A 55,463-nucleotide genomic window follows, 5' to 3' on the forward strand; every position below is an offset into this window, starting at 1 on the left:
CGCGAGCCTTGCGGCGCACTTGCGCCGCTGGGCGAGCCTCGAAGGATGCACGGCCCCAGTCGTGGCCGTCGCCCTTCGAGACGCGCGCGATGCGCGCTCCTCACAGGGTGACGGTGAGAGAGCAAGCGCGCGGCAACCCGTTCAATTCACCGCATTGCTCACCACCACCTCGACCAGCTTCGTGCCGGGCCGGCTGAATGCGGACCTCAGCACGCCCTTCAGCTCCTGCGGATCGGTGACCTTGACCGCCTCGAGCCCGAGCGAGCGCGCGACGCCGGTGAAATCGACAGGCGGATCGATGAAATCCATGCCGACGTAATTGTCGTCGCCGTGGAAGGCGAGCAGGCGCTGCTTGATGATGCGGTAGCCGCCATTGTTGACGATGACGAAGGTCAGCGGCAGCTTGTGGTTGGCCGCGGTCCACAGCGACTGGATCGAGTACATCGAAGAGCCGTCGCCGGAATAGCAGACCACCGGCCGCGTCGGATTGGCGAGGCTGGCACCGACCGCGGCCGGCAGACCCCAGCCGATGCCACCGGAGGCGAGCGCATGGTAGCCGTAGCGGTCGCGATGCGGCCGCAATGCGATGATCTGCCGTGACGAGGTCAGGCCCTCATCGACCAGGATCGCATTGTCGGGCATCGCTTCCACCACCTGCAGCGCCAGCCAGTCCGGATCGATCGGCGAGGTGTGGCTCGCCTTCGAGATCTGCTCGACCAGCGCCTTGCGCTTGGCCGCCCAGTTCTTCGCGGACAACGCCGCGAGCCCGCGCTTAGCGCGCGTCTCGAGCGCGCCGCCTCCGGCCTCCTTCAGCGCCGGCACCAGCGCGCGCAGCGTCTCCTTGACGTCGGCCTTCACCGCGATCTCGGCGCCGTAGTTCCTGGCAAGGTCGTTGTCGATGAGACCGACCTGCACGATGCCGAGCCCACCGGGCAGCGGATCGACCTCGCTATAGACAGACATCCGCAACGGATCGCCGCCCAGCGCGATCAGGAGATCGTAAGGCGCCAGCACATCGCGGGCGATTTTCTGGATGCGCGCGATCGCGCCCATGAAGCACGGGCTCTCCGAGAGGAAATGCGCGCCATAGGGCGTCGGCGACTGATAGGCCGGGCACCCCAGCGTTTCCGCGAGGTCGGCCGCCTCGCGCAGCGCGTCGCTCTTGACGATCTCGTCGCCGACGATGATCACCGGACGCTCCGCCTTCAGGATGCGCGTGGCGAGCGCCTTCAGCGTTTCCTCCGACGGTGCCACGCGCGTATCGACGCGGGTCGCGCGGCCGAGCTCGATGCCGGCCTCGGCATTGAGGATGTCGCCAGGCAGCGAGATGAAGACAGGCCCGGTCGGCGGCGTGGTCGCGATCTTGGCGGCGCGGCGCACGATCCGCGGCAGATCCTCCAGCCGCGTGACCTCGACCGCCCATTTCACCAGCGGCGTTGCCATCTGCACCAGCGGGCCATAGAGCACCGGCTCGGTCAGGCCGTGGCCCTGCTCCTGCTGGCCGGCGGTGAGGATCAGCGGCGTGCCGGTGAAGCTCGCGTTATACAGCGACCCCATCGCATTGCCGAGACCCGGCGCGACATGGACGTTGCAGGCGACGAGCTTTCCCGAAGCGCGGCTGAAGCCGTCGGCCATCGCGACGACCAGGCTCTCCTGCATCGCCATCACATAGGTGAGATCGGGGTGATCCTTCAGCGCGTGCATGATAGGCAATTCGGTGGTGCCGGGATTGCCAAACAGATGCGTGACGCCCTCGTCCTTCAACAGCGCCAGGAATGCCGAGCGGCCGGTAATGCGGTTCTTCATGTCTCCTCCAGGCCCGAAGGTTCGTTGGCCTCCGGGACACGTCATCATGACCAAACTTGCGTCGCGGACAATTGCGCCCGCGCTCATGGCTGCCCTGCAGCTTGCTTCCCCAGCACCGCTCCCATAATGTCAGCGCTGGCTGGAAGTAGCGGAAATCCCCCACCGACCGTCGCAGACAACGCCGATGCCCTATGACGAGAAGCTCGCCGCGCGGATTCGTGCGCTGCTGTCGGACGTAAAGGATGTGTCCGAGCGGAAGATGATGGGCGGCGTTTGCTTCATGGTGCAGGACCGCATGTGCTGCACCGCCAGCGGCAAGGGAGGAATGCTGGTGCGCGTCGGCCCGGACGCGCACCGTCTGGCATCGAGCGAGCCGCACGCTGCGCCGATGCAGATGGGCGCGCGAACCATGAAGGACTTCGTACGCGTCAGCGCCGAGGGCTATCGGACCGACGCTGCGCTGAAGAGGTGGATCAAGCGCGGCCTCGATTTCGTGGCGGCGATGCCGTCGAAGTCGACTTCACGGAAAAAGGCGTCAGCCAAGGTAGCGCCGAAGCGAACAAAACCGCGCTAGAACATCCCTTCCCGATCACTGCGCTTCTTCTTTTTCGAGCGCTGCCAGACCACACCGGGGTAACCTTTCAGCGGCACCAGCGGCTCGCCGGTATAGGCCCATTCCTGTAATTCCTCGATCGCGATGTGATAGAGCGGCTGGCGGCCGGTGCGGCCCGAAAACAGCGCGCGAGGGATATTGACCATGTGCGGCGAGCGCGCACGTTCGTAAGTGATCGGCGTGCCGCAATTGGCGCAGAAGCTGCGCGCGGTCTTGGTCGCGGCGTCCTCGTAGCGTGAGAGTTCGTCTTTGCCCGCCGTGACGCGAAAACGCTTGCGCCAGCTTCCGACATAGGTGGCGTAGGCCGCGCCATGCGCGCGGCGGCTCGCCGGCGTATGATCGTGCCAGGCCCAGCGCGCCGGCACGTCGATCTCGAAGCGCACCTTGCCGCAAAGGCATTGGCCGGCGGCGGGCTTTGCCAGCGCCACGGGTTTTGGCTTCTTCTTCGTCTCCGCCTCGAATTCGTCGTCCGGAAACATTGGGATCTCCCGTTGGCTCATTTGCCGTCATTGCGAGGAGCTCGCGACAAAATTGCAAAGCAATTTTGCGCTGGAGCGACGAAGCAATCCATCGCTCCTCATGCGCGGATGTATGGATTGCTTCGCTTCGCTCGCAATGACGTTGATGGCGCCATTGTAGCCCGGATGCAGCGAAGCGAAATTCGGGGAGCAACACGGCGCGAGCCCCGGATTACGCTGCGCTTCATCCGGGCTACGAAGACGATGCGCGTCTACCCCTACGCCATCTCGTCGTGCTCCGGATAATCCGTGTAGCCCACTTCCTCGCCGCCGTAGAATGTCTTGCGATTGTAGGGCGTGAGCGGGTAGCCGCGATGCAGGCGGCGCGGCAGGTCCGGGTTGGAGATGAAGATACGCCCGAAGGCGATCGCATCGGCATGGCCTTCGGCGATGGCGCTTTCCGCGGTCTCGCCGGTGAAGCCGCCGGCCGCGATCAACACCCCGCTCCACAGCGGCCGGTACAGCACCATCGCCGACGGCACGTCCTGCCAATTGACCTCGGCGCGCCCGGCGCCGCTCGAACGCGGCTCGATGAAATGCAGGTAGGCGAGCCCGAGCTGGTCGAGCGCCTTGACGGCGTGGCTGTAGAGCGGCATCGGGTCCGCCTCGCCACTGCCATTGGCAATGCCGTAAGGCGACAGCCGCACGCCGACGCGGTTGGCGCCCCAGACATCGATCGCGGCCTGCGTCACCTCGAGCAGGAAGCGTACGCGGTTCTCGATCGACCCGCCATACTGGTCGGTGCGGAGATTGCTGCGGGATTGCAGGAACTGCTCGACCAGGTAGCCGTTGGCGCCATGGATCTCGACGCCGTCGAAACCGGCGGCGAGCGCGTTCTTCGCGGCCTGGCGGTAGGCCTCGATCATCAGCGGGATTTCGCTGGTCTCGAGCGCGCGCGGCGTTTCATAGTCGACCACCTTGCCGTCCGCCGTCATCGCCTTGAACTCGGACGGGATCGGAACCGCCGAGGGCGCGACCGGCAGCGCGCCGCCGGGCTGGAACGAGGAATGCGAGACCCGTCCGACATGCCAGAGCTGCAGGAAGATGATCCCGCCCTTCCTATGCACGGCGTCGACGACCTCGCGCCAGCCCGCGACCTGCGCCTCGGTGTAGATGCCGGGAACGGCGGGATTGCCGAAGCCAGTCGCGACCACCGGCGAGGCTTCCGCGATGATCAATCCGCCCGCCGTTGCGCGCTGCGCGTAATATTCCACGTTCAGCGGCCGCGGCACGAGGCTCGGCCGTGCCGCCCGCATCCGCGTCAGCGGCGCCATCGCAACGCGATGCCTGAGCTGATAGGGACCGATCTGGAGGGGAGAAAACAGCGACGGAAACTTCATGCCTGCCCCGAATAGTGTTGTGTGGCTTCGCGTTGTCTAACGGGTTCATCTTGTTCGCAAAAGCAGGTAGTGGCAATCTGCTTGCCGAGAGGTCTTCCATGCCGAAACCGAGCGCCGCATCGCGCCCCTCCTTGAGCGTCCGCATCGATCTCGATGCCGAGGACCGGATCGGGCCGGGCAAAATCCAGCTCCTGGAAAATATCCGCGAATGCGGCTCGATTTCCGCCGCCGGCCGGGCCATGGAGATGAGCTACAAGCGCGCCTGGGACCTGGTCGACGAGATCAACCGGATCTGCCGGCAGGCCGCAGTAGAACGGCAGACCGGCGGCAAGAACGGCGGCGGCGCGGTGCTGACGCCATTCGGCCTGTCGCTGGTGGCGCGCTACCGGAAAATCGAACGCGACGCCGCAACCGCCGTGCGCAAGGAGCTCGACGCTCTGCGCAGCGATATCGGCAAGCCGAAGAGGGCGGCGGGGCGGTGATGACGGCGGCTTAGGACCGCCGCGACTCTCTTCACCTCTCCCGCTTGCGGGGGAGGTCGGATCGCATCGAATGATGCGATCCGAGTGGGGGCTCTCTCCACAGTATGACTCGTGGAGAGAGCCCCCACCCCAGCCCTCCCCCGCAAGCGGGAGAGGGGCGCAGTCCCTTCGCGACAACTAGCCCGTCTTGATCCACACGGCCTTGACGTTGAGATACTCCTCGACGTGCTGCTTGCCGGACTCGCGGCCGTAGCCGCTCATCTTGTAGCCGCCGAACGGCACCGCCGGATCCATCGCCTGGTAGCAATTGACCCACACTGAACCGGCGCGCAGTGCTTTCGCGACCTGGTGCGCCTTGGAGACATTGGTGGTCCAGACGCCAGAGCCGAGGCCGAAGGTCGTGGCATTGGCGCGCTTGATCAGCTCGTCGGGGTCCTTGAAGGAGATCGCCGAGATCACCGGGCCGAAAATCTCCTCCTGCGCGATGCGCATGTTGTCCTGCACATTGGCGAACACCGTCGGCTGCACGAAGTAGCCCTTCGACAGCGCGCCCTCGGTGAGGCGGCTGCCGCCGGCAACGGCCCTCGCGCCTTCCTTCTGACCGATGTCGAGATAGTCAGACACGCGGTCCATCTGCTGCTGCGACACCAAGGGGCCGATCTGGGTGTTGGGATCGAGACCGTTGCCGACCTGCAGCTTCTTGCCGAACTCGGCGACGCGGCCAACGAACTCGTCATAGATCGCCTGCTCCACGAACAGCCGCGTGCCCGCGCTGCAGATCTGCCCGGAATTGGCGAACACCGCCATCGCCGCACCCGGCACCGCCGCGTCGAGATCGGCATCCGCGAACACGATGTCAGGCGACTTGCCGCCGAGCTCGAGCGAGACGCGCTTGAGGTTGCCGGCCGAGGCGCGGATGATCGCCTGGCCCGTGATATGCGAGCCGGTGAAGGCGACCTTGTCGACGTCGGGATGCGAGGAAAGGGCGGCGCCCGCGGTCTCGCCATAGCCGGGCACGACATTGACGACGCCGGGCGGTATGCCGGCCTCCAGGCAGAGCTCGGCGATCCGCAGCGAGGTCAGCGGCGATTCCTCGGCCGGCTTCAACACCACGGTGCAGCCGGTCGCGATCGCCGGACCGATCTTCCAGATTGTCGCGGTGAACGGGCCGTTCCACGGGATGATCGCGCCGACGACGCCGACCGGCTCCTTCAGCGTGTAGGAGAAGATCTCGCCGGGCAGCGAGTTCTCAATGGTCTCGCCGTGAATCGCGGTGGCCTGCCCGGCGTAGTAGCGGAGCATGCCGAGCACGCGCAGTTTGTAGGACCGCGTGCGGCTGATCGGCGCGCCCATATCGAGCGTGTCGAGTTGCGACAATTCGTCAAAATTCTTCTCGACGAGATCGGCGAGCTTCAGGAGCAGGTTCTGCCGCTCGAACGGCCTGACCTTGCTCCAGGGCCCCTCGAAGGCGCGGCGCGCGGCGGCGACCGCGCGGTCGATGTCCTCCTTGTCGCCCTCGGCAACGGTCGCGAGCAGTTCGCCGGTCGCAGGATTGTGAGTTTCGAATCTCTTGCCGGAGGCGGCATCGACCCATTTGCCGTCGATCAGCATCTTCTTGTAGGAACCATCGGCGTAAGGATGGCGCGTGATCGGAATCGCCTGCGAAACAGCCATGTTTGCACTCCCTGAATGTCAGCTGGGGTCTTTTGGAAGCGTTATATCGAGGATTCTACAGCGCAGGCGCGAAACCGTAAAGCCGAGCCGGCGTTGAACGGGGTGGCCTTAAGTGAAGACCTCCCATGCGCCCGCGTGCGTGCTGCGCATTTATGCTAGGACAAACTGCACTCTGGTCGGGTCGGTGGCCGCTATCGCGCTGGCATCCGGACTATGCGGATGCTTCGCGGCGTTCGTGAAGGGGACGTAGGCCCACGATGTCGTAGAGTGGATCGTTACAACGTTTCCTGCTTGTGGCCGCACTCCTTGCAGGCAAATTTGACGCGGGATTGGCCCTTCTCGGCCTGTACCCGGTTCGGCGCGCCGCATTTGCCGCAGACGGCATCTATCCGGGTCGTGCCCTGCTTGATGACGAGGTTCCGCTTTTCCATGGTCTCGCGGATCAGGCGCTCGGCCTCCTCGCGCATCGACTGCTTCGACATAGGTCCACACCGATCGTTGTTTTCGGGCGCGTCTTAGCATGATCGCGTGACGCTTCAACAGCGGATATCGAGCTGGAGCCACGGCGATTTCATGTGGAGAACGCTAGACAATCAACCGGTCGACCGGCAGCCGGAAATGCCGCGGCGCGCACGCCTTCGACGGACGGCCGACCCGGAACACGTTGACGAGGCGCAAGCCGTCACCGACCTTGCCGAGCTGTCGAAGCTTCGCGTTGAAGCCCGGATGATCTGCCAGCGCCGAGATCGGACAGGCCGATAGCCCGGCGCGATCGATCTCGAGCCAGACGCGATAGAAATGCTGCCCGATCGTGAGCGGATCCTCAGCGAACGGTCGGCAGAACAGCACGATCGCGGCGGCCGAGGACGTCTTGGCGCGATCGGACAATAGCGCCGCCGCAAGGCCGAACCGATCGAGCGTGGGGAACAGGCCGCCGAGCACGACACGCGCGGCGGTGGCCTCGAACGCATTCATGGCGAGCGCGTCGCGGTTGAGACCGTTCTGGAGATAGAGCGGGTGGCGCGGCGATAGCCGCATCCAGTCCATCAGCTCGCGCCGGTAATCGTCGCCGCGGACAAAGGAGAATTCGGCATGGTCGGCCCAGGTCGCGATCTCGGAGATCGCCTGCCGGTCACGGATGCAGACGATCCCGTCGCGCATCGCCGCAAACCGGGCCAACGCGGGCTCATCGTCAAGTGACGGCGCGAAGGTTCCGCGCCACGACATCCGCCGTGGAACACTGGCAAGAAGCGGATCGGCCGCAGCGCCCTCACCGATCGTCAAGGTGCAGAGCGCGGTGAGTTGCGGCGAGAGCGGCTCGGCGGCCATCGCCAGGCTGATGATCGCGAGACCCCTGCGATTGAGCGCGAGACTCATGCCCTCCAGCGCCGCGCCATGCGATACGCGGACGTCATGGCCGGTCGGGTCCGCGACCGGCGCGCGCACCGCCGTGTCGTCGACCAGCGCCAGCCGGTTGTTCGCAAGCAGCCGCCACCGCGTCGGCTGGATGTTGTGGACACTCGGCGCCAGCCGCGCCTCCGCGACCAGCTCGCGCAGCAGCTCTGGTGTGATCGGGCTCATGCTCCGGGCAACCGCTTGGTGAAGAGGTGCAGCCGGTGCAGCGGCTTGGCGCCGACCTTCGCGGCCTGCCGCAGCGAGGGGCCGTTGATATCGGCGATCCAGGTGCCGCCGAGCGTGCGGTAACCGGCGGCCTGTAGCGCCAGCGCGGTGCGGTAAAGCATCGCGCCGTTGAGGCCGCGATTGTGCAGGTCGCGGCAGACCGATTGATAGATCACGACCGCACGGGTGTTGTTGGCGCGATGCCGCAGGAATTTGAACGGTGCGGAGAGGCCGATCCGGCCGCCGATCGCCTTGACCAATGGATTGAGGTCGGGGATCGCGATGATCGCGCCCGCGGGCCGGCCGCGGTGATAGACCACGGTCGAAATCCGCTTGTCGATGATCCACATCATGTCGCCGGCCTGGAACAGATATTCGGCCGCGGTCGGCGGCACGAACATCGGATTGTCGGCAAAGCCGTCGTTGAGGATAATGCGGGCGTCTTCCAGACGCGCCTTGAAGGCCGAGCGCTTGATCGGCTGCCAGACGAAATCGGGATCTTTGAGCACGGCGCGCTGCTTGTCGCCAAGCAGCTGCTCGGGTTTACCACCGTCGAGCGCGATCTCGAACGTCGTCATCGGGAACGTCGCCATGTAGCCGGCGCGTTCGAGATGGCGCGCGACGTGCGGCGGGCTCCACATCATGTCGGTGAACGGCGCGTGGTCGAAACCCTCGGTGACCACCCCGATCTGCTGCATCGCCGTGAGATTGAAATTGCCGGAGACGCGCGACATGCCGCGTGCGGCCAGCCAGTGTTCCGCCGTCCGCAGCAGCAGGTCGGCGACCTCTGCATCGTCGACGCAGTCGAAGAAGCCGAATGCGCCATGGCGCGTGCCATGCTTGCGGTTGGATTCATCGTGGATCGAGGCCGCGATCCGGCCGACCGGCCGGCCATCGCGATGCGCCGAGAGCAGTGCGTAGCGGCCGTGGCCTTCGGTGATGAAGGGATTTTTGGCGGGGTCGAACATCCGCTCGAAATCGCTCCACAGCGGCGGCACGTAGAGGCTGTCCGCGCCGTAGGCGTTCAGCGCGGCATCGAACGCGGCCTTGCGATCGCCCTCGCGGATCTCGAGCGTCATTTCGCCTCCGGGGTCAACGCCAGCAGCCGCCGCACAAGCGCGAGCGCGGTTTCCGTCGCCGGATCCGCCGCGGTGACCGGCACCGCCAGTACGATCATGTCAAGCGGATCGTGCGCCAGCACGATGACATGGGTGGCGTTGTTCGCAGTCATCAGCGAGACCATGCGTTCGGCGGCGGGGTCGATGGGCGCCAGCCCCCATGGCGCCTCGGAGCGGTGCAGCACCCGCCGGCTCGACGGGAAATCGCGCAAGCGCGGCGGATCGTAAGGCGCGAGTTCGCCTTCGCGAAACCGCCGCGCGCTTTCGAAGATCGGGTGGCGTGCGAGCTCGGCGATCAACTGATCCCGCGTCTGCGCAGGCGAGGCCGCGACCGAATTCAGCACACCCGGCTCCTGCGATTCGAACAGTGCGCGCAGCGTATCCGTCATCAGGCCGATGGTGAGCACGCCGGCGACCGCGACCGCGACGAAGCGGACGATTTGCGCCAGATCGACATCCGGCGCCATGAAGGCGGCGGCGAAGCCGAGCAGGCCGGAACTGATCAAGCGCAACGCCATCAGCGACAGCCCATGCCGGCGCGTCTCGGCGCCGCCGCCGGCGATCAGCATCACGGTCACCGTCAGCAGCGCGCCAAGCGCACCGAGCCGGACCGGAATATGCGGAAACAGCGTGCGGAAGTCGGTCAGGATGAACGGGATCACCACCAGCGCACCGACCGCGAGCCGCCCGATGCTGCGATTCTCCGAGGCCATCAGCGCGGAGCGATCGCGCGACGCGAGCAGAAAGGCGCAGGTGGCAAAGCCTGCGAGCTGGAACAGCGCCAGGGTGATCGCGTACGGCATCACGAAGCGTTCCAGCCCGAGCAGGCCGCCGACGCCGAGCAGGATGCCGCCACCGAGCGCCGCGATCTTCACCGCGCGCGGCGCGTGGCGCCGTAAAATGCCTTCGGTCACGATCAACGCGCCGAGCGGGATCAGCGCCGCCGGGATCACCGAGAGGCGATCGAGGATCACGCTTCCGGTCCACCAGGCCAGGCCGCGGTCCAGGAACAGGATGGCGATCACGCCAAGCCCCATCAACAGGCGCCAGGTCAGCGGACTTTTGGGGTCGCGCCGGTAGAACGTCATCATCGCGACCGCGAGCCCAATCGCGCCGCAGAGATTGACGATGGAATCGGCGATCACCCCCGAGGTCATTTGCCACCGGTCAGTTGGTCGATGGCACGGCGCACCAGCGGGCGCATGATGGCGGCGACGAGCGCGTTGCGCGGCTTCTCGATCGCCGGACGGTGCGGATTGAGGAACCACCCGCGGCAATCGGTGCCGGAGGTGCGCCCCAGGATCAGCGCGATCGCTTCATAGGCCATCAGCATGCCGGTCGAGATCACCATCGGCGCGAACGACATCCGGCTACGGCGGCCGGCCGCGACCTCGCCGGCGATGGCGAGATCGACATAGTTGCGCGAGGAGGAATGCAGCATCACGTGCTCGATCTCGGCGCGCATCGCGGCGCGGCGGTCCTCCTCGGTGATATCGAGCCAATCCTTGGCGAGCGTCGGAAAGCCCAGCCGCTCCTCGGGTCTGGGATCGTCCGGCCGCACCACGATCACCGACGGCAGCGGCGACATGTAGGCGTCGATCACCGTCGCATCGGCCGCCTTCGCGGTCCGATAGAGGTGAACGCCGGCGGCGATGTCGTCCATGCCGTTGACGATGACGGGACAGCGCCCCGCGATACCAGCCAATTCGCTGGTCCAGTTCTCGCCGAGCACCTCGATCTCGATGGTCGGGTTGATGCGCTTGGCGGCTTCCGCGGCCACCTCCGCCTTTTCGCGCCCGACCTCGTCGGCAAAGGCGAACACCTGGCGGTTGAGGTTGGAGACCTCGAACCGGTCGATGTCGGCGATCACGAATTTGCCGACGCCGGCGCGTGCCAGCGCCATGAAGGCTGCACCGCCCATGCCGCCGACGCCGCAGACGAACACCCGCGCCTGGCGCAGCAATTGCTGCTCGCGCTCGTCGACGAAGCCGATATTGCGGCCGGTGAAGGAGTAATAGTCGAAGCTCACCGCACGCCCTCCGCGTCGGGCTTGCGCGGACGCAAGGTGCCGAAGGCGCGCGTGTCGTCCATCCAGTAGACCACCGGCAGCACCAGCCGCTGCAGCGCCAGCAGCGCTGAAGCCGCGAGCAGCGCCGGCAGCGAGCCATGCGGCACTTCGCTCAGGAGATAGCGGCGAGCGCCGGCGAGATCGATGCGGCCGAGTTGCAGCACGTCGTCACCCCTGTTGTAGTCCAGCTCGCGCTCGCAGAAATCATTGTAGATCGCGTTGCGGTGTTTCGGCGCGATGTCGAAGGTCTTCTTCAGCGCGTCGGAGCCGCCGGTATAGGCATTGGTGATGACGAAACGTTCCTCATCGAACCCGGCCTCCTCGCCGACCCCGAACACCGCGCGGTGACGGCTCATGATGCCGCGCGCGAGCTGCAGATGGGCAAAGCTCTGCCGTGCGCCCGGCAGCGGCGACGGGTACACATCGGAGAAGGTGTCGCTGACCATGCCGACCACCGACGGCACCTGGGTGACGTTGGAAATCCATTTCGGCCGCAGACCGTCGCGGGCAAACAGCACGAGCGCGGTCAGGCCGTAGAGCACCCAGGACAGCCCCTGCCCGCGGACATCGGGGTCGACCATCACGAGGCCGAGATGGGTAACCTTGGTCGGCTCGCCGTCGAGCACGACATCCATCACCGAGAGCGCATTGAAGGCGATCGGCCGCCCGCTCTCCTCCTCGCAGATCAGGGTGACGATGGCGCGCGACAGCCGCTCGGCTTCACCGGAGAAGATGCCGTAGGTCAGACTCTCCTGCGGCAGCGTCTTGGCGGCGACGATGCGCAGTTGCGACACCAGCACGTCAAGCTCGCCCTGCGGCAAGGCAAGGCCGGGCGATTCGATGATGCGGGTGCGCAGGCCGGCATGGGTGCGCAGGGTCAGATCGATGGTCGGCTGCGACAATGCCTTCAGCCAGAACCCGGCATGGCCGCGCAGACGGGCTGCGGCCGCATTGATTTTCGCAAGGCCTCTGCCCGCGCGCGATGCCGATTCGCCGTTGTCCGAGGACGCCATATTCCATGCCCGTGATTGGGGGCGATTTGTGCACCGGGAGCCTTAAGGAGCGGTCATCGTACCCTGACGCCGTTTGTCGCAGGGTAAACGATCTCTTCAGGGATTGGGATAAGTTGGCGCCGCTGCCTCATAACCAGCATCGTCATGGCCGGGCCTGTCCCGGCCATCCACGTCTTTCTTGCGCGATGGGAGCAAAGACGTGGATGCCCGGCACAAGGCCAGGCATGACGGCGGTTCGAGACGGCGCCTCCTCACCATGAGGACTAACGACGCAGTTGCTGCCGACGCCCGAAAACGGCGGATGCAAGACACCCGCCGCTTGTCGTTGGTTCACCTTCAGGCCGCCTTCGAGACTTCCATCAACAGGCGCTCGGCCTTGGCGTCCTCGATCCGGTTCACGAGCTTGCCGCTCTCGTGGTTGTCGCGGACGGTCTTGGTCAGCGTGATGCAAGTCTGGACCAGCATCACGATGCCCATCGTGAGATAGCCCTTCATCCAGATATCGATCGGCAGGAAGAACACGCCGACGGCGACGAGGAAGGCGGAGGCCGCGAAGGACGCGTAGGTGAAGGTGACCCAGGCGCTGCTATGGGGTTGGATTGTCTGGTTCATGGTACTCTCCTTGATGATACGCTTTGTGATGAGGTTTCAGGCTTTAAGGTTCAGGCAGCGGGCGGGCGCCTGGCTTTCAGTCGCGCCAGCACATCGTCGGCGGTCGATTTCATCCGTGGGCCGAAGCCCTGCTCTGCGAGCTTCTCGGCGGTCGCGAGCGGACCGCTCGCCGCGTCGATCTCGAACAGGGCCTCATCGGCGGCATGGGCCTCCAACTGCCGCTCGCGCAGCCGCTTCAGCGTCGCCTCGGCTTCGGGCAGCGTCGACTCGTAGGGCCGCGCCGCTTCGATGCCGCTCCGGCGCAGCGAGCGCACCGCTTCCGAGGCGCGCGCCAGCCGACGTCCGCGATCGAGCTCGGAGATCCGCGCTTCGGCGTTTGCCACGTGACGCTTCAGCCGCGTGATCTCCGAGGCGAACAGCGTGCGCGCGGTCATCGCGGCGTCGCGTTCGGCTTCCAGATTGGCAATCGCCTGCGCCGCCTCGCGGGCGAGGTCTTCCCGGCCGCCCTCAAGTGCTGCGGTGGCGCGGACCTCGAGATCGGCGATGCGGACATTGGTGGTCTCGAGCCGCCGGCCTTCCTGCTGGTCGCTGGCGATCGCGAGCGCCAGCGTCCGCTTGGAACGGTCCACCGCGGCTGCGGCATCGCGCATCTGCTGGTCGAGGATGACCAGGGCCGTGCGGTCTTGCAGTTCTTCCTCCGCTGCCGCAACGGTGCCGCGGAAAAGCGTGAAAACGGTTTTGAACATTTCGTCACTCCCTGTTATGAGCATCGCTCATGGGCAACTTGTAGCACGTCTTGAGCATTGCTCAAGACAAATATGAGCAATGCTCATTACTGTGGTTAACGGTGGGCAAATCATGTCCAAGGCTTTGGAAAGACGGGCCAAATTACGCGAAGCGCTGATCGAGGCCGCCGAACGCGCGATCGCCGCGAAGGGTCTTGGCGGCCTGAAAACGCGCGAATTGGCGCAGGAAATCGGCGTCGCCAATGGCGGCGTCTACAATCTGGTCGAGGATGTCGACGAGCTGATCCTGCGCGTCGGCTCGCGCACGTTGGCGCGGCTCGATGCTTCGCTGTCGCTCGCCGAGATAAGCGGTCCGGCGACGCCGCGCGAAATCCTGGTGCGGATCGCGGTGGCTTATTGCGACTTCGCCGCCGAAAATCTCGAGCTGTGGCGCGCACTGTTCGAGCACCGCATGCAGCCGGGCAAGCCGGTGCCGGAATGGGCGGTCACCGAGCAGATGGAATTGTTCCGCCACATCTACAAGCCGCTCGCGATGCTCTTCCCGCAGCGCTCCGCGACGCAGCTCGGCGTCACCGCGCGCAGCCTGTTCTCCGCCGTGCACGGCATGGTCGCGCTCGGCCTCGAGCAGAAGCTGATCGCCGTTCCCCTCAACGCGCTGCGCGCCGAGATCGCGACGCTGACGCGCGCGATGATCGACGGGCTCACGGCGAAGAAGGAGTAGGCAGCGGCAGTCGTTTAGCGGGAAGAGATCGCGCGACGCTCAGCCCTTGCGCATTTTGCTGAGCAGGTAGCTGTCGTAATAGTTTTCCGCGATCTGCGTGTAGAACAGCAGCTCCTTCATGTAGGCGTCGTGGCTCTCCTTCGTCTTCTTGAAGAGCGGGCTCTTCTCGGCAATCTCGTTCAGATGATCCTGCGTCGCCTTGTAGCTGGCTTCCATGACCGGCTGCGGGAACGCGCGCAGCTCGGCTCCGCCCCCCACGAGGCGCTTGAGGGCGGCGGGATTCACGCTGTCGTATTTTTCAAGCATCCAGGCGCCTGCCGCTGCACCGGCCTGGTTGAGGATCGCCTGGTACTGCTTGGGAAGCGCATTCCATTTCTCGTCATTCACGACCATGTGCAGCATGGCCCCGCCTTCCCACCAGCCGGGGAAGTAGTAGTACTTCGCCACCTTGTAGAAACCGAGCTTCTCGTCGTCATAGGGACCGACGAACTCCGCGGCGTCGATCGATCCCTTCTCCAGCGCCGCATAGACCTCGCCGGCCGCGATCTGCTGCGGCACGACGCCGAGCCTTGCGAGCACATGGCCGCCCATGCCGGCGATGCGGAACTTGAGGCCGTTGAGATCGTCGACCGTCTTGATCTCCTTGCGAAACCAGCCGCCCATTTGCGTGCCGGAGTTGCCGCACAGGATCGCATGCGCCTTGAACGGCTTCAGCGCCTCGTTGCACAGATCGGCGCCGCCGCCGAACGCCCACCAGGATTCCTGGTGGCGATGGTTCATGCCGAACGGCGCGCCCGTCGCATAGGTCAGCGCCGGCTCCTTGCCGATGTAGAAGTAGAGCGGCGTCTGCGCGATCTCGACGGACGCGACGCTGACAGCATCAAGCGCCTGCAAGCCGGGCACGATCTCGCCCGCGGCAAAGGTCTGGATCTGAAACTTGTTGTCGGTGGCGTCAGCCACGTATTTCGCGAAGGTTTGCGCCGTGCCGAAAATGGTATCGAGCGATTTCGGAAAGCTCGACGTCAAACGCCACTTGATCTCGGGCATCGACTGCGCGATCGCGGGGGCCGCAACCAGCGTCGCGGCGCCGGCCACGGCGCTGCCTGTGAGGAACGTACGGCGTTTCATGAGGCTTCACTCCGTTGGATTGCAGATCGACTGACGCTGGGCAAGGCGCCTTCCGGGGCCCGTTGCCGCACATCATAACCAATCGCGGATTGGCTGGAAGCCGCGACTTGTGGCTTGACGCTGTTGCCCCCCGGCTCTGTGCGCCGGGTAGTGCTTCCGCGACTGGCCTCACTTTCCCCTGAGGCCGGCCGCGCCCATCCGAACGGGTGCCTGCGCTATCTCACCAGCCGAAATTTGCTGCCCTCCACCTTGATCAGGAAGGCGGAGCGCTCATCGTACCCGTTGTGGTCGGTCGAGCTCATCGTCGAGAGACCGTTGTTCAGGTAGACATCCTTGCCGCGCTCCAGCTCGTCGCGAAGCGCGGTGCGAAATTCCGGCGTGCCCGGCTTGGCGGCCTTCAACGCATTCGGCACCGCCCTTTTGAACAGGGCGATCGCGTCCCACAAATGCGCGGCGAAGATGTTCGGCTTCCCGCCGTTGACCTTCTCGTAGGACGCGACGAACTCCTCGCGCACCTGCCGGAACGGATCGTTCGCCGGGAGATCCTGCGCGATAGTGAAGGCTTCCCCGGTGAACACGGCGCCTTCGACGTTGGCGCCGCCGAGCTTGATGAATTCTTCCGATGCGACGCCGTGGGTCTGGAAGATCTTGCCGGAATAGCCCCGTTCGCGCAGCGCCTCCTGCGGCAGCACGGCGGGCGTGCCCGCGGACGCGATGAACACCGCTTCCGGGCTGGTCCCGATCACCTTGAGCGCCTGGCCGGTGACGCTGGTGTCGGCGCGCGCGTAGACCTCGTGGGTGGTGACGGTCAGGCCCAGCGTCGGGGCGAGCCGCGAGACCTCCTTGTAATAGCCTTCGCCATAGCCATCCGACACGCCGATATAGCCGAGGGTCTTGATCCCCGATTTCGCAATATGCTTGAGGATCGCCCCGGCCATCAGGTCGTCGTTGGGCACCACCTTGAACGCCCATCTCCGGCGATCGTCCATCGGCTGCACGATCGCGGTTGCCGCCGCCAGCGAGATGATCGGCGTTTTCGATTCCACGGCGACGTCGAGCATCGGCATGGTCACAGGGGTCAGCGAGGAGCCGATCAGGATGTCGACGCCGTCCTGGATCACCAGGCGCCGGGCGTTTTGCGTCCCCTTGGTCGGATCGGATTCATCATCGAGCGGCACGTAGACGATCTTCTCGCCGCCGATTTCCTTCGGCAGCGCCGCGATCGCCCGCATCTGGGGTTGGCCGAGGGCTGAGCCCGGTCCGGACGCCGACACCACGACCCCGACCTTGATGTCCGCCTTGGCGTTCGGGGCCACGAGCAGCGCGCTCGCGACGATCCCAAATCCGGCAAGCGCCAGCTTCATTGCAAGTCCTCCCAGCAGTTCTTTTTTTGTGCGGCCGAAACATAGCGGCTGCGGCCAGTTTGGCATAATTCCGCAGGATTCGTCTGTCCCTCTGATTGGGGACATCCAGCGGACGCGGCCCTGCCCCGTCATCCGGCGCAGGATGAAACGCGCGGATCGAGGAGCTCTCGTCGAGGATCTTCGTGACGCCGAACCGGCGTCACTGTGTCGCGCGCTCAGCCGCCCGGATCCGGTCGGCGGCATCAGCCCAGTCGCCGGTCGTCAGCGAGCTTGGCGACCAGCCGTCGGTCTGGAAGGCCCAGCGCAGCGGCAGCGCGCCGCACCTGCGCACCACCCGACGGGCACGCAAGCTCCAGAGACGTTCGGCGCCTTGGAACGCGGGGATCTCGGGCGAGTCCAGGATCACCTCTGCATCACCGGTCATCTGGAGCATGTCGCCGGTTTCAAAATCCACGAACGCCAGCCCGGCCTTGCCGTTCAGGAGGATGTTGCCGAGCGTGTTGAAGAAGAGATTGCCGGCGAAGTCGGGAATCGTCAGCGTGCCGTCGTCGCCGACGCGGACGAAGCCTGCCTTGCCGCCGCGATGCGAGACGTCGACCTCGCGACGGCCCCCGCGCTCGGCGTAGGATGCCACGAAGAACGTGTCGGCCGCCTTGATCGTATCGCGCGCGGCTTGATCAAGCCCTGAGCTCGCCTCGACCTCTCCCGTGAACGGTTCGTTGGGCTCGCGGACGAACTTGAAATTCCGCAGCTGGATGTACCGCGGACAATTTCCGAAGCTTTGATCGACGTTGAAGCCGAGCGCCTTACCGGCCGATGCGCGAACCATTCCGTTCACGCGGTTGCGGCGCCTTGTGTGCAGCTCGATCCCCAGCAGGCCGATCGCGTCGCCGTCTTGCATGCCCTCGCCGGCAGGATCGGCGGGGTCGGGTCGCGCGTCGATATCGAGGCTGCGCGGCGTCGGCGAGGAGATGAAGCCGGGTCGGCCGGCCACCAACGTGGCCCACGCGTCGCCCTTGCGATCCACGCTGCCCACGACGATGAAGGGAATCTGGGCGTAGAATTCGCGGTGCTGGTCGGGCATGAAGTCCCGCACCGCACGCTGGCCCACGGCCTCCATCCGTTCAGCGACGCCGACCTTCTCCTGCATCGCCTTTTCCCCGGCGTGCCAGGTCGCCAGTTTGTTCTTCGATCGCCTGTCGCTCATCTTGTCGCCTTCCCCTTTGGGGTTGGACGGGCGCATCCGAGGGCACGCCCGGTCGACGCCTCATGCAGCCGGTGAAAGACCGACGGGAGTCTTGGCGAAGGGCACGAAGCCCGGCAGCGCCTCGATCCGGCGCAGGAAGGCGTTGACGCGAGGATAGGGCGAGAGATCGACGTTGCCTTCGGGAGCGCTGGCCAGATAGCTGTAGAGCGCCACATCCGCGATCGTCGGCCGCGCGCCGACGAGCCAGTCGCGGTCGGCCAGATGGGCTTCGAGCCGCTTCAGCAGGACATGAGCCCGGCCGATCACATCTTCCGGATCGTACTTCGCGCCGAACACGGTGATGAGCCGCGCCGCAGCAGGGCCATAGGCGATCTCTCCAGCGGCCACCGACAGCCAGCGCTGCACGGCAGCGGCACCCTTCGCATCCGCAGGCAGCCAGTCGGTCCGGCCGAGCTTGGTGGCGAGGTAGACCAGGATCGCGTTGGAATCCGAGACGACCGTGCCGTCGTCGTCCAGCACCGGCACCTGGCCGAAGGGATTGAGCGCGAAAAATTCCGGCGTCTTGTGCGCGCCCGTCCTTAGGTCGACTTCGACCAGCTCGTGCGGAATTCCCAGCAGGGAAACAAACAAGCGTGCACGATGCGCGTGGCCTGACAGGGGATGGTGATAGAGCTTCATGGTGCTGTTCCTGGCGTCGTGGACGGGACCATTCCCGATCCGCGGATGCAGGTTGTCCTATTGCGCTCGCCAAGAGAATTACCGCCATTTGAACTTCATTGTTGCAATACGCGCAATAATCTAGATGCGCGCTCCCTTCGCCGTTGATCCTCGGCTACGGCCGCGGTTTCACGAACTTTTCAAGGTGTGTGCGATAGAGATCACAATTTATAATTGTTCGACGTGATAGTCAGATCCGCATCACGCACGCAAGCCTTGAGGAGGCAAGGATGAGATTTGGCCGGCTTACGATCCTCGCATGTTCATTGTCGCTCGCCTCGGTCTCCGCCGCCTCGGCCGCGACGGTGTCCGGCTCGGTGGCGCTCGCGCTTGCCGGCGTGGTCGCGCCCCATTCGCCGCTGCCGGCGGCGGAGAAAAAGGTGATCGCCAAATTGTTTGGCGGCACCAGCAACGTCCCCTACGCGAAGAAGATCACGCTGACATCAGACAAGATCGTCTGCCGCGCCAGCAATGTCGACATCACCGCGCGCTCCTGCGAGCTGACCTTCAAGGGTCACACCCGCACCGTGAAGGGGCGCGAGGCCAACGAGATCTTCGCGACCGAAGCGCTCGCCGGAGTGCCCTCCGACGGCGCCGCAGGCTCGATCTTCGAAAGCCTGAAGAACCTGAGCTGCACGCTCGATCCGAAGGTGATCAAGGACAACGCCGGCGGCGGCGCCGACTGCTCGTTCGAACCGGGGAATTAGTCGGGGCTTCGCCTCTGAGCAAGAAACGGCATCGCCGCTCCGGTGGAACGCATAATTCCCAACAGTGCGGAGTTCGCCTATGTTCCTACCGTAAATTCATCCCCGTCCGACGATACCCACGACGGGGCAATCGTTGGGGAGACTCGACCGTGCGCGACTTAGAGCGGCGACAAATGTTGTTTGCTACGATGGCGGCCTCGGCGTTGAACTCAGTCAGCGCGGGACGATCCCTTGCGGCAGACTTGCCCAAGGTCGGCCTCGTACATCCAGGCCCCAAAGGTCCGATCCCATCGGTCAGCGCCGTCGTCGCGGGCATGGCGGCATTAGGCTATGAGGATGGAAAGACAGTAGCCATCGAATATCGGTATGGCGAGGGCAAGCCCGATCAATTGCCGTCAATGCTAGGAAATTTAGTTGAACAGGATACGAAAGTGATCGTTGCGGTGGCCGGGGAAGCGCTGGTCGCGGCGGCACAGGTTACGAAATCGGTGCCGATTGTGAGTGCGACGGCGGGCGGCGACTTTGTTTCGATGGGCTTTATAAAAAGCTGGGACCGCCCGGATACCAATGTTACCGGCATGAACATGATTGCTGATCAAGCCGCGGCTGCCCGTGTCGAGATATTAAAGAGGGTGCTTCCGGCGGCGAGAACCGTGGTGGTTCTGTCCAACCCGTATCCCGGCAACGACGAGTTGCTCACAGCCATGCGAGCCGCGGCCTTGAAGGCAAACATCAAACTGGAGACCCTCCATATTGGCAAAGTCGACGAACTGGAAGCCGCAATCGTCAACGCCAAGCAGAATGGCGCTGATGCCGTCACAAGTTTGCAGGGGCCTTTCTTTTTCTTTCAACGCAAGCTTCTGGCCGACTTGTCACTCAAGCATCGGATTCCCCTTGCCATGAGCGAGGCGCTGTCCGGTGAAGCGGGGGCTTTGTTGCAAGTCAATCCCGATGTTCCGGGCTGTGCTGAGCGCTCCGCCAGCTTCGTCGATCTGATCCTGAAAGGTGCAAATCCGCGTGATCTCAAGATCGAGCGCTACAGCCGATATGATGTCGTGTTCAATCTCCGGACCGCGAGAGAACTCGGAATAAATATCAGTCCGGATACAATTGAAGGGTCGAAGGTGATCGACTAGCGGTGCCTCACGCATGCGCGCTTTCGCCGCAATGGCTGTCGCGTCGCCAGGGGCTATGTTGATCGAGCCATGACCTACACGTTGAGCATCGACACCCGCATCGCGCGGTTCGTCTTGCGCGCCGGACGCCTTCACGCAGGCGGTTAGCCGGACGGCCGAATCGCGCGCCGTCCGGATTCTCATTTCATTAAAATCGTGTGGTCCGCAGCTTCCCGACTTGGGAGGTTGACGTCGTGCCTGGATCGATAGCCGAATAATCGCAAGGTGAACTGAAATGGCCGAACGCATTCAGAAGGACAGGGTCAAACCGGCACTGCCGCCGATCGTGATCGCGGCAAGCGAAGCACAGCGTCTCAGCGCGCTGGCTGAATCAAGCATGGCGGTGTTTCCCCGCGTCGCGCAGTTCTTCGCCCGCGAGACGGATCGGGCCAGGCTCGTCGCCGACAGCTCCGACTTGCGTGACGTCGTCCGCATGGGCTCGCGGGTGCGCTATTGCGACACCGACACCGGCGACGTCAGGGAGGTTGTTCTGGTGTACCCGCACGAAGCCGACATGGCGGCAAGGCGCGTGTCGGTTCTCACCCCGGTCGGCGCCGCATTGATCGGACTTTCAGTCGGCCAGGCGATCGAGTTTCAGACGCCAAACCATCAGCGGCGCTCGCTGACGGTTCTGAGCGTGACGGACGAAGCCTGAGCGCCTGATCTGCATGCAACGCGCCAGCCGTGAAACCCGGTCACTGCCACGCGTCGCCTTCGATCTTCCTGAGCATGGAGGCAGCCTCCTTGCGCTGCGCGGCGCATTCCCTTGCCAGGAAATCCAGCAAGGCCCGAACCGACGGCAGCAGCCCCCGCCGCGACGGGAAGACGGCGTGCACGATGCCGGCACGCGGCCGCCAGTCGGGAAGCACATGGATCAAGCGGCCGGCCTCGATGTCCTGCCAGATCATCATCGTCGGCAATTGCGCGATGCCGACGCCGTCGATTGCGGCCTGACGCAGAACCGCCATGTCGTCCGTCACCAACCTTGGGCGGTGATGGACGTCGGCGGTCTGGCCGTCGGCGGTCTCGAGCTGCCATTGGTGATCCCGGCGCGGCGGGCCGAAGTCGACGCTCGGGCGGTCGTGAAGATCGGCCGGTGACTGCAATCGCGCAGGCACGAGTGCCGGGCTTGCGACCAGGCATTGCGTGCTGGTGTCGAGCGTTCGCATCACCAGCTCGGTCGGCTGCAGCGGCGGAAAGCGCACCCTGATCGCGACGTCGTAACCTTCGGCGATCACGTCGACACGGCGGTTGGTGCTTTCCAGATGCACCTCGATCGCGGGATTTTCCGCCATGAAGCGCGTGATCAGCGCGCCGAACTGGAAATTCAGCAGCGCCGCCGGACAGGCGACCCGGATCACGCCGCGCGGCTCGGCTCGGATTTCCGCGATCACCTGCTCGGCGGCTTCCGCTTCGACGAGCATCGCGACGCAGCGGTCGTAGAATTCGTGTCCGATCTCGGTCACCGAGAAGCGACGTGACGACCGGTTGAGCAGGCGGACGCCGAGGCGCTCCTCTAGCGCCAGAATCCGCCTGCTGAGCTTGGACTTCTGCATGCCGAGCGCGCGGGCGGCGGCGGCGAAGCCGCCATGGTCGACAACCCTGACGAAGAAATAGAAATCGTTGAGGTCCTGCATCGTCCTATTATTAGAACGCTGCGTCGGTTTTTACAATCTTCCTAGCTTATCGTCCCGGAGCTATTTCCAATGCAACGCAAGTCCGTCCACCTCGACGGGCGGCAAGGGAGAACAGCCATGAACAAGACAATCCTCGGCCGCTACGGCAACAACCGCGGCCACTGGGTGGGCGACGGATTTCCGGTTCGCTCGCTCTTCTCGTACGACACGCTCGGCGCACATAGCAGCCCGTTCCTGCTGCTCGACTATGCGGGCCCGCATCATTTCGAGCCCACCAAGGACCGGCGCGGCGTCGGCCAGCATCCCCATCGCGGTTTCGAAACCGTGACCATCGTCTATGACGGCGAAGTCGAGCATCGGGACTCCGCCGGCCATGGCGGGATCATCGGCCCGGGCGATGTGCAGTGGATGACGGCGGGCGGCGGCATCCTGCACGAGGAATATCATTCGCCGGCCTTCGCCTGCACGGGCGGGCCGTTCCGCATGGTGCAGCTTTGGGTCAACCTGCCGGCCAGGGACAAGATGGCGCCGGGTGGCTATCAGGGCATCACCGCGGCGGACATTCCCGTCGTCGACCTGCCCGAAAGCGCCGGCAAGGCGCGCGTCATCGCGGGCGAATTGCTCGGCACGGCAGGTCCTGCGCGAACCTTCACGCCAATCAACCTGTGGGACCTCCGCATCAAGCGCGACGCCGACCTGCCCCTGACCTTGCCGGAGGGCCACACCGCGATGCTGGTCGTGCTCGGCGGCCGCATCACGGTGAACGGCATCCAGCAGGCGGGCGAAGCGGAGATGGTGCTGCTCAGCCGCGACGGCAACGACGTCGTGATCCATGCGGATGACGAGGCGACGGTGCTGGTACTGACCGGCGAACCGATCGACGAGCCGATCGTCGGCTACGGTCCGTTTGTGATGAACAGCGAAGCTCAAATTCGCCAGGCGATAGACGACTTCAACAATGGCCGGTTCGCGCCAAAGGCCGCGTGATCGCGGGACCCGGCTCTCCGGGAGCCGGGTCCTCTCCCTTCATTCTGGCGCGATATCGTCTGCGTCGCCCGGCCTGTGGAGTATGCTTCCACGGGGAGAGTTGGCGGACGTTCATCATCGAGAGGAGCCCGAACATGTCCAGTCAAGCCATCCGCGATCCCAAGGCCGATCATCTGCTGACGCAGCAGAACGCAGCTTTCATCATCATCGACTACCAGCCCGTCCAGGTGAACTCGATCGCCTCGATGGACCGCCAGTTGCTGCTCAACAATATCGCCGGCTGCGCCAAGGCCGCGGTGGTCTACGGCCTGCCGGTTGTCCATTCGACCGTCAACGTGAAGACCGGCCTCAACAAGCCGCCGGTGCCGCAGATCCGCAAGGTGCTCGGCGACTATCCGACCTATGACCGCACCAGCATCAACAGCTGGGAGGATGTCGAATTCCGGCAGGCGGTCGAGGCGACCGGGCGAAGGAAGCTGATCATGACCGCGCTGTGGACCGAAGCCTGCCTGACCTTCCCCGCGCTCGACGCGCTGAATGAAGGCTATGAGGTGTATGTGCCGATCGATGCGGTCGGCGGCACGTCGGTTGCGGCGCATGAGGCTGCCTTGCGCCGGATCGAACAGGCGGGCGGCAAGATGATCTCGGTGGCGCAGCTGTTCTGCGAGCTGCAACGCGACTGGAATCGCGCGGAAACGGTGCCCGCGTTCATGAACCTGTTCATCGAGACTGGCGGCACCGCGGGAATCCAGTTCTCCTACGACAAGGCGTAAAGCCTTGCCCGGATCTCACGACGCCACACCTCGGAACTGGCCATGCAGGTCATCCCCGAGAGCGTGATCCGGCCCAACGGGCTGCGTCAGCCCAAGCCGGGACTTGAGATCATGATGCGACGGCGCGCCATCGCATCATGATCCGGAGCTCAAACCGCGGCGGCGCGCGTCACTGCGCGCCGGAGCCGCCCTGCACGATCTTCTCGTTCAGCTTCTGGTCGACGATCTCGACCGTGCGGTCGATCTCGGCATTGGGCGTGCCGAGCTGATGCGAGATCAGCTTCACCAGGAGGTCGACCCGCTCGATGAACGGCGCGCCGGCGGCGACCGCGCGGGCCGCCGATGACGGCTTGAGCAGGCTTTCCGCGGCCTTGGCGTATTTCCCGAACGGAACCTGATCCTGCGGGTCGGCGCCGAGGCGTCGCGCGACGGCGTCGACATGGTCGTAGATCGACTGCGAGCGCGCCAGATCGCTGTGCACGGCGTCGCGGATCGACTGCGGCTCGTGCGGCGTGATGCAGCGATAATTGCCGGTCAGCAGCATCGACCATTTGGCCAGCGGGACGAACAGCGAATCGAACACCTTGAGCTTCACCGGAACGTCCTGGCCGTCCAGCGTCACCGCGTCGATGTCGGCTTCCAGCTCGCGAAGCACCTTGTTGTGCTTCTCATCGGCGAAGATCGCAGCCTTGAAGTTGGTCGGCAGGCCGACGTGAAGCACGTTCGCCGCCTCTTCCGGCGGACGGAAGGCCTGCGGATCGGGCGAGCACAGCGTCACCAGTCCCGGCTTGAAGCGTTCCCACACCTGCGCGTTGGTGTAGGCCTCTTCCAGATCCATGCCCGCCAGCGCCGGAATCCGCTTGAGATAGGGCAAGGGCGGCATGTTCATGATCGAGAGACAGGGCAGCCCCGCCTCGGCGATCTTGACCATCAGAACGCGGACCGTGTGGTTGGTGTATTGCGGCTCCTGCATCGCAAGGCCGACCAGGTCATAGCGGGACACGTCGACATCGGCGGGCGTCACCGCGTCGAGCTTGCCGGGCAGGTCGCGCGAGAAGATCGCGCGGTGCACCGCCTCGTCCCGCAGCTTGATGCGAACCTCGGTGCCGTCGCGATTGATGAGCTCTGCGGTCTTGCTCCGGCAGACCAGGGTCACGTTGTGACCCGCCATCAAAAGCTTGGTCCCCAGCAAGGAGCCATAGGAAGCTCCAAGGATCAGAATGTTGCGCGCCATACTCTCTCTTTCACCGACTATGAATTCTCTCCACCGTCCCGAGCCAAGCAGGCCCGACATCTCCGTCCAAAATCCGCATCAGCGGAGAAACGGAGAAGGCCAAGCCTTGCATCGCGTGGGAACCGCCCCTTGCCGCAAGGGGCGTCAGGTGTCTAACGCAAATCGGCAGGCGGTACAATCGCACAGCGACCTTGATGACGGTCCCTTACGCAGCGCGCGTCAGGCGATCGACGGCTTGCCGCGCGCCAGATACGCGCCATGGCCGCGGCGACCGAGCAGCTCGCCCTCGCGGACCACGACCTGTCCCCTCACCATCGTGAGGATCGGCCATCCCGTGACTTCGCGTCCTTCATAGGGCGTGTAGTCGGAGCCGTCACGAAGCAGATCGTGGGTGATCACGACGCGCTTGTCCGGATCCCAGATCGCGATGTCGGCGTCGGCGCCGATCGCGATCGTTCCCTTCCGCGGGTAGAGACCGTAGGTCTTGGCATGGTTGGTGGAGGTGAGCGCGACAAAGCGATTGATATCGATGCGCCCCTTCGCAACGCCTTCGGAGAACAGGATCGGCAGCCGCGTGGCGACGCCCGGGATGCCGTTCGGCACCCAGCGGAAGCTGGTGCGCCCCTTGGGCGCGAGCTTGCCCTGCGGGTCGTCATAGCGGAACGGGCAGTGATCGGACGAGAACACCGAGAACACGCCGGTCTGAAGGCCTTCCCAGCACGCGGCCTGGCTCGCCGCGTCACGCGGCGGCGGCGAGCAGACGTATTTTGCGCCCTCCATGTTGAGGCCCTGAAGATCCTCGGCGGTCAGCGTCAGGTATTGCGGGCAGGTCTCGCCGAACACCTTCAGCCCCTTCTGCTGCGCGCGCCGGATCTCCTCCATCGACTCGCGGTTCGACACGTGCACGATCATGACGGGAACGTCGACCAGCTCGGCCAGCGAGATCGCGCGATGCGTCGCCTCGCGCTCGACGACGATCGGGCGCGAGACCGCGTGATAATAAGGCTCGGTCTTGGCGGCCCGCTCGAGCCGATCAGTGAGAAAGCGGATCGCATCGTAGTTCTCGGCATGCACCATCACCAGCGCACCGGTCTCGCGGGCCACCGCCATCACCTCGAGGATCTCGAGGTCCGACAGCTTGAGATCCTCGTAGGTCATGAATATCTTGAAGGAGGTGTAGCCGTCCTGGATCAGCGCCGGCAATTCCTGCCCGAGCACCTGCTCGGTCGGATCCGATATGATCAGGTGGAACGACACGTCGACGTAGCAATTGCCTTCCGCGATCTTGTGATACTGTTTCACCGCTTCCCGCAGCGAATGCCCCTTCTCCTGCAGGCAGAACGGCAGCACCGTGGTGTTGCCGCCGAACGCCGCGGAGCGCGTGCCGCTTTCGAAATCATCCGCCATTACGATATCCGGCCCGGACGGCTGGGAGAAATGCACATGGCTGTCGATGCCGCCGGGCAGCACGAGCTTGCCGGCCGCATCGATCACCTCGCGCGCGGCGCCGAGCTCGTGGCCGAGCACCACGATGCGTCCGGCGCGGATCCCGACGTCGCACTGGAAGGTGTCGGAAGCGGTGGCGACCGTGCCGCCGCGAATGATGACGTCGAGATCACTCATAGCTGTTGTCCCTTGCGCGACGTCCTCGGTTCGACCGCGTCGCGATGCTCGATGTGACGGCCGAGCGCATCTGAAAGCCCGATGGTCGGCTTCGGGTCCGGGCGGCGGAACGTCCCGGCGGTCGCCTTCCGGGGCGCGAGCGCCACCAGCGCCTCCGCCTGCTTCACGGCGGCCGCGACCTGATCCACCACCGGAACGGGGATTTTGGACCTGACCTTGCCGGCGAGACCCGCGAGCGGCGCGCCGGCCAGGATGATCACGTCGGCCTCGTCCTCGTGCACCGCGCGGTTGGCGAGCTCGACCAGCAGCGCTTCCTTCTCCTCCTGCACATTGGAGATCGAGCGGAACGCGCCGTCGAGCATGCGAATGCTGGCGCAGCGCTCGCGCAAGCCGTGCATGTCGACGCATTCCTGGTACCACGGCCCGAGCGCGCGCGCGAAGGTGACGATCGAGAAGCGCCGGCCGAGCATGCAGGCCGTGAGCATCGCGCTCTCCGCCATGCCGACGACCGGGATGTCGAACAGCTCGCGCGCGCCGAACAGGCCCGGATCGCCGAACGCGGCAATGATCGCCGCGTCGACGTCGTGCTGATGCTCGGCGAGCAGCTCGAGCGCGATAGCGCCGCCGATCTGCGCCTCGGCGCGGGTTGCGATGTAGGGCACGCCACGCGGCGCGGTGAGCGGAACGAGCTCGGTATCCCGCGACGCCACTTCGCGCCCGGCCGACACCAGCAGATCGGTCACGTCCCGGCTGGTGTTCGGGTTGAGCAGCAGGATCCTCATGGACATTCCTCTTGTTGCGTCGCCCGCCCGCTACGCGCGGCCGCGGATTGGTCGTCGGGCCGCACGGCCCCGTCGAGCTTGCTGTTGAGAATTTCCCTGACCACGATCCCGGTCCGGACCACGTGCTGCGCCAGCAGGCGGCCGGCGCGCTCGGCATCGCGCGCTTTCAGCGCGGCGAGCAGCGCGCGGTGCTCCTGCACGGATTCGTCCCACCGCTCCTGCGACGACAGTGCGAAGAAGCGGGCGCGCTCGGCACGGCCAAGCAGCCAGTCATGGGTCGCCTTCAGCGCCCTGTTACGCGAGCAGGCGACGATGAAGCTGTGGATCTGCTGGTTGAGCTCGAAATAGTCGCGCAGCTTTCCGGTATCGTGCAGACGCTCCATCCGCTCCTGCAACTGATCGAGCTTTTCCAGATCGCGCTCGGTCATTCGTAACGCGGCGTGCTCTGCCGCGACGCGCTCGATGCCGCTGACGGCCTCGAACAGTTCATCGATCTCCTCCTGGCGCATCGGCGCGATCATGGCGCTGCGGTTGAGGCGCAGCTCGACCAGCCCCTCGGAGGCGAGGAGCTTCAGCGCCTCGCGCAGCGGCGTGCGGGAGATGCCGAGCGCTTCCGAAAGGTCGGCCTCGACCAGGGTTTCGCCGGGCGCGAGATCGCCGCGCACGATCAGGTCGCGCAGCCGCCCGGTCGTCTCCTCGTGCAGCCCAGTGCGCTGCAACCGCAGACGCCGGCCCGCGATCGCCGAGCGACCGCGCCTTGCGTCCGTCTTTGCTTTCTTGCGTTGCGCCATCACGTCCCTCCTCCGGGCACTTATAGCGTCCGCGCCCCGAGACGGTATCGAAATCGGCTTACCGGCCGGTCAAAACAATTTGCCCGCATCACGCGCCGGCCCGCGCCGCCTGGCGCACACCCGGATTGGGAGCTGCGAGCCGCGCATCGCGAAACAGGCCGCCCCATCCCTCGACGCGCGCGGGCGAGACGCCGGCGACCAGGAGGCTCTTCCACAGCGTCGTTGCAATCGAATCATAGACGGGGACGCCGAGCTCGCCTTCGAGCGATTCGGCGAAACCGGCGCCGCGCATGTTGGTGCAGACGACCGCCACCGCGTCGCAGCCCTCGCGCGCCACCGCGCGCACGAGTTCGGCGATCTCGCCCTCGCCGACCTCGGCGAAGGAGAAATTGTCCTGCAACTTGAGATGCCGTTCGGCGCTGCATTGAAATCCGGACGCCTGCCAGTTCGCCATGATCTTCGATTGCACATCGCTGCGGTACGGCGTCACGAGGCCGACCCGCCGGATTCCAGTGCGCTGGAAGATCTCGCGAAACGCCAGCACCGAGGTGCAGGCGGGGATGCCGGTCGCGGCGCGAATCCGCTCGCACAATTGCTCGTCGCGATCAAAGCCGAGCCAGCTTGCCGAGGTGCCGTTCCAGGCGATCGCGTCGACCTTGGCATGCGCCAGCAACTCGGCCGCGCGCAGGATCTCACTGTCGTCGAACTGGCCGAGCGCCTGCTCGGACAGCGCGATCTCCGTCACCTTGAAGCGGGCGAAATGCGCGGAGACATCAGGCAGACCGGCGAGCATCGCCATCGTCACCGGCTCGAGCACAGTGTTGGACGAAGGGGTCAGCATGCCCAAGCGAACGCGTCGTGTCATGGTCGTGTTCCCGTTCCCTGTGTCGTGGCAGCTTCCCCGGACAAGATCCGGGGAAGCATGGCCGCCCGGTCGCTAGACCGGCAGCTTGCGGCTGTAGTCGATCAACGTCGAGCAGGCGAGCAGAGCGAGGCCGGCTGCGGCGAAGAACATCAGCGCCAGGAAATACGATCCGGTCAGTTGCACGATGAAGCCGACGATGATCGGCACCGTGATGCCGGCGATGTTGCCGCCGAGGTTCATGCAGCCGCCGAGGAGCCCGGCGCGGTCCCGCGTCGCCAGCATCGAGGGGATCGCCCAGTACATGCCGCACCAGCGCAGGAAGAACAGCGTCGTCGACAGCAGCACCACGACCATGATCGGATCGCGAACATAGGCGACGGCGAACACCGAGACGGTCGCAATCAGCGCCGCAATGCCGAACAGCGTGCGGAACACCAGGTTCGGCGTGCCGCCGCGGGCGCGCCAGGCGTCGCCGATGAAGCCGCCGACGAGTTCGCCGATGAAGCCGGCAAAGAAGATGATGAAGGATGCGCCACCGAGCGTCTTGATGTCGAAGCCGTGCACCTTGAACAGGTAGTTCGGCATCCAGGTCAAAAGCCCGTAGAACACGGTGTTGAAGAACATCCAGCCGCAGCACATCAGCCAGACCGAACGGTAGCGGAAGTAGCCTGCCGCGCTGCCGCCGCTCGACGCCGGCGCCTGGGCATCTTCCGCGGCATGCGCCGCCTCGATGAAGCTCGCCTCGCTGTCGTCGACGGACGGATGCTCGCGCGGCGCATTGCGGATGTACCACCATGCCAGGAGTCCGCACAGAACCGTGCCGACGCCTGCGACCAGGAACGCGGCGCGCCATGAATCGAACACCGCGATGAGCCAGGCGATGACGATCGCGCCGAGCGCGGCCCCGAGCGGCGCGCCGCCGTCGAGCAGCGTAGCGCCACGCGCGCGCTCGTTCTGCGTCATCCAGATCGCATTGAGCTTGCCGCCCGCAGGGTAGATCGGTGCCTCGGTTGCGCCGAGACCAAGACGCGTCATCAGCAGCATCACCCAACTGGTCGACGCGGCGGCAACCGCCTGGAAGAAGCCCCAGCCGATGGTCGCGGCAGCAATGACGATGCGCGGCTTGAAGCGGTCCGCGAGCATGCCGCCCGGGACCTGCATGAAGGCGTAGGTCCAGAAGAAGGACGAGAGGATGAAGCCCTGCGTCGCGGGATCGAGGTTGAATTCCTTGGCGATGAGCGGCATCGCGACCGAGAGTGACGCGCGATCGATGTAGTTGATCGCGATCAGGAACAACATCAGGAGGAAGATCCTCCAGCGGACGTTGGTCCGCCTCAGCGCCAAAGCACCATCTGCCGTCGTCGCACGCCCGTCCATTCTGATCCTCCGTCGGTTTGATCCCCATCCTTCTTGTTCGTGACCGCTCTGCGGCGGAGGCGTGGGCGCATTCCCGTCTATGGCAACGGCATCACGCGCGCAACAGAAAAATAGCATATTGCATTCAATTCCTAATAATCTATTGATTTTACTGTATTATTATCAATTTATATTGCGATGAAGGTGTTCACCTGCAGGCGCGCGCACCTCTCTCCCCGCCTCGGCTGGGATCGGCTGGTCGAGCGGCTCGAAATTATTCCGATCAGCGGCGGCCACCTCGACCTGCTCATCGAGCCGCATCTGTCGATCAATCAGCCCCTGATCGAGCGAGCCCTGATTGCAACCTACCGAAGCCCGGCCAGCGGCCGCGCGAATGCCTGAATGAGAATGGTCCGGCGCCGGTGCGTCCAGTCGACCCGGACGGGCAAATCAATTTTGCTTCACACGTCTCTGTCCGTGGAGGAAGGACCCAGCTGTCACCAAGCCAATCCGATGTTCGCTGTTGACGGCGAAGCGGACGTCCACCGGCTACTCCGGAATATCGCCTTTTGACTCGAAGCGGTCGTCACGCGGCAGAGCGGCGCGCTGCTCGAAAATCAATGGTCCATGTGGCGCTAGCGAAAGTCCCGGCGCCGTCAGCGCGGTAAATGGTTGCCAGCCCTGAAGGCTGCGCAGTACGGTGTCGGAACAGGCTCATCTAGAAATGGGTTGGCACGGGGAGAAAACGCATCATGACATTACGCAGCGCTCTTTGCGCCATGTGCCTGGCCGGCCTCGTCGACATCGGCTTGGCGCAGGCCGGAACCAACGATATCCTGATCGGCCTTGACAACAAGATCACCTATGGTCCCGAAGGCCCGACGAACGGCGCTCCGGGCAGTGACGCCGTGCTGGTCGTGGACATCTCCGACCCGGCCAAACCCAAGATCCGCGCCAGCCTGCCGCTGGCGAATTCCCTGCTGGGCCCGCCAACCAACCTGCAGATCACCCCAGACGGCAAGCTGGGCCTGGTCGCCAATTCCGTGGTTCACGTCCAGGAGGGCAACTCCTGGAAATCGGTACCGGATGACAAACTGCACGTTATTGACCTCACCGCCGACCCGCCGAAATTGATCGACACGGTTACCGTGGGGCGGCAGCCGTCCGGTCTCTCGATCTCCAAGAAGGGCGACCTCGCGTTGATCGCCAACCGAGACGGCAAGAGTGTCTCTGTTGTCTCGATCCAGGGCTCGACGGTCAAGGCGGTCGGCGAGGTCCCGCTGGAGCAGCAGGCTGCCGCCGTTGTCATCGCACCCGACGGCAAGCGCGCCTTTGTCTGCCTGAACCTCGTGAACAAGATCGGCGTGCTGGCGATCGATGGACAAACCGTGACCTACGACAAGTCGATGGACATTCCATCGGCATTCAATCCTTACAACATCGACATCACGCCAGACGGCAAATACGTCATCGCCTCGAACACCGGGGCACAGAAGAACAACGCCGATGCCGAGGTGATTATCGAAGCGACCGGCCCACATCCCCACGTGGTCGACGTGATGACCCCTGGTACCGGACCGGAAGGCTTCGCCATCGCGCCCGACGGGAAGACCGCAGCCACCCCGCTGCTGCTCGGCACCGCGGCCAAGGACAGCGACTGGTTCAAGACCAAAGCCGGCGAACTCGTTTTGATGTCGATCGGCACCAACGGTAAGCTGACGGTGACTGCGCGTGCGCCGCTCGGCGGCCTGCCGGAGGGTATCGCTTACAGTCCGAACAGCGACTACCTGTATGTGGCCAACTATTTCGAGAAGGACCTGCAGGTGTTTCAGCTCGCCGGCGGGAAGCTGACCGAGGTAGGACCCAGGCTGAAGCTGCCAGGCCAGCCGGCATCCATGCGCGCGCCGGCGCGGTAGAGCCATGCGCGCCCTTTCCGCGGACTTGGTCCGCGGAAAGGGACTTCCGCCCCACACTTTCCGATCCCGATGTGCTTTCAAACGAGCGCAGCGAGCGTGCTTTTGCGTGTCTGGCCTTGGCCCAAGTCGACATGCTGAAGGCTCGCCGCAATGTCCGTTTCCGAAAGTAAGGCGGATGTCGTCAAAGCGAGGCAGCGCGCCGCGCCAAGGAATTCCGCAACGTGCCTGGTCAGGTAGCACGGCCGCGGACTGACCGCTCAAATTGAGCGATGATCGTCCCTGAAGACATGCTGATCAGTTACCGTCGTCGGCCCTGCTGGCGGCGCCATTCACCTGGCGTTCGGTCGAAACGCCTGCGAAAAACACGACCGAAATGCGATAAGTCCGAAAAACCGCAATCATAAGCGATCGTCGCGATGGGCAGGTGCGACCGGCCAGGTTCGCACAGGATGCTCGCCACCATTAAAAGGCGCTGCTCCAGAAGGTAACCGCCCGGATCGATGCCATCGCACGGCACGGGCTGGACCACATCGCCAACGGCATCATGGAGCGTTGGTTCGCTCCCGCTTTTCGCGTCACTCCCGATCTCGCGCTTTGGCGCAACATGCTTATCCGCACCTCGGCAGAAGGCTATATTGCCGCCTGCACGGCGCTCTCACCAGCCGATTGGACCGAAGCGACCGCAGTTCTGCGCCTGCCCGCGTTGGTTATTGCCCGCGATGCCGACGGCGCCTCGCCGGCCGAGCTGGTCAAGGCGACGGCCGACTTGATTCCCGGCGCCGCCTTCCATGTCATTCCCGGCACGGGGCACCTTCCCTGCGTCGAGAACCTCGCGGCCTATGCCGCCATCCTGTCACCTTTCCTGAAGGCCCACGCCCATGACTGACCTTGCCGAGAAGGGCATGTCCATCCGTCGTCGCGTGCTGGGCAAGGCCCATGTGAGCCGCGCCGAGGCCAACAAGTCCGAGTTCGATGCTCCGTTCCAGGCGCTGATCACTGATGCGGCCTGGGGCCATGTCTGGGCTCGGAACACGCTCCCGCTGCGCGAGCGCTCGCTGATGACGATCGCGCTGCTGGCCGGGCTTGGCAATTACGAGGAGCTCGCCCTGCATCTTCGCGCCACGCGCAATACCGGCGCGAGCGAGGACGACGTGATGGAGGCGCTCCTGCATGTCGCCATCTACGCCGGCGTCCCGCGTGCCAATCACGCCATCAAGATCGCCAAGGAAACCTTCGCCGCCATGGCCCGGGAGGAGCAAAAATGAAACCTGCGGAGTTTTATCAGCGCGACCGCCTCTGGCAGCCGCCCGCGCTGACGCCGGATTACAAGACCTCCGTCGGGCGCAGCCCGCGCCTCGCAATGCTCTCGCTGCAGGGCTCGATGTCGGAGATCACCGGTCCCGTCTTCGGCCATAGCGACATCGACCCGATCGACAACGACCTGATCAAGAACTACGCCAAGACCGGCGACCCGATCGGCGAGCGCATCATTGTCCATGGCCGCGTCCTTGACGAGAACGGCTGCCCCGTGCCGAACACGCTGGTCGAGATCTGGCAGGCCAATGCCGGCGGTCGCTATCGCCACAAGAAGGACAATTATCTCGCGCCGATCGACCCGAATTTCGGCGGCTGCGGGCGCACCCTGACGGACGAGAACGGCTTTTATTTCTTCCGCACGATCAAGCCCGGCGCCTATCCTTGGCGCAACTGTGTCAACAACTGGCGCCCGGCCCATATCCACGTCTCGGTCTTCGGCTCGGCCTTCAGCCAGCGCCTGATCACCCAGATGTATTTCGAGGGCGACCCGCTGATCGCGAAATGCCCGATCGTCGCGACGATCCCGGACCAGCGCGCCATCGACCAGTTGATCGCGCCGCTGGACCTGAACGCCGCAGTGCCGCTGGACTGTCTCGCCTACAAGTTCGACATCGTGCTGCGCGGCCGCCGCTCGACGATGTTCGAAAATCGCCTGGAGCGGAACTGACCATGGTCCAGCCTCTGCACTACCTGAAGGAAACCGCCTCCCAAACCGCCGGCCCCTATGTTCATATCGGGCTGGCACCGGGCGCGGCCGGCTTCGACATCTATCGCGGCGAGCTGGGCTGGGACATCGCCGGCCCCGACGCCCCGGGCGAGCGGGTTCGCATCGAGGGCATCGTCTATGACGGCGTCGGCGCCCCGGTAAAGGATGTTCTGCTGGAGACGTGGCAAGCCGATGCCAACGGCATCTATCCCCATCCGGAGGATCCGCGCCATGGCGAGGTCGCGCCCGGCTTCCGTGGTTGGGGCCGCGTCATCACCAATTTTGAAACCGGCCTCTGGAGTTTCGAGACGATCAAACCCGGCTCGGTCCCGGGGCACAATCGCCGCAGGATGGCGCCGCATATCAATTTGTGGCTCGTCTCGCGCGGCATCAATATTGGGTTGAACACCCGCATGTATTTCGAGGACGAGGACAATGGCGCGGAGCCGGTTCTGAACTTGATCGAGCAGGAAAATCGTCGCCAGACCCTGCTCGCCCGTCGCACCGCTCCTGGTGTGTATCGCTTCGACATTCGCCTTCAGGGCGAGAGAGAAACCGTCTTCCTGGAGATCTGACCCATGTCGCAACCTTGCATCATCTGCGTCGCCATCACCGGTTCGCTTCCCACCAAGGACAACAACCCGGCGGTACCGATCACCATCGCGGAACAGATCGAAAGCACGCAGGAAGCTTTCGAGGTGGGCGCCACCATCGCGCACTGCCATGTGCGCGACGACGAGGGCAAACCGACCTCCGATCCCGAGCGCTTCGGTCGTCTCAAGGAAGGCCTCGAAACGCACTGCCCCGGCATGATTGTTCAGCTCTCGACCGGAGGACGGTCGGGAGCGGGCAAGGCGCGTGGCGGCATGCTGCCGCTACGTCCCGACATGGCCTCGCTGTCAGTCGGGTCGAACAACTTTCCCACCCGGGTCTATGAGAACCCGCCTGAGCTGGTGGACTGGCTCGCCGCCGAAATGGTGACGTATGGCATCAAGCCGGAGATCGAGGCCTTCGACCTGTCGCATATCCTCAAGGCGCACGACATGTGGAAGCGCGGCCAGATCGTGGATCGGCCCTATGTCCAGTTCGTCATGGGCGTGAAGAACGCGATGCCGGTCGATCGGGATGTGTTCGACTACTACATCCGCACCGTGAAGCGTTTGTTCGGCGAGAATGTGCCGTGGTGCGCTGCAGGGATTGGCTCGAACCAGATCGTGCTGAACGAATGGGCGATCGCTGCGGGCGGCCATGCCCGCACCGGTCTCGAGGACAACGTGCGTCTCGATCGCGAGCGGCTGGCGCCTTCGAACGCGGCTTTGGTCGAACGCGCCGCGATGCTCTGTGAAAAATATCGCCGGCCTGTCGCGACATGGCAGCAGGCCCGCGAAATCCTTGGTGTTCCACTGAAAGCCTAAAGGAGGGGGACGATAGAGATGAAGAAGGTCCATGGCAGTGCGTCGGAGGTGCTTGACGGCGTCCTGCACGACCGAATGCTGATCGCTGCGGGAGGCTTCGGGCTTTGCGGCATCCCCGAATTGTTGATCGATGTGATCCCGAAGGCGGGGACGAAGAATCAAGCGAAGCAGCGCAATCTTCAGTACCTGATCTTGCATGCAACAGAGACAGCCAGCCCGATGCATGAAAAATTGGGTTGGCGCCAGACATCCGAGACGTCGATGATGTTATCCATTGCCCCTTGAGCACATGCGTTGGCCTTCGCGATGCAAAGCCCGTCAAGGCTGACCCGCTCGCGCCGGTCCCCGATGTCCGCTTCCATGCCCGCAGGTCGAGGCTCGCGTCGTCGGGAGGACGTGGATCACTGATTTGCCCGACGGCGCAAGCCCCCGCGGCAAAAATATTTCGGTTTCTCAGAAATGCAACTCAGTGTATGAATTGGCCCGTCTCACCCGATTGAGGGACGCGTCGCGATCGTCACGAGTGTTGCGGTGAGATGCGGTGGACGCTGATTGTGTGACTGACGAGCACGCAACGCAGCGGACGGTGAAGTCGTGTGGTCCTGACGCCCCAGTGGTTGGTGTCTCTCAGCAAGATGCGAAAGCGTCTCGCGGACGACGGTGGCAAAAAAGCCCGGTCTCGCCGGGGAGAGCACGAAGTAAGCCGTAAACCATCGCGCAGGGAAAGCCGGAGTGTTTCCGGTTTCACCTGTGGTCCGACCTCCCGAGCTTTTTGTTGCTCGGGACCCATGGGTGCAATCGGCACCCGGCTTTCCCTGCGCCCTCTGCTTGCAGAGAGGGCGCGACGACAAGCAAAGCTCGGACGGATCGTGTCGCGAGAAGGCGGACTTGTATCCGCATTGATGTTTGACAGGTGAATTGGAGGTCGTGGCTTGCCCGGCCGCAGCTCGCGGCAACAAGCCCGCCTGCGCCCGTTGGGCTTCGGCGTGGCATCCTTCTCTCGCTTCGCGAGCGAAGGATGGTGGGCGCGACAGGGATCGAACCTGTGACCCCTACCATGTCAAGGTAGTGCTCTCCCGCTGAGCTACGCGCCCGAATGTCGTATTGGGTGGGGTCCCTATAACGGACCCCGGCGGGGCAGGCAAGGACAGTTGATCCTAAATTGCGTCCGGATCAGGCCGCCAGCATCTTGTTCACTTCGCTGACCAATTCCCGCAAGTGGACGGGTTTTGCCAGCACCTTGGCGTTTTTCGGCGCCTCCGAATCGGAATTCAGGGCGACCGCCGCAAAGCCGGTGATGAACATGATCTTGATGTCAGGGTCGAGTTCCGAGGCGCGGCGCGCCAGCTCGATGCCGTCCATCTCCGGCATCACGATGTCGGTCAAGAGCATCTCGAACGGCTCCTCGCGCAGCCGCTGATAGGCCGACATGCCGTTGTCGTGCGGTGAAACCTTGAAACCGGCATTTTCCAGCGCCTTGACCAGGAAGCGGCGCATGTCGTTGTCGTCTTCGGCGAGGAGAATCTTGGGCATGGCTGGAATCGTCGAATCCGGCTGGAGGATCAGTCCGAACACTAAGCCCGACAGACGGTAAATTTCGGGTGAAAGTTGCCCCGACCGCAGGCCACAAGCGTGAACCATTTGTGGACCCGGACGCAGCGCAAATCAATCAGGGACCGCGATTTCTGCTCTTAAGACGCGTTCCAGCCGGCGACGCACTCTTTTCACTTGGCAGAATGGTCGCGATTACCGACAATGTGTGCCCATAAATCTCCGCTTTTCCGGCTGAATCGTTTTTTCGCGGGATACGGCGGACGCTAGGGACGGCGCCAAGGGAATGATCGAGTTTACTGGCGAGTTGTCGCCTCCGTTCGAGATCGTGGAGCCGCAGTCCTGGCGGGCGCCGATCATCTTCAATTCCCCGCATTCGGGCTCGGTCTATCCGACTGAATTTCTCAACGCTTCGCGGATCGATCTGGCGGCGCTGCGCCGCTCCGAAGATTCCTTCATGGACGAACTGATCGCAGGCTTGAGCGATCGCGGTTTTCCGACGGTGCGGGTCAACTTCCCGCGCTCCTATGTCGACGTGAACCGCGAGCCCTATGAGCTCGATCCGCGCATGTTCACCGGACGGCTGCCGAGCTTTGCCAACACCCGCTCGATGCGGGTGGCGGGCGGCCTCGGCACCATCCCGCGCGTGGTCGGCGACGGCCAAGAGATCTATCGCGAACGGCTCGCGGTCGACGAAGCGCTGAGCCGGATCGAGGTGCTTTACAAACCCTACCACCGCGCGCTGCGGCGGCTGATCAACAAGGCCCACCAGGCCTTCGGCACCGTGATCGTGGTCGACTGCCATTCCATGCCCTCGGTCGGCGTCTCGCGCGACGAACCGCGCCGGCCCGACGTCGTGATCGGCGACCGCTACGGCACCAGCTGCGCGCCGGTGTTGCCCGACCTCGTCGAGGAGATCTTGAGCTCGCTCGGCTATTCGATCGGCCGCAACAAGCCCTATGCCGGCGGCTTCATCACCGAGCATTACGGCAATCCCGCGAGCGGCCTGCATACCGTCCAGATCGAGCTCAACCGCGCGGTCTATATGGATGAGCGCCGCCGCGAGCGCGGGCCGCGCTTCGCCCAGATGGCCACCGATCTCGCGACGCTGGCCGATGCGCTGGCCAAAGTGCCGCTCGGCGACCTCGGGCCGTTCCAGGCCGCGGCGGAGTAGGCGATCCCGGACGTCATTCGGGGCGCGACGAAGTCGTGAACCTGGAATCCACTTGCCGGCGCAGCCGGTGGCGACATCGATTCCGCGCCCCGCTGTCCAAATCGGCGGTCGCCGACTTCGGACGATCGCATCGGCCGGACTTGGGGCAACCCGAGTTCGGGCAGTGCAGCCGGCAATGACGCTGAGAGGCAATGAAGCTGAGAGAAGCGTCGCCCAAAAGAAAAAAGGGCCGCTTGAATGACAAGCGGCCCAAGTCTAGGGAGGAAACGCCCAAGGAGGGCAGCGATAGCGCGAGGCGCTACCGCACCGCAACAATATGCAACCGCGCTGCACAAAACGCAAGAACTTTCGAACCATTTCTTGCGCAAAACCAGCCCGGCTGGCCGATCTGCAACAGGCCGACTTTATCAACAATTACGCTACAAAAACAACATCTTACAAGAATAGATGTCGGCGATCAGCGCTTGACGCATAGCCCGTATACCAGAACTCGCAAACTCGTGATGGCTGCGTGAACCGAAAGTCCAAGCGAAACCAAAGCCGATTCGAAGGCCCGGAACCCGTCATCAGGGCGGGATAACGTTCCGTTAACCGTGCGCGTCTCGCCGGATTGAGCTAGGCAAGAGCGCTTCCGATTTCACCTCGTCGTGTGCCCTTAAGGATCTGCCGTGACGGTCATCGATTTTACCGCCTTCATCGGCCGCCTCGCGACCGCGTCCGGCGAAACCATCCTGCCGTTCTTCCGCACCTCGCTGTCCGTCGACAACAAGAGCGCCAGCGATTTCGACCCCGTCACCGAGGCCGACCGCGCCGCGGAAGCCGTGATGCGGCGGCTGATCAAGGCCAACTTCCCCCAGCACGGCATCGTCGGCGAGGAATTCGGCAATGAGCGCGAGGACGCCGACTATGTCTGGGTGCTCGATCCGATCGACGGCACCAAGTCCTTCATTGCCGGCTTTCCGATCTGGGGCACGCTGATCGCGCTGCTGCACAAGGGCACGCCGGTGTTCGGTATGATGCACCAGCCCTATATCGGCGAGCGCTTCTCCGGCGACAACGGCTCGGCACATTATTCCGGCCCGTCCGGCGAGCGTCGGCTGACGGTGCGGCGCTGCGCCTCGCTGAAGGAGGCCACCGCCTACACGACGAGCCCACTCCTGATGAATCCGGCCGACCGCGCCTGCTTCAGCCGCATCGAAAACGCCGTGCGCCTGACCCGCTATGGCGGCGATTGCTATTCCTACTGCATGCTGGCCGCCGGCCATCTCGATCTCGTGGTCGAGACCGAGCTGAAACCCTACGACATCGCCGGCCTGATCCCGATCATCACCGGCGCCGGCGGCATCGTCACGACCTGGGAGGGCAAGCCCGCGCAGAGCGGTGGCCGCATCATCGCCGCCGGCGATCCCCGCGTCCACGAAGCGGCAATGAAGCTGCTCAACGCCTGATTTCTTGAGTTGCCGTTCCGGCGCGCCGCGCACATCCTGACGGCAACGAGAAAAGCCAGGGATGGGCGCCCATGACGATCCGCGGCAGGTGGCTTGCAGGACTGATCCTGCTCCTCGCACCATCCATCTCCGCCGCCCAGGATTTCCCGACCAAGCCGATCCGCCTGATCGTGCCGTTCCCGCCCGGCGGGCCGAACGACATCATCGCGCGCGTGGTCGGGCAACGGATGTCGGAATTGATCAAGCAGCCGGTCGTCATCGACAACCGAGGCGGGCAGGCTGGCGTGCTCGGCACCGACGCGGTGGCAAAGGCCGCCCCCGACGGTTACACGATCGGGATTACCAGCGCGAGCTCGCTTGCCATCAGCCCTGCGATGGAAAAGGTCGCCTACGATCCGCGCAAGGATTTCGCGCCGGTTACGCGCGTCGTGACCGTGCCGGAGATGCTGGTGGTCGCAACCAACGTTCCGGCGCGCGACATGAAGGAGCTGGTCGCGCTGGCGAAGGCCGAACCCGGAAAGCTCAACTTTGCGTCCTCCGGCCTCGGCAGCCTGCCCCATCTGGCGGGCGAGCTGTTCAAGCTGACCGCGAAGATCGATGTCGTCCACGTGCCCTATCGCGGAGCCGCGCCCGCGATCAACGATCTCCTGGGCCAGCAGGTGCAGATGGCATTTCTCGACCTGCCGGTGATCCTGCCGCAGATCAAAGCGGGAGCCTTGCGCCCGATCGCCCTTGGCGCGCCGGCGCGCGCCGACCGCGCCCGACGTGCCGACCACCGCGGAGGTCGGCATGCCCGATCTCATCATCGAGAATTGGTACGGCATGCTCGCGCCCGCGGGCACGCCCGAGACGATCGTGGCAACCTTGAACCGCGTCGCCAACGAGGCGATGGCCGACCCGAACGTGACGGCGCGGCTCGCCGAGCAGGGCCTGACCGTTGCCGGCGACACGCCGGACCATTTCCGCGGCTTCATCGACGCCGAGATCGCGAAATGGGCGAAGGTGATCAAGGACGCCGGCGTCGTGACGACGAAATAAGCATCCCGTCAGTGCTGCACTTCCGCGCGCAGATATTCCACAAGCCGCTTCGCCGGCCGCGGCAACTCCCTGAAGCTGCGGGCGCAGATCGTCAGCCTGCGGTTGGCCCACGGATCGCGGATCCGGATCGTCGCAATCGGCATCGCGCGCGCGCAGCGCCTGGCCGCGGTCTCCGGAACCACGGCGACGCCGACATCGGCCGCCACCATCTGGCAAATCGCGTCGAAATCGCGCATGCGGGCGCGGAAGCGCAGGCGCGCGCCGAGCTTCGCCGCATGCCGGGAGATATGGACCTGCAGCGCCGTCGATGCCGTGAGCCCGACGAAATCGCGGTCGACCACCTCCTGGAAATCGATCTGGCGGCGGCTGCCAAGATCGCTGCGCCGCGATGCCACCAGCGTCAGCCGGTCTTCGCTGAACAGGAAGCGCTCAATGCTGTCGGGCAGCGCGTGTTCGGCGGCAAAGCCGAGATCCGCAGCGCCGCTGGCGATCGCTGCGGCGATGTCGGCGCTCTCGCGCTCCTCGACGTCGACATTGATGTCGGGATGCTCGCGCAGGAAAGCGGCCAGCGCCCGCGGCAGATGCTCCGACAGCCCCGATGTGTTGGCGAGCAGCAGCACGCTGGCGCGGACGCCGCTGGCGTAGGCGGCGAGATCGCCCTGCAGGGCTTCGACATTGTGGATCACGATGCGGGCGTGATCGAGCAGGCTCTCGCCGGCCGCGGTCAGCTCCACGCCGCGACGGCCGCGCTTCAGCAGCGCAACGCGGAGCGCATCCTCCAGGCCCTTGATCCGCTCACTGGCCGAGGCGAGCGCCAAATTGGCGCGGGCCGCGCCTTGCGTGATGCTGCGCGCGTCCGCGACCGCGATGAACAGTTGCAAATCGACCAGATCGAACCGCATGACGTTTTCTTAACCCCTGCCTTCGGTCCTAGCGAAGGCTAGCTCCGTAACCTCCAGATTGTGCCGATCCCGTCCACCGGTCAATGTGCCGCCATGTTCGACCATGTCCTGATCCTGATCGCTTTCGCCTTCCTGCTCGCCGGCTTCGTCAAGGGCACGCTCGGCCTTGGCCTGCCAACGGTCTCGATGGGACTGCTCGCGGTGACGATGCCGCCGGCCCAGGCGATCGCGATCGTGATCGTGCCGGCGATCGTCACCAACATCTGGCAGACCTTCGTCGGCCCCTATCTGCGCGATATACTCAAGCGGCTGTGGCCGCTGATGGTCGGCACCGTCATCGGCATCTGGTTCAATGCCGGATTGCTGACCGGGCCCTATGCGCCCTACGGCACCGTCGTGCTGGGCCTGTTGCTGGTGATCTACGCGATCGTCGGCCTCAGCAGGTTCAGCTTCAAGGTCGCTCGCCACGACGAGAAATGGGTCGGCGGCATCGTCGGCATCGTGACCGGGCTGATTTCGGCGGCAACCGGCGTGCAGGTCATCCCCTCGATGCCGTTCATGCAGGCGATCGGGATGGAACGGGACGAATTGGTGCAGGCGCTCGGCGTCTTCTTCACCACCGCAACGGTCGCGCTCGCCTTCAACTTGACGGCCTCGGGCCTGCTGACGGCCGCCACCGCGCTGCCCAGCGCGGTGGCGATGGCGGCATCGTTCGCCGGCATGTTCATCGGCCAGTCGGTGCGCTCGCGGATGCAGCCCGAGGTGTTCCGCCGCTGGTTCTTGATCGCGATGATCCTGCTCGGCCTCTACCTCGCCGGTAGCGCGCTGATGAAGCTGCACGGCTAGTTCGGCGGAAGCGTGCGGGTCAGCGCGCCTCCAGCATCGCGACGCGGAAGCCGAGATAGACAAACAGGCCGCCGAGCGAACGGTTGATCCAGGCGATCACACCGGCCGACTGCCGGATCCGGCCGGCGGCCCGTGCCGCGAAGGCCGCGACGCCGAGGCACCACAGCGTGCCGTTGACGATGAAGATCAGCCCGAGCGCCAGGAAGGCGAGCGCCTTGTGCGGCGAATCAGCCGCCACGAACTGCGGCAGGAAGGCGAGGAAGAACAGCGCCACCTTGGGATTGACGATGTTGGTCAGCGCCCCCTGCCAGAAGATGCGCCAGACCGAGGTCTCGCCGCCCTGCCCCGTTACCTCCGCGATCGGCCGGGTGCGCGACAGCAGCATCTGCAGCCCGGTCAGCACCAGATAGGCCGCGCCGACCAGCTTGACCGCCAGGAATGCGGACGAAGAGGCCATCAATAGCGCCGACAGCCCGATCGCCGCGCCAAGCACGTGGACCAGGCAACCGCAACTGATACCGATCGCAGCAGCCGCCCCGCCACGCCAGCCCAACTGGATGCTGCGGCCGATGATGTAGGCCGTGTCCGGCCCCGGCGTGATGTTGAGCAGCAGGCCGGAGGCGACAAACAGCCAGAGTTCGTGGATACCAAGCATGGCGAGATTAACCCGTATGAGTAACGAATCGGAAAGGCCTGGTGTCCAGAATCATGCCATTCCACCGACATACAAATTCAGTAGTGAACCGCGTTGTGAAGGCCGTTGGTCGCATGCCCATTCCTGCTACAATGCATTATAGTTGGGCACAGACCGGGCTTCCGCTGGATACGGCACGTCTTGTAAGTATTGGAACCGGTCACATCGGCTGAGTGGCCATTCCGGGGCACAGGGGACATGGAGAGACGGCTAGCCGCCATTCTTTGCGCTGACATCGCCGGCTATTCCCGCATGATGGGTGCCGACGAAGCGGGGACGCATGCCTCGTTCAAGGCCCACCGCAGCGCGATCTACCCATTTATCCTCAACCATGGCGGCCGGATCGTCAAAAACACCGGCGACGGCTTTCTGCTCGAATTCCCGAGCATCATCGGGGCGATCGAGGCCGCGGTCGCGATGCAGACGCTGATGGCCGAACGCAACGACCACCTGCCGGCCGATCGCGCCATGCATTTCCGCATGGGCGTCCATATGGGCGACGTGATGGCCGACGAGGACGAGGTGTTCGGCGACGACGTCAACATCGCCGTCCGTCTCGAGACGGTCGCAGCCCCCGGCGGCATCGCGGTGTCGGACAAGGCCCGCACCGAGTCCGGGAGGCGGCTTGCGGTTACCCTGGTCGACGCCGGCCCGCACCGCTTCAAGAACATCGCCGAACCGATCAACGTCTGGACCTGGGCGCCGGAGGGATCTGAGGTTCAGGAAGAAAAGACGCCGCAGGACGGGCCGCATCTGCCGGGACAGTACCGGACCGCGATCGTCGGCGTGCTGCCGTTCGACAACCTCAGCGGCGGCGGCGACGAATACTTCTCCGACGGCCTGACCGAGGACCTGATCCACGCGCTGTCGCTGCAGTCCTTCTACCGCGTGCTGAGCCGTAACTCGACCTTCGCCTACAAGGGCAAGAATGTCAGCACCCGGCTGATCGCGCGCGAGATTGACGCGACCTATCTGATCCAGGGCTCGGTTCGGCGCGCAGGCAACAAGATCCGCGTCACCGCCGAGCTGATCGCGCCGGAAAAGGGCGAGCAGCTGTGGACCGGCCGCTACGATCGCGACATGGGCGACCTGTTCGCGATGCAGGACGAGATCACCGCCAACCTCTCCGCCGCGATCGCCCAGGAGATCTATCGCGCCGAGGCCTCGGCGCCCGCGCGCTCGCCCAACTCCGAGCTGACCGCGTGGGACCGCTTCCTCAAGGGCCTGTCGCACTACTATCACCAGACCAAGACCGATTTCGAAGCGGCGATCGCGCTGTTCAAGGAGGCGATCGACCTCGATCCCGCGCTGTCGATCGCGCGCGCCTATCTCGCGACCATCCAGATCCAGGGCTCGCAGTTCGGCTGGATCCCGAGCACGCGCGAATTGTGGGCGTCGTCGGTCAGTCTCGCCGAAAGCAGCGTCCGGCTCGACCCGCGCTCGTCCTTTGCATTCGCGCTGCTGGCCTATCTGCACGCGATGCAGGGGCACTACGAAGCCGCGATGGACGCCATCAAGCGGGCGATCGAACTCAACCCATACGACATGGGCGCGCGCGGCGTCCTTGGGATCTGCCACATGGTGGTCGGCGATCATCGCAAGGCGATCGAGCTGTTCTCGATGGCGGTCCAGCGCGACAACAGCGATCCCCGTTATCAGTGGGGCGCCCTGAACGCGTTCAGCCACTACCTGCTCGGACAATATGACGCATCGCTGTCATGGTCCCGCGAAACGCTCTATCTCAACCCGAACCATCTGCAGGGCCTCGCGGTGCGCACCGCGGCGCTGGCGCAGCTCGGGCGTGCGGACGAAGCGAAACAGGCGGCCGAGGCGCTGCTTGACAATCATCCGGGCTTCACCGTCGAACGGCATTTGCGCAACTTCCATTGGAAGAACCCGGCCGATATCGCCCATTATCGCGACGGCCTCTTGAAAGCAGGCATCCCTTTCGGCAAACTCGCTCTGGTTGCGTCAACGACTAAGCTCGCCGGCACGTAAGCCGGTTCACCGTCCGGTCGCGCCTCCTTTCTGGACACGCTTCCTTTCTGGACACAATGCTTTTTCAGGGTGTGGTTTCATGCAGGATATCGCTCCAGGCCAGGCGCCTGCCCGGTCGATAGAGGTTTCGCCGAACAATCCATGTCCCTTCCTGCGCGCACTCGTCGCCGGCGGCTATGTCGGCGGCCATGTCGTGCCGCTGACAGAGCTCAGCGCGACGATCGATCGCGCGACCGGCAAGACCGGATTGCCGGCGCTGATTGCCGGCGGGCAGATCTTCATGGTCGCGCTGATCGCGAACGGCCTTGGTCCATTCAGCCAGCTGCGCAGCCTGACCAAGGGCGCGATCCTCGACGAGTTGCGCAACGGACCGCTCGACAAGCACGGAGCCGGCTCGCGCATCCTCGATCAGCATGCCGTAGTGCACGAGGATGAGATCGCGCGTCTTGCCACCTTCGGCAAGGGCTACCCCAATCCCGACGGCGGCACCGAACGCGGATTGTCCGCGTCCGACATCAAGACCTTCATGGCCGCCAACTTCCAGCGCGCCAAGGACGAGCATTCGTGGTCCTACGCGATCCTGCGCTGCTACTATCCGTTGTTGATGCTCGGCGAATGGCCGGTGCTGCTCGACATCATGGGCAAGGGCGAAGGCAAGGACCGCTATCTCAGCGTCGCCGAGGTCCGGACGCTGTTCGTCGAACGCCGCTTCCCCGACCGGATCGTCGCGCTCTTGAACCGCTAAATATGTCTCACTTGAACAGCGGCGTGCCCGGCACGAAGGCGTCGAAAGCGGCCCAGAACTGCGCGCGGTAGCGGTCCTGCTCCTGCAGGATCTCGTGCTTGGAGCCGGCGATCACCAGATGCGAGCCGGCGCGCAGGTGATAGGCGAACTCCTCGATCGCAGGCGTCGACACCACCTCGTCATTGCTCGCCGCCAGCATCAGGATCGGCTGGCGGATGTCGGAGGGATAGGACGCACCGCGGAAGGTCCGCATCGCGCTGAAGGCGGTGTCGGCCCAGGCGATCGTCGGCGCCGCGATGCCGAGCGTCGGGTCCTCCTCCAGGATCGCAGCGTTGCGAGCGTAGCGCACGGGATCGCTGGTCAGCGGATTGTTGATGAAGGAGGGCAGGCCGATCAGCTCGTCGCTGCCGCCGGGAACGTAGCGGCCGCCCTGCCCGGTCAATCGCATGATCTTGAGCATCGCGCTCGGGATGAAGGAGGTGCGGCGGCCCGGCAAGTCGATCATCGGCGCCGACAGCACCATGCGGTCGAACCAGCGCTTTCCCGCATGCGCGAGGCGCAGCATCACCGCGCCGCCCATCGAATGGGCCAGCGCGAAGAACGGCGGCGGGCAATCCGGCAGCACGACCTGCTGCACGAAGGTCTCGACGTCGACCTCGTAATCGGCGAAGTCGCGCACATAGCCCTTGCGCGGATCGCGCAGACGCCGCGACGAGTGCCCCTGTCCGCGCCAGTCGATCATCGCGACCGCAAAGCCGCGGTCGCGCAGATCGCGCACGGTCTCGAAGTATTTTTCGATCATCTCGCCACGCCCGGCGAAGATGCAAACCGTGCCCTTGCGGCCGGGCGGCGGCGCCCAGCGCGCAAAGCGCAGCTCCGCGCCGTCGGGGGTCTTGATGGTGCCGCTGACGACGTCCTCCGGGACCGGATTGGCTGGAATGGAGACGAGCGTCATGCACAGAACCGGCTAGGTGGAGCGAAGTGGAAATCAAGAGCGCGGGCGTCAAAAGCGACGCTGTTTCCGGCTATTGAACGCGGCGCAAGCTCCTCCCATATCACTGGAGTGCAGGCCGCTACCAGTGTTTCGGAACCGAAACATCAGGCTGCACACAGACTAAGCCCGGCCCGATGGCGGGCGGGTAAATGAAACAGTCGCTCATTGGAGGACTACCCTATGCGTAGCTACGATCTCACTCCGTTTTATCGTTCCACCGTCGGCTTCGACCGCCTCTTCAACCTGCTCGATCAGGTGACCTCGGACGGCAGCCCCGGTTATCCCCCCTACAACATCGAGCGCACCGGCGAGAATGCTTACCGCATCAGTGTCGCCGTCTCCGGCTTCTCCCAGGCTGAGCTCTCGATCGTCGCGAAGGAAAACACGCTGACGATCAAGGGCGAGAAAACCGCCAACGAGAACTCCGGCGACAAGGCCGAGGTGCTCTATCGCGGCATCGCCTCGCGCGCCTTCGAGCGTGTCTTCCAGCTTGCCGACTTCGTGCAGGTGAAGAACGCCTCGCTCGAGACCGGCCTGCTCCATGTCGATCTCGTCCGCGAGATTCCCGAGGCCAAGAAGCCCCGCAGCATTCCGATCTCCTCGGGTGAGAAGACCCCGCAGGTCGTCGACGGCTCGGTCGGCAAGGTCGCGGCCTAAGTCCAGCGTCGGCAGATATTGGCTGAACGCGAAAACGCCCCGGGAAACCGGGGCGTTTTTCTCATGTTGGTAGCCCGGATGAAGCGCAGCGCAATCCGGGGACGGCTCTGCCCGCCGAGAGAGTCTTCCCGGATTTCGCTGCGCTCCATCCGGGCTACGCATTTCACTCCAGCCCCTGCACCTTGGGCATCTCCTGGGTCGGTAGGATCGCGGGCGCCGGCGCGGCGGCTTGGCCGACGGTCGGCGCTTGGGCTTGCGGCGTCTGGGCCTGCGCCGTCGGCTGGGCTTCTGCCGGCTGTGGCGCGGCCACGGCGGCCTGCTGGGCCGGCGCCGGGGCCTCGGCGGCGGCCGGCCCGGGTGCGGCGACCTGGGCGGGATCAGGAGCCGGCGCGGCAGCCTGGGTGGGGGCGGGAGCCGGCGCGGGCTTCGTGGCGAGCGGGCTCGGCTTCGGCACCGGAACGCCGCGGCTTGCGACATGCGGGACCGGGGCCGGCGGACGCGGCACGCGGGCCTGGACCGGCGGCATCGGGCCGACCGGCCCGTAATTGGCGGTCAAATCGTCGTCGAAATTGTCGCCCATTCGGTAGGCCGGCACGAAGCGGACGATCCGCCCGTTGCGGGCATCGATCACCAGCCGCCCGTCCTCGCCGCCGCGGTCGATCACCGAGATCGTATAGACGAACCCGCGCTGCCGCGGGGCGCCGAGTGGCAGATACCCATTCTCGCGCAGCACGGTGTAGACCTCCATCGGCGGCAGCAGGCTCGGCACGCGGCCGTAGCGCGGTGGCGGTGGAACCTCCGGCAGCATGGCGGCATAGGGCCCCCCGACGTCGGACACCCGGATGGTCAGGGGGCCGCCGATCGAGTTGGGCACCAGCAACTGCGCCTGCGCGGACACCGCGGTCAGCGCCAGGCCGGCCGTCGCAACCCATCCTGTGAACAACTTCATCGCCGTGACTCCTGTCTGCCCCGCGCCTTTCGAAGCGTTCCCGCTCTCTTTGGCGGCCACCTTGCGCAAAATTTCATTTTGAAATCCGGCGGTCCTTGGGCCACATCGCGGCGCGTTTGCTTCAAATCGGGGGCGGCCAGAGCCGCGGAAACAGGGCGGCGAGGCGCCCGAGCCGTACGATCTGAGCATGCGGCCGAGGACTCTCACGCGCTTGTGTGATAGACAAAAATTTGGCAAGGTCGGAGTTAGGACAGCAAGACTGTCTCAATTTCGAGGCCATCCCGGCACAGGGATTGCAACGAAACTCGGCGCTTCGAGCTCCGAGAATGCTGCAGGCAAGGCCGTTCCTCAGGGACGTTGAACGCCCTCGCCTGAATTAAGGAAATTGCGGCTCGCGGCGGACGAGCGGTGGCCCGGTGGGTGCCGCAACGCCCAAGGTGCGCCAATGACAGAGAGGCCCCTTACGGAAGGGAGAGAACACATGAGCGGGTCGGAATTCGAGCGCGAAACCATCGTGACAGAAACGCTGTCGGCGACCGCGGACTCGAAACCCGCCGAAACCGCGCGTGAGCTCCACACTCCTGAATTGCACACCTGGCGCCCGCAGGCCGAAGGCCTCTACGACCCGACCCTGGAGAAGGACTCCTGCGGCGTCGGCTTCATCGCCAACATCAAGGGCAAGAAGTCGCACCAGATCGTCTCCGACGCGCTGAGCATCCTCTGCAATCTCGAGCATCGCGGCGCGGTAGGCGCCGATCCGCGCTTCGGCGACGGCGCCGGCATCCTGGTGCAGATCCCGCACGCCTTCTTCTCGCGCAAGGCCGCCGAGCTCGGCTTCCAGCTTCCCAAGCCCGGCGACTATGCCATCGGCGCGCTGTTCATGCCCGGCGATGCGGCGTGGCGAAACGTGATCAAGAGCATCATCGCCGACGAAATCAAGAACGAGGGCTTCAAGCTGCTCGGCTGGCGCGACGTGCCATCTGACAATTCCTCGCTCGGCGTCACCGTGAAGCCGACCGAGCCCTACCACATGCAGGTCTTCATCGGCCGCAACGGCGTCGCCAAGACCGACGACGATTTCGAGCGCCGGCTCTACATCCTGCGCAAGTCGATCTCGCAGGCGATCTATCAGCGCCGCGACCGCGGCATGGCCGGCTATTACCCGTGCTCGTTCTCCTGCCGCACCGTGATCTACAAGGGCATGTTCCTCGCCGACCAGCTCGGCAAGTATTACCCCGACCTGCACGAGAAGGATTTCGAGAGCGCGCTGGCCCTCGTCCATCAGCGCTTCTCGACCAACACCTTCCCGACCTGGTCGCTGGCGCATCCCTACCGGATGATCGCCCATAACGGCGAGATCAACACGCTGCGCGGCAACGTCAACTGGATGGCGGCGCGGCAGGCATCTGTGCATTCGGAGCTCTACGGCAAGGACATCAGCCGGCTGTGGCCGATCTCCTATGAGGGCCAGAGCGACACCGCCTGCTTCGACAACGCGCTCGAATTCCTGGTGCAGGGCGGATATTCCCTTCCGCATGCCGTCATGATGATGATTCCGGAAGCGTGGGCCGGCAATCCTCTGATGGATGAGCAGCGCCGCGCCTTCTACGAATATCACGCCGCACTGATGGAGCCGTGGGACGGCCCGGCCGCGATCGCCTTCACCGACGGCCGCCAGATCGGCGCGACGCTGGACCGCAACGGCCTGCGTCCGGCGCGCTATCTCGTCACCAAGGACGACCGCATCGTGATGGCGTCCGAAATGGGCGTGCTGAAGATTCCGGAGGAGCAGATCGTCACCAAGTGGCGGCTGCAGCCCGGCAAGATGCTGCTCGTCGACCTCGAGCAGGGCCGCCTCATTCCCGACGACGAGATCAAGGCCGATCTCGCCAAGAGCCACCCCTACAGCGACTGGCTGCATCGCACCCAGATCGTGCTCGAAGAGCTGCCGGACGCGCCGGCCAAGGGCGTCCGCTCCAACCTGCCGCTCCTGGACCGGCAGCAGGCGTTCGGCTACTCGCAGGAAGACATCAACATCCTGATGACGCCGATGGCGGCGACCGGCGAGGAAGCCGCCGGCTCGATGGGCAACGACACGCCGATCTCGGCGCTGTCGGACAGGCCCAAGCAGCTCTTCACCTATTTCAAGCAGAACTTCGCGCAGGTAACCAACCCGCCGATTGACCCGATCCGCGAGGAGCTCGTGATGAGCCTCGTCTCGATCATCGGGCCGCGGCCGAACCTGTTCGACCTGCAGGGCCTCGCCTCGACCCAGCGCCTCGAAGTGCGTCAGCCGATCCTGACCGATGCGGACCTCGAGAAGATCCGCTCGATCTCCGACGTCGCCGCGACCCATTTCAAGTCGCGCACGCTCGACACCACCTTCCACGCCGGCTTCGGCGCGGCGGGCATGGAGCAGGTGCTCGACGAGCTCTGCGCGCGCGCCGAGGGCGCGGTGCGCGAGGGCATCAACATCATTATCCTGTCCGACCGCATGACCGGCACGGACCGGATCCCGATCCCGTCGCTGCTCGCCTGCGCCGCCGTGCATCATCATCTAATCCGCACCGGCCTGCGCACCTCGGTCGGCCTCGTGATCGAATCCGGCGAACCGCGCGAGGTGCATCACTTCGCCTGCCTCGCCGGCTACGGCGCCGAGGCGATCAACCCCTATCTCGCGTTCGAAACCATCCTCGCGATGAAGGACAGGTTCCCCGGCGGGCTCGACGACTACGAGATCGTCAAGCGCTACATCAAGTCGATCGGCAAGGGCCTGCTCAAGGTGATGTCCAAGATGGGCATCTCGACCTACCAGTCCTATTGCGGCGCCCAGATTTTCGACGCGGTCGGCCTCAAGGCGGATTTCGTCGGCAAGTACTTCGTCGGCACCCACACCCGCATCGAGGGCGTCGGCCTCGCCGAGATCGCCGAGGAGACGGTGCGGCGCCACACCGACGCGTTCGGTGACGCGCAGGTCTACAAGAGCGCGCTCGACGTCGGCGGCGAATATGCCTACCGCACCCGCGGCGAGGATCATGCCTGGACCGCGGAATCGGTCTCGACGCTGCAGCATGCCGTCCGCGGCAACTCGCTGGAGCGCTACCGCGCCTTCGCCAAGATCCTCAACGAGCAGTCCGAGCGTCTGCTGACGCTGCGCGGCCTGTTCCGGATCAAGAACGCCGAGGACGACAAGCGCAAGCCCGTCAAGCTCGAGGACGTCGAACCGGCCAAGGAGATCGTCAAGCGCTTCGCCACCGGTGCGATGTCGTTCGGCTCGATCTCGCGCGAGGCGCACACCACGCTCGCGATCGCCATGAACCGGATCGGCGGCAAGTCGAACACCGGCGAAGGCGGCGAGGAAGCCGACCGCTTCAAGCCGATGCCGAACGGCGACAGCATGCGCTCGGCGATCAAGCAGGTCGCCTCGGGCCGCTTCGGTGTGACGACGGAGTACCTCGTCAACTCCGACATGATGCAGATCAAGATGGCGCAGGGTGCCAAGCCCGGCGAAGGCGGCCAGTTGCCCGGCCACAAGGTCGACGCGACCATCGCGCGCGTGCGGCATTCGACGCCGGGCGTCGGCCTGATCTCGCCGCCGCCGCACCACGACATCTACTCGATCGAAGACCTCGCGCAGCTGATCTACGACCTCAAGAACGTCAATCCGGACGGCCAGGTCTCGGTCAAGCTCGTCTCCGAAGTCGGCGTCGGCACGGTTGCCGCCGGCGTCGCCAAGGCGCGCGCCGACCATGTCACGATCGCGGGCTTCGAGGGCGGCACCGGTGCTTCGCCCTTGACCTCGATCAAGCACGCGGGCTCGCCGTGGGAGATTGGCCTCGCCGAAACCCACCAGACGCTGGTGCGCGAGCGGCTGCGCAGCCGCATCGTGGTCCAGGTTGACGGCGGCTTCCGCACCGGGCGTGACGTCGTGATCGGCGCGCTGCTCGGGGCCGACGAGTTCGGCTTCGCCACCGCGCCCTTGATCGCGGCGGGCTGCATCATGATGCGCAAGTGCCACCTCAACACCTGCCCGGTCGGCGTCGCCACCCAGGATCCGGTGCTGCGCAAGCGCTTCACCGGCCAGCCCGAGCACGTCATCAACTACTTCTTCTTCGTCGCCGAGGAAGTCCGCGAGATCATGGCGCAGCTCGGCTACAAGACGTTCGACGACATGATCGGCCAGGTCCAGATGCTGGACCAGACCGCGCTGGTCTCGCATTGGAAGGCCAAGGGTCTCGACTTCTCCAAGCTGTTCGTGCGGCAGAAGGAGGAGAAGGGCCAGAAGATCTACCACTCGGAAGCCCAGAACCATCACCTGGACGCCGTGCTCGACCGTCGGCTGATCGAGAAGGCGCAGGCCGCGCTCGATCGCGGCGCGCCGGTCCGGATCGAGGAAGAGATCAACAACACCGACCGCTCCGCCGGCGCGATGCTGTCGGGCGCGGTGGCCAAGATCTACGGCCATGCCGGCCTGCCGCTCGACACCATCCATGTCGGCCTGAATGGCACGGCAGGACAGGCGTTCGGCGCATGGCTCGCGTCGGGCGTCACCTTCGAGCTCGAGGGTGAAGGCAACGACTATGTCGGCAAGGGCCTCTCCGGCGGCCGCATCATCGTCAAGCCGCCGGCGAATTCCGGCATCGTGCCCGAGGACTCCATCATCGTCGGCAACACCGTGATGTATGGCGCGATCGCGGGCGAATGCTACTTCCGCGGCATCGCCGGCGAACGCTTCGCGGTGCGCAATTCCGGCGCGGTCGCGGTCGTCGAAGGCGCCGGCGACCATTGCTGCGAGTACATGACCGGCGGCATCGTGGTCGTGCTCGGCAAGACCGGGCGCAACTTCGCGGCCGGCATGTCCGGCGGCATCGCCTATGTGCTGGACGAGGCCGGCGACTTCGCCAAGCTCTGCAACCTTTCGATGGTCGAGCTTGAGCCGGTGCTGTCGGAGGAGCTGATCAACGCCGACACCTATCATCACTCCGGCGATCTCGAGGCGCATGGCCGGGTCGACGTGTTCCAGAACCTGCTGGAATCCGACGTCGAGCGGCTGCACGTGCTGATCTCGCGCCACGCCAAGCTGACCGGCTCGAAGAAGGCGGCGGAGATCCTCGCCAACTGGAAGGCCTGGCTGCCGAAATTCCGCAAGGTGATGCCGGTGGAGTACCGCCGCGCCCTGAAGGAAATGAAGGCGAACGCCGACGCCGAGCCGAAAATCGCGATCGGGGTCGCGTAACGAACCAACTCATCCGTCGGAACGCGGCGCGCGAGCGCCGCTTCTTGAGGGATGGGGGAAAGACTGGACATTCCTCATAGTAAGGAGGCGCGTGCGCCGTCTTAATCGATGAGGCCAAGATGGATGCAGGGACGTCAAGGTTAATGGGCAAGATCACGGGTTTCCTCGACATCGAGCGTCACGATCGCAAGTACACGCCGGTGGATGAGCGGCTGAAGCATTTCAACGAGTTCGTCATTCCGCTCAGCGAGAAGGACACGCGCGATCAGGCCGCGCGCTGCATGAATTGCGGCATCCCCTATTGCCACGGCACCGGCTCGGCTCAGCCGGGTACGCCCGGCTGCCCGGTCAACAACCAGATCCCCGACTTCAACGACCTCGTCTATCAGGGCAACTGGGAAGAGGCCGCGCGCAATCTGCACTCCACCAACAACTTCCCGGAGTTCACCGGGCGCATCTGCCCGGCGCCGTGCGAGGCGTCCTGCACGCTCAACATCGACGACAACCCGGTCACCATCAAGACGATCGAATGCGCGATCGTCGACCGCGCCTGGGACAATGGCTGGGTGAAGCCGGAGATCGCGGCCGCCAAGACCGGCAAGAAGGTCGCGGTGATCGGCTCGGGCCCGGCGGGCATGGCCTGCGCGCAGCAGCTCGCGCGCGCCGGTCACGACGTGCATGTCTACGAGAAGTTCGCCAAGGCCGGCGGCCTGCTGCGCTATGGCATTCCCGACTTCAAGATGGAGAAGGGCATCATCGACCGCCGCGTCGCGCAGATGGAAGCCGAGGGCGTCACCTTCCACTATGGCAAGCCGGTCGGCGGCACCGATGCCGGCGCGATCGACCCGCGCGACCTGGTCAACGAATATGATGCGATGGCGCTGACCGGCGGCGCGGAGGCTCCGCGCGACCTGCCGATCCCCGGCCGCGATCTCCAGGGCATCCATTACGCGATGGACTTCCTGCCGCAGCAGAACCGCCGCGTTTCCGGCGAACCGCTGAACGGCGCCGCCGACATCCTCGCCGGCGGCAAGCATGTCGTGGTGATCGGCGGCGGCGACACCGGCTCGGACTGCATCGGCACCTCGTTCCGGCAGGGCGCGAAGTCGGTGACCCAGCTCGAGATCATGCCGGCGCCGCCCGAGCACGAGAACAAGGGCGTGACCTGGCCGAACTGGCCGCTGAAGATGCGCACGTCCT

51 protein-coding genes, 1 tRNA gene and 3 pseudogenes (1 of these 55 running past the window's edge) are annotated in these 55,463 nt (G+C 64.8%); 25 read left to right on the top strand and 30 right to left on the bottom strand.

Features of this window, described 5'->3' with window-relative positions; all coding sequences use genetic code 11:
• Positions 1–141 precede the first annotated feature (141 nt).
• Entirely contained in the window at positions 142–1,806 is a 1,665-nt protein-coding gene (locus ACFFWD_RS19860; protein ID WP_376968182.1) for a thiamine pyrophosphate-binding protein, read from the bottom strand.
• A gap of 184 nt (positions 1,807–1,990) precedes the next feature.
• Between ACFFWD_RS19860 and ACFFWD_RS19865 the strand changes: the two genes are divergently transcribed.
• Positions 1,991–2,380: a TfoX/Sxy family protein gene (locus ACFFWD_RS19865; RefSeq protein WP_376968183.1), complete on the top strand. Its 390-nt coding sequence runs from the start codon at positions 1,991–1,993 to the stop codon at positions 2,378–2,380.
• Here ACFFWD_RS19865 and ACFFWD_RS19870 read toward each other — a convergent pair.
• On the bottom strand, positions 2,377–2,898 hold the full coding sequence (locus ACFFWD_RS19870) for a GFA family protein (RefSeq protein WP_376968184.1): 522 nt from the start codon (positions 2,896–2,898) through the stop codon (positions 2,377–2,379). The genes ACFFWD_RS19865 and ACFFWD_RS19870 overlap by 4 nt on opposite strands.
• Positions 2,899–3,155: 257 nt before the next feature.
• Positions 3,156–4,277 (bottom strand): alkene reductase, encoded by a 1,122-nt coding sequence (locus tag ACFFWD_RS19875; protein WP_376968185.1) that lies wholly within the window; start codon positions 4,275–4,277, stop codon positions 3,156–3,158.
• A gap of 98 nt (positions 4,278–4,375) precedes the next feature.
• Here ACFFWD_RS19875 and ACFFWD_RS19880 point away from each other — a divergent pair, with 98 nt between their 5' ends.
• Positions 4,376–4,759: a winged helix-turn-helix domain-containing protein gene (locus ACFFWD_RS19880; protein ID WP_376968186.1), complete on the top strand. Its 384-nt coding sequence runs from the start codon at positions 4,376–4,378 to the stop codon at positions 4,757–4,759.
• Between the two features lie 177 nt (positions 4,760–4,936).
• Here the strand turns inward: ACFFWD_RS19880 and ACFFWD_RS19885 are convergent, their stop codons facing one another.
• The 9 genes from ACFFWD_RS19885 to ACFFWD_RS19925 form a co-directional block, all read right to left on the bottom strand.
• Entirely contained in the window at positions 4,937–6,433 is a 1,497-nt protein-coding gene (locus ACFFWD_RS19885) for an aldehyde dehydrogenase family protein (protein WP_376968187.1), read from the bottom strand.
• Positions 6,434–6,708: 275 nt separating this feature from the next.
• Positions 6,709–6,915: a hypothetical protein gene (locus ACFFWD_RS19890; RefSeq protein WP_376968188.1), complete on the bottom strand. Its 207-nt coding sequence runs from the start codon at positions 6,913–6,915 to the stop codon at positions 6,709–6,711.
• Between the two features lie 103 nt (positions 6,916–7,018).
• Entirely contained in the window at positions 7,019–8,014 is a 996-nt protein-coding gene (locus ACFFWD_RS19895) for a nitroreductase family protein (protein WP_376968189.1), read from the bottom strand.
• Positions 8,011–9,132, bottom strand: a complete 1,122-nt coding sequence (locus ACFFWD_RS19900; protein ID WP_376968190.1) for a GNAT family N-acetyltransferase — start codon at positions 9,130–9,132, stop codon at positions 8,011–8,013. Before ACFFWD_RS19900 ends, ACFFWD_RS19895 begins: the two co-directional genes overlap by 4 nt.
• Positions 9,129–10,328 (bottom strand): hypothetical protein, encoded by a 1,200-nt coding sequence (locus tag ACFFWD_RS19905; RefSeq protein WP_376968191.1) that lies wholly within the window; start codon positions 10,326–10,328, stop codon positions 9,129–9,131. Before ACFFWD_RS19905 ends, ACFFWD_RS19900 begins: the two co-directional genes overlap by 4 nt.
• Positions 10,325–11,200, bottom strand: coding sequence for a HesA/MoeB/ThiF family protein (locus ACFFWD_RS19910; protein ID WP_376968192.1), 876 nt, complete (start codon positions 11,198–11,200; stop codon positions 10,325–10,327). Before ACFFWD_RS19910 ends, ACFFWD_RS19905 begins: the two co-directional genes overlap by 4 nt.
• Positions 11,197–12,252: a GNAT family N-acetyltransferase gene (locus ACFFWD_RS19915; RefSeq protein WP_376968193.1), complete on the bottom strand. Its 1,056-nt coding sequence runs from the start codon at positions 12,250–12,252 to the stop codon at positions 11,197–11,199. Before ACFFWD_RS19915 ends, ACFFWD_RS19910 begins: the two co-directional genes overlap by 4 nt.
• 336 nt (positions 12,253–12,588) lie before the next feature.
• Positions 12,589–12,864, bottom strand: a complete 276-nt coding sequence (locus tag ACFFWD_RS19920; protein ID WP_376968194.1) for a YiaA/YiaB family inner membrane protein — start codon at positions 12,862–12,864, stop codon at positions 12,589–12,591.
• A gap of 50 nt (positions 12,865–12,914) precedes the next feature.
• Positions 12,915–13,610: a PspA/IM30 family protein gene (locus ACFFWD_RS19925; RefSeq protein ID WP_376968195.1), complete on the bottom strand. Its 696-nt coding sequence runs from the start codon at positions 13,608–13,610 to the stop codon at positions 12,915–12,917.
• A 112-nt stretch (positions 13,611–13,722) separates the two neighbouring features.
• On the opposite strand from ACFFWD_RS19925, the gene ACFFWD_RS19930 reads away from it, so the two are divergent.
• Positions 13,723–14,331 carry a TetR/AcrR family transcriptional regulator gene (locus ACFFWD_RS19930; RefSeq protein ID WP_376968196.1) on the top strand — a complete coding sequence of 203 codons (609 nt, stop codon included), beginning with the start codon at positions 13,723–13,725 and terminating at the stop codon, positions 14,329–14,331.
• A gap of 39 nt (positions 14,332–14,370) precedes the next feature.
• Here ACFFWD_RS19930 and ACFFWD_RS19935 read toward each other — a convergent pair whose 3' ends face one another.
• The 4 genes and pseudogenes from ACFFWD_RS19935 to ACFFWD_RS19950 form a co-directional block, all read right to left on the bottom strand.
• Positions 14,371–15,459, bottom strand: a complete 1,089-nt coding sequence (locus ACFFWD_RS19935) for a TRAP transporter substrate-binding protein (RefSeq protein WP_376968197.1) — start codon at positions 15,457–15,459, stop codon at positions 14,371–14,373.
• Between the two features lie 215 nt (positions 15,460–15,674).
• Entirely contained in the window at positions 15,675–16,823 is a 1,149-nt protein-coding gene (locus ACFFWD_RS19940; protein ID WP_376968198.1) for an ABC transporter substrate-binding protein, read from the bottom strand.
• Between the two features lie 109 nt (positions 16,824–16,932).
• Positions 16,933–18,030, bottom strand: a pseudogene (locus ACFFWD_RS19945) (FAD-binding oxidoreductase); the annotation flags it as partial.
• Between the two features lie 60 nt (positions 18,031–18,090).
• Positions 18,091–18,708 (bottom strand): glutathione S-transferase family protein, encoded by a 618-nt coding sequence (locus tag ACFFWD_RS19950; protein WP_376968199.1) that lies wholly within the window; start codon positions 18,706–18,708, stop codon positions 18,091–18,093.
• A gap of 269 nt (positions 18,709–18,977) precedes the next feature.
• Between ACFFWD_RS19950 and ACFFWD_RS19955 the strand changes: the two genes are divergently transcribed.
• The 3 genes from ACFFWD_RS19955 to rnk all read left to right on the top strand — a co-directional run bounded on the left by ACFFWD_RS19955 (position 18,978) and on the right by rnk (position 21,284).
• On the top strand, positions 18,978–19,454 hold the full coding sequence (locus ACFFWD_RS19955; protein ID WP_376968200.1) for a hypothetical protein: 477 nt from the start codon (positions 18,978–18,980) through the stop codon (positions 19,452–19,454).
• A 173-nt stretch (positions 19,455–19,627) separates the two neighbouring features.
• Positions 19,628–20,590 carry an ABC transporter substrate-binding protein gene (locus ACFFWD_RS19960; RefSeq protein ID WP_376968201.1) on the top strand — a complete coding sequence of 321 codons (963 nt, stop codon included), beginning with the start codon at positions 19,628–19,630 and terminating at the stop codon, positions 20,588–20,590.
• Between the two features lie 274 nt (positions 20,591–20,864).
• Complete coding sequence (gene rnk / locus ACFFWD_RS19965) at positions 20,865–21,284, top strand: nucleoside diphosphate kinase regulator (RefSeq protein ID WP_376968202.1); 420 nt, start codon at positions 20,865–20,867, stop codon at positions 21,282–21,284.
• Positions 21,285–21,324: 40 nt separating this feature from the next.
• On the opposite strand, the gene ACFFWD_RS19970 is transcribed toward rnk, so the two are convergent.
• Positions 21,325–22,266: a LysR substrate-binding domain-containing protein gene (locus ACFFWD_RS19970; RefSeq protein ID WP_376968203.1), complete on the bottom strand. Its 942-nt coding sequence runs from the start codon at positions 22,264–22,266 to the stop codon at positions 21,325–21,327.
• Between the two features lie 117 nt (positions 22,267–22,383).
• On the opposite strand from ACFFWD_RS19970, the gene ACFFWD_RS19975 reads away from it, so the two are divergent.
• Together ACFFWD_RS19975 and ACFFWD_RS19980 are read left to right on the top strand one after the other, a co-directional pair.
• Positions 22,384–23,253: a pirin family protein gene (locus ACFFWD_RS19975; protein ID WP_376968204.1), complete on the top strand. Its 870-nt coding sequence runs from the start codon at positions 22,384–22,386 to the stop codon at positions 23,251–23,253.
• A 134-nt stretch (positions 23,254–23,387) separates the two neighbouring features.
• On the top strand, positions 23,388–24,026 hold the full coding sequence (locus ACFFWD_RS19980) for a hydrolase (protein WP_376968205.1): 639 nt from the start codon (positions 23,388–23,390) through the stop codon (positions 24,024–24,026).
• A gap of 169 nt (positions 24,027–24,195) precedes the next feature.
• Here ACFFWD_RS19980 and ACFFWD_RS19985 read toward each other — a convergent pair whose 3' ends face one another.
• The 6 genes from ACFFWD_RS19985 to ACFFWD_RS20010 all read right to left on the bottom strand — a co-directional run bounded on the left by ACFFWD_RS19985 (position 24,196) and on the right by ACFFWD_RS20010 (position 30,698).
• Positions 24,196–25,260, bottom strand: a complete 1,065-nt coding sequence (locus ACFFWD_RS19985; RefSeq protein WP_376968206.1) for a ketopantoate reductase family protein — start codon at positions 25,258–25,260, stop codon at positions 24,196–24,198.
• 219 nt (positions 25,261–25,479) lie between these two features.
• Positions 25,480–26,883, bottom strand: a complete 1,404-nt coding sequence (gene hydA, locus ACFFWD_RS19990) for a dihydropyrimidinase (protein WP_376968207.1) — start codon at positions 26,881–26,883, stop codon at positions 25,480–25,482.
• A complete protein-coding gene (locus ACFFWD_RS19995; RefSeq protein ID WP_376968208.1) occupies positions 26,880–27,665 on the bottom strand; it encodes an aspartate/glutamate racemase family protein in 786 nt (261 codons plus the stop codon). Before ACFFWD_RS19995 ends, hydA begins: the two co-directional genes overlap by 4 nt.
• The gene (locus ACFFWD_RS20000; RefSeq protein ID WP_376968209.1) at positions 27,662–28,456 is read right to left on the bottom strand and encodes a GntR family transcriptional regulator; all 795 of its coding nucleotides are present in this window, start codon (positions 28,454–28,456) and stop codon (positions 27,662–27,664) included. Before ACFFWD_RS20000 ends, ACFFWD_RS19995 begins: the two co-directional genes overlap by 4 nt.
• An 88-nt stretch (positions 28,457–28,544) precedes the next feature.
• The gene (locus ACFFWD_RS20005) at positions 28,545–29,321 is read right to left on the bottom strand and encodes a maleate cis-trans isomerase family protein (protein ID WP_376968210.1); all 777 of its coding nucleotides are present in this window, start codon (positions 29,319–29,321) and stop codon (positions 28,545–28,547) included.
• 72 nt (positions 29,322–29,393) lie between these two features.
• On the bottom strand, positions 29,394–30,698 hold the full coding sequence (locus ACFFWD_RS20010) for an MFS transporter (RefSeq protein ID WP_376968211.1): 1,305 nt from the start codon (positions 30,696–30,698) through the stop codon (positions 29,394–29,396).
• Positions 30,699–30,875: 177 nt separating this feature from the next.
• Between ACFFWD_RS20010 and ACFFWD_RS20015 the strand changes: the two genes are divergently transcribed.
• The gene (locus tag ACFFWD_RS20015) at positions 30,876–31,079 is read left to right on the top strand and encodes a hypothetical protein (protein WP_376968212.1); all 204 of its coding nucleotides are present in this window, start codon (positions 30,876–30,878) and stop codon (positions 31,077–31,079) included.
• Between the two features lie 350 nt (positions 31,080–31,429).
• Entirely contained in the window at positions 31,430–32,593 is a 1,164-nt protein-coding gene (locus ACFFWD_RS20020) for a beta-propeller fold lactonase family protein (protein WP_376968213.1), read from the top strand.
• Positions 32,594–32,891: 298 nt separating this feature from the next.
• On the opposite strand, the gene ACFFWD_RS20025 is transcribed toward ACFFWD_RS20020, so the two are convergent.
• Positions 32,892–33,122 carry a helix-turn-helix transcriptional regulator gene (locus ACFFWD_RS20025; RefSeq protein WP_376968214.1) on the bottom strand — a complete coding sequence of 77 codons (231 nt, stop codon included), beginning with the start codon at positions 33,120–33,122 and terminating at the stop codon, positions 32,892–32,894.
• Between the two features lie 15 nt (positions 33,123–33,137).
• On the opposite strand from ACFFWD_RS20025, the gene ACFFWD_RS20030 reads away from it, so the two are divergent.
• The 6 genes and pseudogenes from ACFFWD_RS20030 to ACFFWD_RS20055 form a co-directional block, all read left to right on the top strand.
• Positions 33,138–33,479, top strand: coding sequence for an alpha/beta hydrolase (locus ACFFWD_RS20030; protein WP_376968215.1), 342 nt, complete (start codon positions 33,138–33,140; stop codon positions 33,477–33,479).
• Complete coding sequence (gene pcaC / locus ACFFWD_RS20035) at positions 33,472–33,858, top strand: 4-carboxymuconolactone decarboxylase (protein WP_376968216.1); 387 nt, start codon at positions 33,472–33,474, stop codon at positions 33,856–33,858. Before ACFFWD_RS20030 ends, pcaC begins: the two co-directional genes overlap by 8 nt.
• Complete coding sequence (gene pcaH, locus ACFFWD_RS20040; RefSeq protein ID WP_376968217.1) at positions 33,855–34,577, top strand: protocatechuate 3,4-dioxygenase subunit beta; 723 nt, start codon at positions 33,855–33,857, stop codon at positions 34,575–34,577. Before pcaC ends, pcaH begins: the two co-directional genes overlap by 4 nt.
• A gap of 2 nt (positions 34,578–34,579) precedes the next feature.
• The gene (pcaG, locus tag ACFFWD_RS20045; RefSeq protein ID WP_376968218.1) at positions 34,580–35,191 is read left to right on the top strand and encodes a protocatechuate 3,4-dioxygenase subunit alpha; all 612 of its coding nucleotides are present in this window, start codon (positions 34,580–34,582) and stop codon (positions 35,189–35,191) included.
• Positions 35,192–35,194: 3 nt separating this feature from the next.
• Positions 35,195–36,031: a 3-oxoadipate:acetyl-CoA acetyltransferase gene (locus ACFFWD_RS20050; RefSeq protein WP_376968219.1), complete on the top strand. Its 837-nt coding sequence runs from the start codon at positions 35,195–35,197 to the stop codon at positions 36,029–36,031.
• A gap of 18 nt (positions 36,032–36,049) precedes the next feature.
• Positions 36,050–36,190 (top strand): annotated as a pseudogene (locus tag ACFFWD_RS20055) (CoA-transferase); the annotation flags it as partial.
• A gap of 860 nt (positions 36,191–37,050) precedes the next feature.
• Here the strand turns inward: ACFFWD_RS20055 and ACFFWD_RS20060 are convergent.
• Together ACFFWD_RS20060 and cpdR are read right to left on the bottom strand one after the other, a co-directional pair.
• Positions 37,051–37,125: transfer RNA gene (locus ACFFWD_RS20060), tRNA-Val, on the bottom strand.
• A gap of 79 nt (positions 37,126–37,204) precedes the next feature.
• The gene (gene cpdR, locus ACFFWD_RS20065) at positions 37,205–37,564 is read right to left on the bottom strand and encodes a cell cycle two-component system response regulator CpdR (protein WP_044539148.1); all 360 of its coding nucleotides are present in this window, start codon (positions 37,562–37,564) and stop codon (positions 37,205–37,207) included.
• A 304-nt stretch (positions 37,565–37,868) separates the two neighbouring features.
• Between cpdR and ACFFWD_RS20070 the strand changes: the two genes are divergently transcribed.
• The 3 genes and pseudogenes from ACFFWD_RS20070 to ACFFWD_RS20080 all read left to right on the top strand — a co-directional run bounded on the left by ACFFWD_RS20070 (position 37,869) and on the right by ACFFWD_RS20080 (position 41,242).
• On the top strand, positions 37,869–38,756 hold the full coding sequence (locus tag ACFFWD_RS20070) for an N-formylglutamate amidohydrolase (protein ID WP_376968220.1): 888 nt from the start codon (positions 37,869–37,871) through the stop codon (positions 38,754–38,756).
• A 668-nt stretch (positions 38,757–39,424) separates the two neighbouring features.
• On the top strand, positions 39,425–40,204 hold the full coding sequence (gene hisN / locus ACFFWD_RS20075) for a histidinol-phosphatase (RefSeq protein WP_376968221.1): 780 nt from the start codon (positions 39,425–39,427) through the stop codon (positions 40,202–40,204).
• A gap of 71 nt (positions 40,205–40,275) precedes the next feature.
• Positions 40,276–41,242 (top strand): annotated as a pseudogene (locus tag ACFFWD_RS20080) (Bug family tripartite tricarboxylate transporter substrate binding protein).
• 8 nt (positions 41,243–41,250) lie between these two features.
• Here the strand turns inward: ACFFWD_RS20080 and ACFFWD_RS20085 are convergent.
• A complete protein-coding gene (locus ACFFWD_RS20085; RefSeq protein WP_376968222.1) occupies positions 41,251–42,144 on the bottom strand; it encodes a LysR family transcriptional regulator in 894 nt (297 codons plus the stop codon).
• A 93-nt stretch (positions 42,145–42,237) separates the two neighbouring features.
• Between ACFFWD_RS20085 and ACFFWD_RS20090 the strand changes: the two genes are divergently transcribed.
• Positions 42,238–42,990, top strand: coding sequence for a sulfite exporter TauE/SafE family protein (locus ACFFWD_RS20090; RefSeq protein WP_376968223.1), 753 nt, complete (start codon positions 42,238–42,240; stop codon positions 42,988–42,990).
• Positions 42,991–43,009: 19 nt separating this feature from the next.
• On the opposite strand, the gene ACFFWD_RS20095 is transcribed toward ACFFWD_RS20090, so the two are convergent.
• Entirely contained in the window at positions 43,010–43,645 is a 636-nt protein-coding gene (locus ACFFWD_RS20095) for a LysE family translocator (RefSeq protein ID WP_376968224.1), read from the bottom strand.
• A gap of 237 nt (positions 43,646–43,882) precedes the next feature.
• Between ACFFWD_RS20095 and ACFFWD_RS20100 the strand changes: the two genes are divergently transcribed.
• The gene (locus ACFFWD_RS20100; protein WP_376968225.1) at positions 43,883–45,682 is read left to right on the top strand and encodes an adenylate/guanylate cyclase domain-containing protein; all 1,800 of its coding nucleotides are present in this window, start codon (positions 43,883–43,885) and stop codon (positions 45,680–45,682) included.
• 79 nt (positions 45,683–45,761) lie between these two features.
• Positions 45,762–46,427, top strand: coding sequence for a hypothetical protein (locus ACFFWD_RS20105; protein WP_376968226.1), 666 nt, complete (start codon positions 45,762–45,764; stop codon positions 46,425–46,427).
• A gap of 7 nt (positions 46,428–46,434) precedes the next feature.
• Here ACFFWD_RS20105 and ACFFWD_RS20110 read toward each other — a convergent pair whose 3' ends face one another.
• Positions 46,435–47,382, bottom strand: coding sequence for an alpha/beta fold hydrolase (locus ACFFWD_RS20110; RefSeq protein ID WP_376968227.1), 948 nt, complete (start codon positions 47,380–47,382; stop codon positions 46,435–46,437).
• Between the two features lie 219 nt (positions 47,383–47,601).
• On the opposite strand from ACFFWD_RS20110, the gene ACFFWD_RS20115 reads away from it, so the two are divergent.
• Positions 47,602–48,078 carry an Hsp20 family protein gene (locus ACFFWD_RS20115; protein ID WP_376968228.1) on the top strand — a complete coding sequence of 159 codons (477 nt, stop codon included), beginning with the start codon at positions 47,602–47,604 and terminating at the stop codon, positions 48,076–48,078.
• 163 nt (positions 48,079–48,241) lie between these two features.
• Here ACFFWD_RS20115 and ACFFWD_RS20120 read toward each other — a convergent pair whose 3' ends face one another.
• Complete coding sequence (locus ACFFWD_RS20120) at positions 48,242–49,027, bottom strand: hypothetical protein (protein ID WP_376968229.1); 786 nt, start codon at positions 49,025–49,027, stop codon at positions 48,242–48,244.
• A 481-nt stretch (positions 49,028–49,508) separates the two neighbouring features.
• Here ACFFWD_RS20120 and gltB point away from each other — a divergent pair, with 481 nt between their 5' ends.
• Positions 49,509–54,263, top strand: a complete 4,755-nt coding sequence (gene gltB, locus ACFFWD_RS20125) for a glutamate synthase large subunit (protein WP_376968230.1) — start codon at positions 49,509–49,511, stop codon at positions 54,261–54,263.
• A gap of 143 nt (positions 54,264–54,406) precedes the next feature.
• On the top strand, positions 54,407–55,463 hold the 5' portion of the coding sequence (locus ACFFWD_RS20130) for a glutamate synthase subunit beta (protein WP_376968231.1). It continues 401 nt past the right edge of the window; only the first 1,057 of its 1,458 coding nucleotides appear in the window; it begins with the start codon at positions 54,407–54,409; its stop codon lies off the right edge, out of view.

It is taken from the genome of Bradyrhizobium erythrophlei (genome assembly GCF_042430365.1).
GTDB lineage: Bacteria > Pseudomonadota > Alphaproteobacteria > Rhizobiales > Xanthobacteraceae > Bradyrhizobium > Bradyrhizobium erythrophlei.

Coding starts and splice junctions, on each gene's coding strand:
- ACFFWD_RS19860 (WP_376968182.1), bottom strand. CDS start 1,806: ATGAAGAACCGCATTACCGGCCGCTCGGCATTCCTGGCGCTGTTGAAG.
- ACFFWD_RS19865 (WP_376968183.1), top strand. CDS start 1,991: ATGCCCTATGACGAGAAGCTCGCCGCGCGGATTCGTGCGCTGCTGTCG.
- ACFFWD_RS19870 (WP_376968184.1), bottom strand. CDS start 2,898: ATGTTTCCGGACGACGAATTCGAGGCGGAGACGAAGAAGAAGCCAAAA.
- ACFFWD_RS19875 (WP_376968185.1), bottom strand. CDS start 4,277: ATGAAGTTTCCGTCGCTGTTTTCTCCCCTCCAGATCGGTCCCTATCAG.
- ACFFWD_RS19880 (WP_376968186.1), top strand. CDS start 4,376: ATGCCGAAACCGAGCGCCGCATCGCGCCCCTCCTTGAGCGTCCGCATC.
- ACFFWD_RS19885 (WP_376968187.1), bottom strand. CDS start 6,433: ATGGCTGTTTCGCAGGCGATTCCGATCACGCGCCATCCTTACGCCGAT.
- ACFFWD_RS19890 (WP_376968188.1), bottom strand. CDS start 6,915: ATGTCGAAGCAGTCGATGCGCGAGGAGGCCGAGCGCCTGATCCGCGAG.
- ACFFWD_RS19895 (WP_376968189.1), bottom strand. CDS start 8,014: ATGAGCCCGATCACACCAGAGCTGCTGCGCGAGCTGGTCGCGGAGGCG.
- ACFFWD_RS19900 (WP_376968190.1), bottom strand. CDS start 9,132: ATGACGCTCGAGATCCGCGAGGGCGATCGCAAGGCCGCGTTCGATGCC.
- ACFFWD_RS19905 (WP_376968191.1), bottom strand. CDS start 10,328: ATGACCTCGGGGGTGATCGCCGATTCCATCGTCAATCTCTGCGGCGCG.
- ACFFWD_RS19915 (WP_376968193.1), bottom strand. CDS start 12,252: ATGGCGTCCTCGGACAACGGCGAATCGGCATCGCGCGCGGGCAGAGGC.
- ACFFWD_RS19920 (WP_376968194.1), bottom strand. CDS start 12,864: ATGAACCAGACAATCCAACCCCATAGCAGCGCCTGGGTCACCTTCACC.
- ACFFWD_RS19925 (WP_376968195.1), bottom strand. CDS start 13,610: ATGTTCAAAACCGTTTTCACGCTTTTCCGCGGCACCGTTGCGGCAGCG.
- ACFFWD_RS19930 (WP_376968196.1), top strand. CDS start 13,723: ATGTCCAAGGCTTTGGAAAGACGGGCCAAATTACGCGAAGCGCTGATC.
- ACFFWD_RS19935 (WP_376968197.1), bottom strand. CDS start 15,459: ATGAAACGCCGTACGTTCCTCACAGGCAGCGCCGTGGCCGGCGCCGCG.
- ACFFWD_RS19940 (WP_376968198.1), bottom strand. CDS start 16,823: ATGAAGCTGGCGCTTGCCGGATTTGGGATCGTCGCGAGCGCGCTGCTC.
- ACFFWD_RS19950 (WP_376968199.1), bottom strand. CDS start 18,708: ATGAAGCTCTATCACCATCCCCTGTCAGGCCACGCGCATCGTGCACGC.
- ACFFWD_RS19955 (WP_376968200.1), top strand. CDS start 18,978: ATGAGATTTGGCCGGCTTACGATCCTCGCATGTTCATTGTCGCTCGCC.
- ACFFWD_RS19960 (WP_376968201.1), top strand. CDS start 19,628: ATGTTGTTTGCTACGATGGCGGCCTCGGCGTTGAACTCAGTCAGCGCG.
- rnk (WP_376968202.1), top strand. CDS start 20,865: ATGGCCGAACGCATTCAGAAGGACAGGGTCAAACCGGCACTGCCGCCG.
- ACFFWD_RS19970 (WP_376968203.1), bottom strand. CDS start 22,266: ATGCAGGACCTCAACGATTTCTATTTCTTCGTCAGGGTTGTCGACCAT.
- ACFFWD_RS19975 (WP_376968204.1), top strand. CDS start 22,384: ATGAACAAGACAATCCTCGGCCGCTACGGCAACAACCGCGGCCACTGG.
- ACFFWD_RS19980 (WP_376968205.1), top strand. CDS start 23,388: ATGTCCAGTCAAGCCATCCGCGATCCCAAGGCCGATCATCTGCTGACG.
- ACFFWD_RS19985 (WP_376968206.1), bottom strand. CDS start 25,260: ATGGCGCGCAACATTCTGATCCTTGGAGCTTCCTATGGCTCCTTGCTG.
- hydA (WP_376968207.1), bottom strand. CDS start 26,883: ATGAGTGATCTCGACGTCATCATTCGCGGCGGCACGGTCGCCACCGCT.
- ACFFWD_RS19995 (WP_376968208.1), bottom strand. CDS start 27,665: ATGAGGATCCTGCTGCTCAACCCGAACACCAGCCGGGACGTGACCGAT.
- ACFFWD_RS20000 (WP_376968209.1), bottom strand. CDS start 28,456: ATGGCGCAACGCAAGAAAGCAAAGACGGACGCAAGGCGCGGTCGCTCG.
- ACFFWD_RS20005 (WP_376968210.1), bottom strand. CDS start 29,321: ATGACACGACGCGTTCGCTTGGGCATGCTGACCCCTTCGTCCAACACT.
- ACFFWD_RS20010 (WP_376968211.1), bottom strand. CDS start 30,698: ATGGACGGGCGTGCGACGACGGCAGATGGTGCTTTGGCGCTGAGGCGG.
- ACFFWD_RS20015 (WP_376968212.1), top strand. CDS start 30,876: ATGAAGGTGTTCACCTGCAGGCGCGCGCACCTCTCTCCCCGCCTCGGC.
- ACFFWD_RS20020 (WP_376968213.1), top strand. CDS start 31,430: ATGACATTACGCAGCGCTCTTTGCGCCATGTGCCTGGCCGGCCTCGTC.
- ACFFWD_RS20030 (WP_376968215.1), top strand. CDS start 33,138: ATGGAGCGTTGGTTCGCTCCCGCTTTTCGCGTCACTCCCGATCTCGCG.
- pcaC (WP_376968216.1), top strand. CDS start 33,472: ATGACTGACCTTGCCGAGAAGGGCATGTCCATCCGTCGTCGCGTGCTG.
- pcaH (WP_376968217.1), top strand. CDS start 33,855: ATGAAACCTGCGGAGTTTTATCAGCGCGACCGCCTCTGGCAGCCGCCC.
- pcaG (WP_376968218.1), top strand. CDS start 34,580: ATGGTCCAGCCTCTGCACTACCTGAAGGAAACCGCCTCCCAAACCGCC.
- ACFFWD_RS20050 (WP_376968219.1), top strand. CDS start 35,195: ATGTCGCAACCTTGCATCATCTGCGTCGCCATCACCGGTTCGCTTCCC.
- cpdR (WP_044539148.1), bottom strand. CDS start 37,564: ATGCCCAAGATTCTCCTCGCCGAAGACGACAACGACATGCGCCGCTTC.
- ACFFWD_RS20070 (WP_376968220.1), top strand. CDS start 37,869: ATGATCGAGTTTACTGGCGAGTTGTCGCCTCCGTTCGAGATCGTGGAG.
- ACFFWD_RS20085 (WP_376968222.1), bottom strand. CDS start 42,144: ATGCGGTTCGATCTGGTCGATTTGCAACTGTTCATCGCGGTCGCGGAC.
- ACFFWD_RS20090 (WP_376968223.1), top strand. CDS start 42,238: ATGTTCGACCATGTCCTGATCCTGATCGCTTTCGCCTTCCTGCTCGCC.
- ACFFWD_RS20095 (WP_376968224.1), bottom strand. CDS start 43,645: ATGCTTGGTATCCACGAACTCTGGCTGTTTGTCGCCTCCGGCCTGCTG.
- ACFFWD_RS20100 (WP_376968225.1), top strand. CDS start 43,883: ATGGAGAGACGGCTAGCCGCCATTCTTTGCGCTGACATCGCCGGCTAT.
- ACFFWD_RS20105 (WP_376968226.1), top strand. CDS start 45,762: ATGCAGGATATCGCTCCAGGCCAGGCGCCTGCCCGGTCGATAGAGGTT.
- ACFFWD_RS20110 (WP_376968227.1), bottom strand. CDS start 47,382: ATGACGCTCGTCTCCATTCCAGCCAATCCGGTCCCGGAGGACGTCGTC.
- ACFFWD_RS20115 (WP_376968228.1), top strand. CDS start 47,602: ATGCGTAGCTACGATCTCACTCCGTTTTATCGTTCCACCGTCGGCTTC.
- ACFFWD_RS20120 (WP_376968229.1), bottom strand. CDS start 49,027: ATGAAGTTGTTCACAGGATGGGTTGCGACGGCCGGCCTGGCGCTGACC.
- gltB (WP_376968230.1), top strand. CDS start 49,509: ATGAGCGGGTCGGAATTCGAGCGCGAAACCATCGTGACAGAAACGCTG.